This is a genomic window from Salmonella sp. K21076, assembly GCF_039650795.1.
Lineage (GTDB): Bacteria > Pseudomonadota > Gammaproteobacteria > Enterobacterales > Enterobacteriaceae > Salmonella > Salmonella enterica.
Window position 1 is genome coordinate 55,637 of sequence record NZ_JBCLYA010000025.1, and the last position, 56,815, is coordinate 112,451.

Consider the following 56,815-nt stretch of genomic DNA (forward strand, 5'->3'; position numbering starts at 1 on the left):
TACGCCCCAGCATTTCGCACTGATACGGCGTCAGGCGTTTACCAAACGTCTTCTTCAGCGCCTCCACTGAATAATTGAAGCTTTCCTTCAGAACAGTAAATCCTGCTGATTCATGTCCCGCTTGTGCAATAAACATGGCCTGATCCAGTGGCGCAGTGATACCGAATTCGCTCATTGCCGCCGTAATATACGGATACCAGCGCGCAGAAAGCCCGGCGCTAATACCAGCCGCCTGCTGAAATTGTTGTTGATTCATCAGTGCCTCAGAGCATCAACCAGACGCGCCACATTACCGCGAGCCCACAGCACAGCGGCGCAGATAAGGATATTCACCATCACCACCAGCCAGTGGGATGATTCATATAAACCAAAAACAAACCGGAAAGGGACACTGGCATACACCAGCACCATGACATAGGCCAGTAACGAAATCAGGGGGCGGTGTGTCGCATCACCGCGTCGGTAAAACATCAGAACGATGACTATTACCCCACAAATTACGGCATTCAGAACTGCAGAAGGGTCATTTGCTACCATCTGATCCCCCTCCCCTGATACGAGAGAGAATACTGAACAGAGTGTTCAGATCCTGACTGTTGAGAAAAGTGAGAAACTTTATACACATTGCAGAAATAATTACTGCGCCAAGTGCATCCAGTGGTTTTTCATAATGCGTTATTGCCGCAAGCTTAGTACCTATCAGCCCGGCGCCAAGCACTCCCACAATAAATGACGTGATAAAATAAGCGACCAGCCTGATGCGTCCGATGTTGGTTGCCGTGGCGACATAAAATACCGAGCCGGCAAAAGCGCCGAATACCACACCATAATCGGTTCCGGTTGCCAGACCGAATACACTGGCCCCCATTAATCCACCAGCCAACACTGTCGCACTGGATACAGGTTCGGACATTCATCCCCCTCTGGTTGTGTGGGTCCTCTCAGTTATGAGGGGAAATAATAAATATCCTCCGGCATAGCCGGAGGATATTTATTCATAAAGAACACAATTAAGAATAATACCGATTTAATTAAAATAACTTGATCTCACAGTTGAAGAATGAATAATAGCGAGCCCTGCCAAGGCAGGGCATAGAAATAACCAACGAGAAGAAATAGGTAGGAACTAATGAAAAACACCGCTCTGGGTAAGTTCATTTTTATCGTCGGCACCGCGTTACTGCTCGGTGGCTGTAGTGGCATGGTCATGCCTCCCTATGCCACCCACGGTACATCGGTCGGAATCATTGCGCCGGCGGGAGGCTATAGCGAGTGGCACACGGATAGCCGCAACCACACCACAGGAGACAGTCACAGCCAGTCACAGGGAAACTGCACCCAAAGTGAAGATAGCCAGCTCAGCGAAAATGGTCTCACACGGACACACCAAAGCAACTGTAACACCCGTAGTCAAACCCACAGCAGTAGCACCAGCAAAACCCGCTCCAGCAGCGTCGGTTTCAGCGTCGGGGGGCCTGTTGGTGCTAGCATAGGGTTGATCAAGCAGATGGAGTCGATGAACCGTGCGCCAGCCAACGATATGAGTAGTAATGAGATGTTCAAGAATTTCGGTTTCTAGCACATAACGCCACCTGGTACCGTTGTGGTGTCTGGCCCGGCGGCTATCTGTAACGACTCACAATCGAAAAAAGTCAGACTCGCAATCAGCGCAAATTTTGGCTCACAATAACTGCAACTGAAATCGGACGTGGACTCACGCTAAGTGAGAGCGAAATCCGACGCTCAGAGCCAAATGAGAAGTTTTTTCCATTGGCAGTAATTGTGAGCCAGCAAAAATAGATTGTGAGTCCATTGAATGGGGATCGTTGTGCATTTTCATAAGCCTCACCTCCGATAGCTCGGATGGCGCAGTGTGAAGTAGGAAGGCCGCCCGGTGGATCAACGACAAAGCTCAGAGGGATTATTCCGGACGGCACAAACAGAAAAGCCCCGGCAATCACCGAGGCTTAAATTGTTGCCGGTTACCGCTCCGGCGCGATCAGCAAAAGCTATCGCGGTATCAGATTGTGGTCCTGCCCGTGTGAGCTTTGCGGTCGGCTGGAACATGTAGACTCCGCATCACTCCCCGCACTTTGTCTTATTGGCGTCGGGAATCCATAAAAGAAAACCCCGCCGAGGCGAGGTTCTTAATTCTTGTAACGTCACAGGCGTAATAACCCATCGTTGGAATCAGGTTAGCCATTTTCCGTTAATTTTGCAATAGCTAAATTATTTTGGTCATCGAGTCACGTTTCCCAGAACCTTTTCTGCATACGACTCCTCAATATGGCAATGCTCCACCAGTCGATCGAAAAACAGTTTATAGTTGTACCGCCATACCATTTCCGTTACTCCTAGTGCTTTAAAAATCTCGGTATCTTTGAGACGTGGGTAGCCTCTTCCCTTGCATCTTGGGCATTTTTTATAAACCGGCACGCCCTGCAACTCAGATTTTTTCTTATCGAGAATTTCTCCGCGTCCCCGGCAACGACATTCATTTTTCACCTGGCCTTTGCCATCACACGCCTTACACACTACGCGCACCTGCTCACGAACTGATTTCCACACCTCCCAGTCGGACGGAGAAATACCTTTCGTATCTTTTACCCATTTTGGTGGCTTACCATCCGGGTAAGTAACCTTGTTCGTGAAAACCTCAGCATCAATTAATTTAGCACCATGACAGCTACTGCACGTCACCAAGCTGGCCGCACTGAGGGAATAATCGCGAAATACATAACGCGCCATAGTGTCGAGAAATTTTGAGCGCTTACCCTTTTCCATTTTCCGTAATGCCCCATGCCGTTCTGCACGCTGCTCTGCTAATTGCCTGATGTAGGCGATGATATTTTCAGAAGATAAAACCCCGGCTTTTGCCAGATACAATTCAATACCCACTGCGGCTTTTGCAGTAAGTAGCCCGAGAGATGCCATTACGTCAGTAATAGTCAGCGTATCAGACGTTATTCCGCATGGTACTGCGCCGGGCATCATGGATTTAGGTGAAAAATATTTCGGTAAGGACTCAAGATTCATTTCGATGCTCCCGTTTTGCTTCAATGCGGACGTAATTACGAAGAATGCGGTATGCCACAGGAAAAGATCCCCGGTATCGATAAATTCGGAGACGCAACCAGCGCATGCGGAGTATCTCGATCAGTTCTGGTTTCATGCGGCCTCCAGCTTTTTTAGCGCACGCAGATCCGACAGTGCCGCGAGCCTGATTTCCTTCAGCTCCTCGACCGTCCAGCGGTGCGGGGTGTTATTGTTCTCGAGTGCCAGCACCGCCGCCTCACCGTAACGCTCAACCAGCGCGGCACGATATGCTTCGATGTTCCCTGATTTGTAGACGTTGCAGACATCACACTGAAGATGGATGTTGAAGCGAGTGAAGCGCAGATGCCCGGCGGCGGCCGTACTCCTGTAATGGCCTGCATGCCATGCGAATGCCGTCTTCGTTCCACAGGAGATGCAACCGAGTCCTTCTGCCAGTTCGGTTTCGCGGCAAATGTCATTTACGGCGCGCTGCGTCAAGTCAATCCAGTGTTTCAGCGGCTTAACCGCGGCTTTCCGCTGGCGCCAGGCGGCGCGTTCTTTTTTCTCAGCGGCGCGCTGAAGGGATTGCGCCTTACGTTGCGCGGCTTCGCGAGCTTTTCTGGTCTGTTCTTTGCCGACGGTGCTGGCGCACTGGTACGAGCAAACGATCTGCCCCTCTCGTATCGGGTGAAACCACTGGCGGCATTCTTTGTTTGCGCACTTACGGCGCGGTAATTTAGCCATGTTCACCCCCAGACCTTTTGGCGTAAGGATTTTGGCGTCCGCACCCGGTGTGCATATTCTGGTAATTTCGCGCTGACAGTCCAGGTAATGAAGTCAGGGTTCAGGCTCTTTTCTGTCCTTACGCCCCGCTTCTGATAATCCGATATCAGCGTGTCGGCCTGCTCGGTTGTGCAGTCGTGATGATGGAACCAGGAGTATTTCATCGCCATCACCCCGCAAAGCTCATGAGCTGGGCGGCGGCGTTCTCCGCCTCGCGCTGAGTACGAAATGTACGTGATAAAATCCACCGCCAGAGCACATCAAGCGCGGATTTATACAACTGCTGAAATTCGACCTCATCCATGCTGGAAAAAGCGATGCTGCGGGGATGTTTGCGAAGGGTGCCGTCCGGTAACTGGATGGCGTCATAGTGACCAGCCTCAACCGTCACCCATGCGCGGTATGCATCGAAAGATTTACAGAGGCTAATTCCGTTTGTTACCCGGCGGTTTGCAATCTGTTCCAGATACTGTTCAGCCGCATCCAGTAATGCGCTTTCATTCCCGCCATATGCAGCGAGAAACTTTGCATAACCGTTTACCAGTTTGCGCTCATTGGCAGAAATGGCGCCGCCGGTGGGTTCCCAGTATTCAAACCCAAGATTAAGCAACGCGAAAAAGCGGCGATGGAATGCAGGATTCCTCACCTGACGGAACTCAGCCACCAGCACGGCGCCGAGTTTGATTTTTGATTGCAGAATATCACTGGTCTCCGGCGTTGCGGGGATCAGAATTCCAGATGACTGCTTGATGAGTTGTAATTCGTGCGCCATGGCGTTCTCCGTGGCGCAGCAGGTGCAGGTTGTTCAGGCCTACATTTGAAGTGTATCAAAGCAACGGGTAATTCGATAGCCTGCCTTTTCTAACATTTGCGTAAATAATGTTGGAGTTCCAACTATGTCATCAGGGTGAAGGGGAACAAAAGATATCTCGTCACCACGACGATACATCAGGGCGCGTCCGCTATCCGGAATACTACCGAACCTTGCCACTACACAATGATCGTAACAACGTATAACCGCATACCCTGATTCTGGTAAGTCTTCTAACATGTAACCCCCCGTCACACTGACTTTATTTCTGGAAACGTCTGCGACTCCACGATGCTTAATATGCATAAAACCAGTCGTCAGCGCTTTCCCACGTTTCCTGCAGAATGCTCTGTATACGTTTTTTATCGCCATCAGCAGCACCGACGATACTCAGACCATCCTGACTGCCTCGACGGATGGTTAAGTTGCAGTTTTCATACTGATTCTGGAGACGGGTAATTAATTCTTTTTCAAGTGCAGGCACGGCACCTTCCGGAAGCTGTTTTGTCCGGCTGATAACAAGTTCAATTCTCATAATTCCCTCTACATTTAACTACTGTATATAAACACAGTATACCTGTTAGAAAGAATATTCAAGAGGTGAATAGCACTTTTTGCAAAAGCCATGCCATTGTATAGGAAGAGTTTTTCCTAGTATTCGGAATTTACTAAATCAGTTAGGCAAAGGCTGAAAGCGAAAAAAAACCCGCCGTAGCGGGTTATTCATTCGATTTGATTCGGATGTAACGTGAGGTCGCCACGAGAGCCTGAATCATATTACCGCCAGTTTCGCATAACGTTCTGGAATCATACTCGCGTGACCAGTGGCATAACCAATTTTCCAGGTCATCCACTGCGTAATCTTTACGAGCCAAACCCTCTGCGATGGTTACAACTTCATCACTAGGTGCTGTAAGCTCATATCCGTTCAGCAACAGGAATACGTAACCTGCCATCATAGCGGTGCGTTTGTTTGCGTTTGCGAATGGATGATTCTGGATTAGGCTTTCAATTAGAACAGCAGACAGACGAAACATATCGTCTGTCTGCTCATAATATCGAATGGTGCTTGGCCGGGACTGGGAAGAACTGAGGTTGTTCGGATTCAGTACGCCTATCGGTTCATTTGGCGTCTGAATCTCGATCAGAGACCTGTTGATGTAAACGATATCTTCAATGGAAAGATAATTGACTCCTTCAACATACTCTATCGCCATCCGTTTTTACTCAGACCTTTGAAAGTTCTTCCATCGCCTTCTCGTAACGAGCAAACCCAAACTCAAAGGCGTTTTTAACTTGACCAGTATGTGAACATGCTTTGCTGATCGCTGCACGAGGTTTCGCCACCATGGATTTGTCACGAGGCGGAATGTACAAGCGATCTGCCTTTTTTAATGCGTGACCCATGATTATCACCCTCATGCACGTTTGGCAGTGCTTTCTCAAATTGTAGGATGTAAACACATCCAAAGAATTTATGATCACTTTAAGTGGTTGAGGACAATTTAATACCATTCGTCATATTTGAGCAATGGGCCTGCGTCTGAAGATAGAAGCATGTTCGACGAAAATCTCAATGGCCACTTTGCAAGTTAACGACATTTTCGCAGAAGTTACCCCTCAGGTAATAGTAAACTATTGTCACGATCTCAGGAGATAGGCTGGTCCTGTGAGTCGATTAAAGTGGACACAAAGCCAATAAATAGCACTTTTTGCACAAAAATCATATCCTGGTTGGAATGCACAACGCCCAACATTGCTGTAGTATTTCGCCCCCTCTGAATGTAGCGCTCAGATTTTAATCGACCCAATCCCGCCCTGCTTCAACATCAAGCCCCGCATATGCGAGGCTTGTTGGGCTAACCCGCCGCAGCGGGTTATGACGCAACACTTCATGCCGGAGTTTTCCGATCCGTCTTGTTGTGAACCTCCCAGAGACTAATGCCGCAACTGAACACAAACTCAGCCAGATAATTTAAACCGGACCATTCCCGGATGCCGCCGCGCGCCGCTTCCACAAATACAGCGATATCCTGATCACGCCACACTCCAAACAGGCGCCAGCCGCCACTGTCAGTCTTAACGGCTGCTATACGCGTCAGAACACCAGTCTGGTACAGGTCAGTGAACGCAGGTTTCTTCCTGGTTATTATTCGCATATCTACAAACCTAAGAAATGTTGATTACAAATCACTGATTCGTATTTTTTGATTTTGCACTAATGCCGATCACAGGACCGGCATATAGGTGTTTCACGATTTACCTCCGTTGAGCATGGCAGCGCGACAAGCGTTCCAGATTTCTTGCGCATCGTCGTCGTTGAAAAGCGCATCAGAATGTGAAGCCATCAGGTCGCGTATTTCTTCCGGACATTCTTCCGGCACTACCGGCACTGGCTGCTCTTTGATATGCAGTCGTGGCTCGCCGTCTTTCGGTTCAGGCCATTCGCGCTTCTTGTTCACCGCCAGCTTTTCCACCATCGCCAGGGCAATCTGCTCGTCAGTAATACCAGCGCGGCGTTGTGCATCCCATAACAGGAATTGCATATCAGCCCATTCGCTCAGGTCGCCAAGTTCTGCGGCAGTTTCCAATGCTTCTTTTGAGAGGTGCTTCAGTGGACCGATGGGGCCAACATCGCCGAATGTGGCATCAGACCAGTCAGCATGTTCATGGCGAACTTGTTCTCGTTCCAGCGATGCCAGCGCACGCTTCAGCACAATAAGAATTTTGGCGTCGTCATCGCTCAGGCCAAACGGAATATCATCGCGAGTGTTTTCAAATTCAGCGATGGTTTGCTGTAGCCATTCTTTGGTAATAGTGGTCATGGGTTAGTCCTTCACAAAAATAATCCAGTGGGTTTTATCGTTCTTGCCGGTGCGCTGGCCAATAATTGGTTTCACGTCAGTAAGCGCCAAAATCTGGCTAACCGGAATCTGCGTTTCGTTCCATTTGAAAATGAGAACGCCGTGTGCCCTCAGCACCCGAAACGCCTCTTTGAATCCGGCGCGGAGGTCAGAACGCCATGTTTTTTTGTTGAGTCTCCCGTACTTTTTGCCCATCCAGGCCGTTTGGCCGACACGTTCCAGGTGAGGCGGATCAAACACCACGACCGGAAACGACGCATCAGCGAACGGTAGCGCACGAAAATCAGCAATGAGGTCAGGACTGATGACTAGGCGGCGACCGTCGCACAATATATGCTCCTCGGCGCGGATATCGGCGAATACGGCGCGTTCATCGCGCTTATTAAACCAAAACATGCGCGAGCCGCAGCACATATCCAGAATAGATTGCGATTCCATCACGACTCCTTAACCTTGATGCCAGCGGTGCGTATTTCGTGTATCGCATTATCATTACCAGCACACCAACCCTCGGCATAATCCCGGCTGAATCCGGTCATGTGCATGACTTCTCCAACGCTGAGTTTTGACAGGTTGACCTTCCGCGCCTCCAGTTCTGCCACCCGGCGAGCCTCACGGGTTGCAATTCCCGCGTATTCAATCAGGCGTTGGTCCAGTTCGGCTATGAGGCGTTCTGCTGTATCCAAATCCTCGCCTAACTTCTGCGCCATCCGAAACCAATTGGCGCGCTGTTCCTCTTTGGTTTCCAGCTCATCCAGCAGCGCCAGCATGGTGGCGGGGTTGGCTGCGGCGATAAATTCCGCGTCACGTTTCTCAACAGTATGGGCCAACGTCACTTCTTCACCGCAAAGAGAAAATGGCGTTACCGTGATGCCATTGAACAGTGATGAGGTGCGGCGCCAATTCCCCGGCGTAGCCCTCTCAGCCACTTCACGAAGCGCCCGTTTGTCGATGTTGCTCATTGGGCTCCCCCCTTGTTGATGCTCATTTTGGATGCTCCATAAACCTGCATTACCGGGCTTTTCTCCAGCACCGGCAGCGCTGAAAATCCCGTTACCTGACTACTGCTGTATCGCCTGAGGTCATAATCAATCACCGCACGCTGGTCTCGGAAAATGCCGCAGCGGCCATGACGAATGAAGCCGCCTCGCTCCAGCGCGATACGCAGATATTTCTCCGCCGTGGTTCGGTGCACGCCAAAAATCGCAACGACGTCGTTCGTCGTGATGCGCCCCTGCTCTTTCACCAGACCGATAATCCGCTCAAGAATAATCATCCGTTCGCTGTGTGTTTTAGGTCGGGCCATTTTTAACCCCTTATTTCACAATCCGGAGGTGGCTAACGTTTTTCCGGTAGCTTTCCCAGTCAAAATTCACCCACATCCCTCCGTCCATCTGGAGGCGATCGATAACCCTCGCGCCCAGTGAATCCAACAGCCCCTCGTGGTTAAGATTCGTCAGAACGCCAACAGGTCGCATCGATGAGAGACGGCGATCGATAACCTGATTGAGAATGACCTTCTCACCACTGCTCCCGCGCTGAATACCGACTTCATCCAGTACCAGCAGGTCAACTTTGCAAAGGTCATCAAGCAGGGACGCTTCTGATTGCCCACCGTCGTAGCACTCACGAACCCTGAGCATCAGGTCAGGAATGGTTACCACCAGAACGCTATGACCGCCGGCCAGCAGATGATTTCCGATTGCCGCCGCAAGATGGTTTTTCCCGGTTCCCGGACCACCGCTGAACACAAAGCTCGCAAATCCACTACCGAAGTTCTGGGCATAACTTTTTGCCATCGTGTACGCTTTTCGCTGCCCCTCCCCGCTTACTTCGTAGTTAGCAAACGTACAGCTACGATGGAGATCCTGAATGCCAGATCGCCCGAAAATCTTCTCGGTGCGGGATTTCTGATTCATCCTGTCAAGCTCTTCACTGCGTTTACGCCCTTCGGCTTCCTGCCATGCCCGCCACTCATCAGCAGTCGAGAATTTCGGCTGCACACTGGCTGGGATAATTCTTTTCAGGCGATCAAGCGCACTGCCAGTACCGATTACGTTTTTCATCGTTACCCCCTGAATCCGGTAGGAATGGTTTTGTCTGGCGCAGAAATGTGGTTCACATCTCTGCCAGCTCTTCGGTCGTTGAGAGCGAACTTCGGTTTGAATAGTCCCTGGTAGCCGTTGGCAATGCTTGTGTTGATGACGTTTACCGGATCGTGGCCTTCATCCAGGCACTCCTTCAGAAGCCTGAAAGCTTTTGTTACCGTCAGTTCGGTTTTTATGGGCTTTCCGGATTGCTGGCGGTATGTGACCCATTCGTTCCACGACGCAGCATTCAGCCATTCGGGAACAGGAATACTCAACGGATCAAACTTCACTTTTCCCTTAGGGGGATTAAAGGGGGTTAGATCTTTTATATTTGTCTTTGGAATAATGTCTTTGGTGTTCCCTGTTTTCGGGGATGCCCTTCCCTCTTTTCGGGGATAACTATCCCCGTTTTCAGGGATGGCTGAATGGGGTAAAACGCTATCCCTGTTTTCAGGGATAACTATCCCCGTTTTCGGGGATGCCCTTCCCCCTTTTCGGGTATAACTATCCCTGGTTTCGGGTACAGAAATAATCCATGTGGCAATTTCATCATCAGGAAAAGACACCGGACATTTTGAGCAATGTGGCTTGGAATAAGCCCATTTATCCAGGTTTGTATTAATCCCTATGTATCTTGTTTGACCAATACGGCGCAGGATAATGATGTTACGATAGGCAAGACTCAGCACCGCTTCGGATACATGCTTTACCTTCAGTGTTGTCTTATCTGCAATGAGGCTGTTGGCAATACGATCTGATTTTTTCGACCAGCCATAAGTCAGCCGGATAATCGCATTCAAAACACGGAACTCACGCCCCGATAGTTCAACGATACACAAGGCGTCCTGGATCTGATTAGCTAAACGTAAATAGCCATTTTCCAGATCAGCCATACGGCACTCCTGTTGCGTCGGTATCGGCGCAGGGAATTTGTATATTTCAGCGGTATTTGACATACTCATCTCCGCAATTACCTACCGTTTTTGCACCAGAAAGCCGTTGGTGACCCCTCACCGCGGCTTTCGCCTTTTTGGTTGCTGTCATTTTCAGTCCCACCCCAGCGCATCCGGCCTGGCTCGTTCAGCCTTTAGCCCGGCATCAGCGAGAATCTCTACGGCTGTGAGATAGTTTCTGGATACCAGTACCGCTTCCGGTGGCGCGGCCTGAATCCCAAGAAAAGCCAGCTCTTTCGCCATGTTGCAGAAATATCCCTCAGCTTTACGCCTGCTGACTGTCGACTCGCTGATGCCCATATGCTCGGCGTATGATTTCTGCCCTACTGATGCAAGCCGGTTGAGCAGGACACTCTCTATCTCAATCGGGTTGATTTCTGGTGGGTCTAACTTTCGTGCAATTGCGTTCTCCATGGGTAAATATCCTCTATGGTTATTTGGCTGATGCCTCTTGGCTTGGTAAGCCATCGGTTGGGTTTGGGTAGAGATCAGGACGCAGTTCGTGTGGGGTGACTTTCCAGTCAATAGCTCTTGCCACTCGAACTACAAGTTCGCCGGGAACTTTGTTTTTAAACCAGCCGTTAACGGTCTGAGCACGGCGACCAAGTCGGCGTCCCAACCCAGCCTGGCTACACACGGAAAGGATCTTGCGTTGAACAGTTACTTTCATTGGTCGGTCTCATTGAGTGAAGATACAACCAATTATTCAAATTTAATCGATACTGTCAAATTATTTCGATAGACATACCTACAGAAAAAATCTGTATAATGAAACCATGTAATTGTGCGAGAACGAAAAATGAACTTTGGAGAGCGTTTACAAAGAGTGCTTAATGAGACTGGGATCACCCAATCTGAGTTAGGTCGTAGAGTCGGCGCTACCTCTCAATCAGTTAATGGTTGGTGTCAGTCCGGCATTCTTCCCCGAAAAGATATCTTAGAGTTGTTACCTAAGGCCACGGGTAAGCCGTTGTATTGGTTCTTCATGGAGGATGATGATGAATCGGATGTGCCTGAACGTCTAACACAAGGTGGTCCAACAGATCTCAATGACCGACAAAAGCGGCTCTTAGAAATATTTGATCAGCTACCGACTGTTGAACAAGACCGTTTTATTGAGCTGGCAGGCACCAGACTTCAAGAACTAGACGATTTCATGGCTGAATACCAAAGACGCAGAAAAATCGAGCCTCCTTCTCGCTAAACCAGCTTTAAAACTACTAACCGCCTTAACTGGCGGTTTTTTTATGTCATTAATTCACCCACATCTCGCTTTCTTAATCTTCCCTGTAAAATTAATCATCAAATTTAATTGACATGTATCGATTGAATCGATAATACTTAACCTATCAACCGCAGCAACGAGTCATCAAGGCAGGACGCCCACGAAGTAGCCGCCCGGGGCATACGAAGACCGGGATGAGATGGCAAGGTTAACGCGCAGCAGGTGATAAACGTTCCGCTGGCCGGCGATAAGGCAAACGAGGGTGAGATGACTAATTACGGCACAACAACATTACCAAGAACCAGCGTTGTACCGGGAATGCTGGTTAAGTACCAGGGGCGCACATACCGCGCATCTGCAAACGTAGGAAAAGGGTTGTACTTGTTTACCCTTTTCGAACGCCTGCGGACAACCAACGACGAGATCGAGGTTTACCTCAACCAACACGGCAAACCTGCAACCCATTAGCAGGAAAAACCAGCAAAACGAAATACTGCACAGATTCTGGCAGACCACATGGTGTCGGGGATTCTGCAAACCAAATTCAGGAGTTCAGCCATGAACGCATATCTCACTTACGACCGGATCGAGGCTCAGGACTGGACCCGGCATTACCAGCAAATCGCCAGAGAAGAGAAAGAGTCAGAACTTGCTGACGATCTGGAGAAAGGACTGTCGCTTCACATGCTGGAGTCGCTGTGTATGGACGAGCTACCACGCCACGGCGCCAACAAAAAAGCGATCAGCCGGGCATTTGATGACGATGTCGAATTCCAGGAGCGCGCGTCGGAGTTTGTGCGGTACATGGCCGAGACGTTTTCCCGGCATCAAATTGATATTGAATCAGAGGAATAAGACAAATGAGCACAGCACTCGCAACACTGGCAGGAAAACTGGCTGAACGTGTAGGAATGGATTCTGTAGATCCGCAGGAACTGATCACTACATTGCGCCAGACAGCGTTTAAAGGTGATGCCAGTGATGCGCAGTTTATTGCGTTACTGATAGTCGCCAACCAGTACGGTCTTAATCCGTGGACGAAAGAAATTTACGCCTTTCCTGATAAGCAGAACGGGATCGTCCCTGTGGTGGGCGTTGATGGCTGGTCCCGTATCATCAACGAAAACCAGCAGTTTGACGGTATGGATTTTGAGCAGGATAACGAATCATGTACATGCAGGATTTACCGTAAGGACCGTAACCATCCGATCTGCGTTACCGAATGGATGGATGAATGTCGCCGGGAACCATTCAAAACCCGTGATGGTCGTGAGATTACTGGACCGTGGCAGTCACATCCCAAACGGATGTTGCGACACAAAGCAATGATCCAGTGCGCCCGTCTTGCCTTCGGTTTCGCAGGTATCTACGACAAGGATGAGGCCGAACGCATTGTCGAAAATACCACGTATACCACAGATCGCCAGCCGGAACGCGACATCACTCCGGTTAGCGATGAAACCATGCGGGAAATTAATGATCTGCTGATCACCCTGAATAAAACATGGGATGACGATCTGCTGCCGCTCTGCTCCCAAATCTTCCGTCGCGATATTGGTGCATCGTCAGATCTTACGCAAATCGAAGCAGTGAAAGCCCTCGGATTCCTGAAGCAGAAAGCAGCAGAACAGAAGGTGGAAGCATGACACCAGAAATTATCCTGGCTCGTACAGGTATTGACGTTAGCAACATCGAGCAAGGTGATGACGCGTGGCACCGTCTACGCCTCGGTGTCATCACTGCTTCCGAAGTTCACAACGTCATTTCCAGGCCAAAGTCGGGCAAGAAGTGGACTGATATGAAGATGTCCTACTTTCTCACCCTTCTTGCCGAAGTTTGCACCGGCGTGGCACCGGAAGTTAACGCCAGGGCGCTGGCCTGGGGGAAACAGTATGAAGATGATGCCCGCACCCTGTTTGAGTTCACCACTGACGTGAAAGTCACCGGGTCGCCGATCCTTTTCCGTGACGAGGACATGCGTACCGCCTGTTCTCCTGACGGCCTGTGCAGTGATGGCCGCGGTCTTGAGTTGAAATGCCCTTTCACCTCTCGCGACTTTATGAAATTCAGGCTTGGCGGCTTCGAGGCTATCAAATCCGCCTATATGGCCCAGGTGCAATTCAGCATGTGGGTAACCGGGATAGATGCCTGGTATTTCGCGAATTATGACCCGCGCATGAAGCGAGAAGGCATTCACCACGTGGTTGTTGAGCGCGACGACAAATACATGTCCCTCTTCAATGAAATGGTACCGGAATTTATCGAAAAGATGGACGAAGCGCTAAAGGAGATTGGCTTCACGTTCGGGGAGCAGTGGCGATGACGCACGCACAGGACGAAATCAGGGTTGGCGCGATGCGCCATCCCATGTTGAAGAATTAAATGTTAGAGGACGGAAGTATGAGCAAAATTGGTGACTATTTCTTTGAATTCCCGGCATCAAGAGGCTTACAGGGAAATACGGTTGTGTTGATGATGACAGTCCCAGCGCGCGCGCTAACTCGCGTTCTGGCATCAGATAACCACGGCAATACGCTTGAGCGTTCTCAGCGAGAACTCAATCCAGCGCGTGCGAAGAAGTTTTATGAATACCTGCGAACAGCTTACGAGAAAAAAGAGCCGTTCATCATCCCGCCGCTGGTTGGAAACTGCGACTCATTCATTGAGTTCGAAGAGTTTGGCAATACGAATGTGGGTGTCGCGCGATTCCCAATGGATGCGGAAATTAAACTGTTTGACGGTCAGCATCGCGCCGCAGGCATTGCAGAGTTCTGCCGCACTTACGGAGAGCCTATTCACATCCCAATGATGCTGACACACCAACTGCCGCTCAAAACGCGCCAGCAGTTCTTTTCCGACATCAACAACAACGTATCGAAGCCATCAGCGGCCATCAATATGGCCTATAACGGTAGGGATAAAATTGCTCAGGATATGGTTTCGTTTTTGTCATCCCATGCCATGTTCTCAGAAATAACAGACTTTGAACACAACGTGGTTCCGGCGAAAAGCGATCTCTGGATTAGCTTCAAACCCCTGAGTGATGCAACTGCAAAATTCTCTGGTAATGGGGATGAGCTTGCTACTAGTGACATCTATGACATTTGGGAGGCATGGCTCAAGCTAACAGCCATCAAGGGAATTAGGCATGGTTGTACGCCTGTTGAATATAAGCGGGATTACATCCAGTTCCACGCGGTGATGATCAATGCGTTTGGCTACGCAATGCAGGAACTACTACGGCATCGCCCTGCACACATCATTGTTCAGATGATTGAGGAGTTAGTAAATAATTCCACTATGAGTGAGCTGGAGAATTTCTTCCTCATTTCATCCTGGTCCGGTGTCTGCGCCAGCACTGAAAAAGATAGAGCGACAGTTATTGCCAGCGTTGCTTCACAAAAAGCTGCTTCGGTGAGACTAATCCAAGCTATTACGACAAAGAGCTTTGAGGTCGCAGCATGAGATACGGCTCTGTTTGCAGTGGAACTGCGGCGATGCCCATAGAGGAACCGGCGCTGCGCACCTGGCGCCGCCCGTTCCTGAAATGGGCAGGCGGTAAATATTCGCTGCTGCCGGAACTGGATCGTCTTATCCCGGCAGGTAAACGACTGATAGAGCCATTTGTGGGCGGCGGATCGGTGTTTCTTAACTCAGACAAGCACGAACGCTTCCTTCTGGCTGACGTCAACGCTGACCTGATTAACCTGTACCAGATGCTGGCCGTAGTGCCTGATTCGGTAATCGCAGAGGCTATGAAAGCTTTCAGACATCTGAATGATGCCGAAAACTACACAGTAATTCGTGAAGCATTCAACGCCCAGAAACTGAATGCGACAGAACGAGCGGCCGCATTCCTTTACCTCAACAGGCACTGCTTTAACGGTCTGATGCGTTACAACCTTGACGGTTTTTTCAATGTTGGATGGGGAAAGTATAAAGCCCCATATTTCCCGGAAGAAGAGATCAGGGCATTCAGGCAGAAGTCTCACGCGTGCGTATTTATGACTGCGGGTTTCGAACGTACTCTCAGGCTGGCGGGTGATGGTGATGTCGTTTACTGCGATCCGCCATACGAGCCAATGCCCGGCACCGCTGGCTTCACTAACTACGCCTCCGGTGGGTTCTCATGGGATAGCCAGGTAGCGCTTGCTGAAAGCTGTGTGGCAGCCCATCAGCGTGGCGCAAAGGTGTTTATCAGTAATTCTACCGCACCACGCGTTATTGAACTTTACGAGAGGCACGGCTTCACTCTGCACCGGGTCAATGCCCGCAGATCAATATCGAGTAAAGGCAGTACCCGAGAAACAGCGAACGATATCGTCGCCTCACTGGGGATTTAGTGATGATGAAACTTATTAACAGAAGTAAGCAATCACCAGTCGGTCGTCGCGCATGTGATATTGCACTGGCTGCGCATCATGAGAAGTTCGGCGATTACGGCAGACAAAAGCACGTTACCAATTACACCGTTGTAGTGGATGGCGTAAAGGTTCCTGTCGAAGTAGTTAACCGGGCCACCAGCTACGTAGCCACCGCAATGATCGGCGTCCGGAAACTTAGAAATCTGCCAGCACAGGCAAACTGAATATTAGCGATGGCCCGCTGCGGGGCCACTGGAGAAAACGATGAGCAACATTATCCAACTGACGCCAAACAAGTGGGTTAGCGAAAAAGTTCTGATTGCGGTTACCGGGCTTAAGCCCGGAACCATTACCCGCGCCAGAAAAGAATCCTGGATGCTGGGCCGCGAGTACCTGCACATTTCACCAGACGGAAATCCGAAGCCTTCGAGCGAATGCATATACAACAGAGAAGCCGTTGATCAGTGGATCGAGGCGCAGAAAAAAAATCAACCAGGTGCGAAGACAACATGAAAAGCAGTACACTCGTCAATGCTCCTGGACGTCAGGAGGGATTAATGGCTAATGCATCATACCCGACAGGCGTCGAAAACCACGGCGGTTCGCTCCGCATCTGGTTTCTGTATAAAGGTAAACGTGTCAGGGAAAACCTTGGTATCCCTGACACTGCAAAAAATCGCAAGATAGCTGGCGAACTGCGTTCTTCGGTTTGTTTTGCGATAAGGATGGGGAATTTTAACTATGTGGAAAAATTCCCAAACTCAACGAACCTTGCCCGGTTCGGTCAGGATAGAAAGGAAATTACTGTGCTGGAGCTTACCGAAAGATGGTCCGAGCTGAAGAGAATGGAGATCAGCTCTAATACCATGAGTAGGTACGAATCTATCATAAAAAACATGCTTCCACTCATCGGCGAAAACAAAATGGTTTCTGCGGTGACTACTGAGGATTTGCTGTATGTCAGGAAGGAGTTGCTGACGGGCTTTCAGGTAATGAAGAAGGATCACCGGACTCAGGTTAAAGGCCGGAAATCGTCCACAGTGAATAATTACATGATGCTGATGGCCGAGATCTTCCAGTTTGGAACAGATAACGGCTATGCAAAGGAAAACCCGTTTAGCGGAATTAACCGTCTCAAGAAAGCGAAAGGGGAACCAGATCCACTCACGACAGACGAGTTCATCAGGTTTATCCAGGCATGCGGCCACCAGCAGATGAGAAATCTCTGGTCACTGGCAGTCTATACCGGAATGAGGCATGGGGAGTTGTGCGGTCTGGCCTGGGAAGATATCGATCTGCATGCCGGGACGATCATTGTGAAGCGCAACCTTACCCAGACGGATGAGTTCACCCTGCCAAAAACCGACGCAGGTACTGACAGGGTGATATATCTCATTCAACCAGCTATTGATGCCCTGAGGAATCAGGCCCAGTTGACACGCCTTGGCCGGCAGTTTGAGGTTGAAGTGAAGTTGCGGGAATATGGACAATCTGTCATTCAGCCCTGCACGTTCGTATTCAGCCCTCAATGCGTCAAACGTGGACCTCGCACAGGATATCACTACGCGGTTAATTCCATTAATAAAATTTGGGCCCCGATAATCAAGCGTGCCGGCATTCGTTACCGTAACGCGTATCAGTCACGACATACCTATGCATGCTGGTCATTATCAGCTGGTGCTAACCCAAACTTTATAGCAACGCAGATGGGGCATACCGATGCACAGATGGTTTACAAGGTGTATGGAAAGTGGATGTCAGAGAAGAGCGCAGAACAGGTTTCTCTGCTCAACCAGGCACTTTCCCGCTATGCCCCATCACTGCCCCAAAGCATGGTAGCAGCGCAGTAGAAATCCTTAAATTCAAGGGGTTAGCAGTCGCATCGCTACATTTTTATAACATGGGGCACGAAATGCGCTCGACCCTAAAGACAGCTTATGGTGTGATCGGGGTTCAATAAATCGCTAAACAAGGTATACTCCAGCGGTTTTCTTAGTTGTTTATTGTACTAAACACTCCCGTGAGAGGACGCAACAGCGCACCTATGACACAATTCGCTTCTCCTGTTCTGCACTCGTTGCTGGATACAGATGCTTATAAGTTGCATATGCAGCAAGCCGTTTTTCACCACTACTATGATGTGCAGGTAGCGGCTGAGTTTCGTTGCCGTGGCGACGACCTGCTGGGTATTTATGCCGATGCTATTCGCGAGCAGGTGGACGCGATGCAGCACCTGCGCCTCCAGGAGGACGAGTTCCAGTGGCTCTCCGGCCTGCCCTTTTTTAAACCGGATTATCTGAACTGGTTACGCGAGTTTCGCTATAACCCAGCTCAAGTCTGTGTCACCAACGATAACGGCAAGCTGAATATTCGCTTAACCGGCTCGTGGCGTGAAGTCATTATGTGGGAAGTGCCGCTGCTGGCCGTGATCAGTGAGCTGGTTCATCACTACCGCTCGCCAAACGCGGGCGTTGATCAGGCGCTCGACGCGCTGGAAAGTAAGCTGGTTGATTTCACTGCGTTAACCGCCAATCTCGATATGTCCCGCTTCCACCTGATGGACTTCGGCACCCGCCGCCGTTTCTCTCGTGAAGTGCAGCAGGCGATAGTTAAACGTCTCCAGCAGGAGTCATGGTTCGTCGGCACCAGCAACTATGATCTCGCGCGTCGCCTGGCGCTGACGCCGATGGGCACTCAGGCGCACGAATGGTTCCAGGCGCATCAACAAATCAATCCGGACCTGGCGACCAGTCAGCGTGCCGCGTTGGCCGCCTGGCTTAACGAATATCCGGACCAGCTTGGTATCGCATTGACAGATTGCATTACAATGGATGCGTTTTTACGCGATTTCGGCATTGAATTCGCCAGCCGTTATCAGGGGTTACGCCACGACTCAGGAGACCCTGTCGCATGGGGCGAAAAGGCGATTGCCCATTATGAAAAGCTGGGGATTGATCCGCTGACAAAAACGCTGGTCTTTTCAGATAACCTTGATCTGCCAAAGGCGGTCGAGCTCTATCGCCATTTCGCCTCTCGCGTGCAGTTAAGCTTCGGCATCGGTACCCGACTGACCTGCGATATCCCTCAGGTAAAACCGCTCAATATCGTGATTAAGCTCGTGGAATGTAACGGAAAGCCGGTGGCTAAACTTTCCGACAGCCCCGGTAAAACGATCTGTCATGATAAAGCGTTTGTGCGCGCGCTGCGTAAAGCGTTCGATCTCCCGCAGGTGCGTAAAGCAAGTTAACCATGCCTGTGCGAAGCGCCCGGAAAGTGGGCGCTTTGTTACTCTTCTGACCATCTTACCTGTTCTGGCCGCGATGGTGACTATTCTTCCCCTTCACTCTTCGACATATTTACGTGCGTGATTTGCGTTGTTTTTTCAGAATTAGTGTCCCGCTGTGTACGCGTTCTGAATAAATTGAATTCGCTAATAAATTCTTTACGCAGCAAGAACAGAGCAATTACGTTGGGGATAACCAGAAAACCGACAGCAATATCAGCCATTAACCAGATTACCGGGATTTCCATATTAACGGCAATCAGTGGCGGCAAAAAATATAGCCATTTAATGATGCGTTCTAGCTTATCGCCAAAGATATAGTTTATTGAAGTGCGAAATTTAATATATGAACCAAGATAAGAAGTAAACAGAATCAACGCCACACCGAGACAGAGAACCTGAACAATAATCGGATGCCATGTTTCTTTTAAGGCGGCAAAGATAATCTGAATACCTTGATAACTGGCGTCTGTCCACATACCAGAAGCAAGTACAGCAAATGCGGTAAAGTTACAGGTAATCATTGAAACAAAAAATACTTCCACTGCCCCCCACATTCCCTGACGGAAAGCATAATCCACGTTGGCAGTAGCATGTACTGTGGCCGAGGTACCCATGCCGGCTTCGTTAGTGAATATTCCGCGACTGGCTCCTTTACTGATGGCCATCATGATGGTTGACCCGACAAAGCCACCGGCTGCTGGCGCAGGGGCAAAGGCATAATAGAAAATACTTTTTATAACCTGTGGGATAGCCTCGATATTCAATACCACTACACCAGCGGCACCAATGAAATAGGCAATGGTGATCGGTGGAAGTGCAATCGTACAGAATTTACCAAGACTGGCGAGTCCTTTTAAAATAACCAACGCGCCTACGATGACAATAAATCCCCCAATGACGCTTGTTGGGATGTCAAACGTATAGTGAATGACCGCCGCCATCGTATTAGTTTGCACAAAACAGGCATCCGTAATAACCAGAATCATTAATGCAAACGCATATAATCCTGCCAGGGGATACCATTTTTTATTGAGCTCTTTCTTAATATAATGCATTGGGCCGCCATAATATTCGCCATTCTCACCTTTACTTCGGTATTTCACCGCCAGCGTCACTTCAACCATTTTGGTCATCATACCCACGACCGCAATGATCCACATCCAGAAAATTGCCCCAGGTCCGCCAACCGCAATAGCCGCAGCAACACCTGCGATCGTTCCCGCGCCTAATGAGCCGGATAGCACAGTGGCAGCCACCTCTATTGATTTTAAGGATTTTTTAGACGCTGCCTCGCCAGTAGTGTTTTGTTTATTTTTTCCGGCAAGTGTACCAATTGTATTACGGTAAATTTCTTTTAAATTGATAATCTGGAAAAATTTGAGGCGTACTGTAAAATAAAAGCCAATGCCGATGACACACAAAAATAATGGGCCACCCCATAGAAATTCAAAGAGTTGTGAAAGTTGCTCTAACATAATGACCTCGGATTTAAATTAATTCGTTCAGTCTCAGAAATAATCTTTCCAGTTCAGCGTAATCCTGAATTTTGCCAACAACACTAAACTGGAAAGTCAGCGGGTAGGAGCATCCCTTACTCACTAAATGCCGTTTTAATGGTATATTGTTATGAAGTTTTGCTTCCTGCATTAGGTTTATTATGCGTATAAAAAACGCGTTTTTTACATGCTGCCTTTATTATCTAATTTTTTAGTCGTAATGTTTAAGCACTGCGTCCGTTCCAGACTATATCTTCATAAATATCTGGGGACGTATCGCCTTCGGTGCTAATAAGCAGAACATGAGCATTGGCATCAAGCTGTAAGCGATTAGCAAGATCCTGATAATGCATATTGTTCATCAACTCATAAAGTAACCCTACGCCAATAGCTCCGGACTCGCCGGAAATAAAAGGCGTATCAGTGCCTGGACGCGGCGCGGCAGCAATGCGCATACCCTTAGCCGCCAGACAATCATCAGCGGAAATAAAACAACTGGTGTTGTCCCGAATAATAGGCCAACTGATAATATTCGGCTCCCCACACGCAAGCCCGGCCATTATCGTCGCCATATCGCCAGTGACGCAGTGAGGTTGACCATCATTCATAACTGCGGATTGATAAAGACAGTTGGCCTGATGCGGCTCAACCACAATAATATTAGGGGTATTTTCCTGCATTTTTTCAACAAAATAACCCATAACACTGCCAGCAAATGATCCCACCCCCCGCTTGTAAAATAAGGTGGGTTGGCAACGGACTGTTTGTTTCTGCGAGCTGCTCATAAGCTTCAACCGCTAGTATCATATAGCCTTGCATAATCCATGTTGGGATCTCTTCATACCCTGTCCAGGCTGTATCCTGCAAAAGCACCCAGCCTTTTGTTTGCGCCATTCTATGGGCCAGTCGCACTGCATCATCGTAGTTCAGATCGGTGATGGTGCATTCAGCTCCATGATGGCGAATATTCTCTGCCCAGATTAACGATGATCCCTTAGGCATATAAACGACGGCTTTTAGACCTAATTGCTCCGCCGCCCACGCCACACCACGGCCATGATTGCCATCCGTCGCGGTAACAAAAACACAATCTTTAATTTTTTCTTTAATCTCAGGAGTGTTAAGGGCAGCAAAACTTAACGAGTTAATATCACATTGCAATTTATCAGCGAGATATTTTCCTACAGCATAAGAGCCGCCCAGACCTTTAAAAGCATTCAGACCAAAACGCCAGGACTCATCTTTAATATGGATGGACCCTAGTCCAAGCCGCCGGCTTAGATGCGCCAGATTATGTAACGGCGTAACGGCATAATTGGGTAATTTTTTATGAAATGCTAACACCTCACGCCCAACATTTCCGTTAAGCAAACTTAAAGCCGCTCCTGTACCATATTTTTTCCGACGTGTATTAAACTGGTATTTAATAAGCTCATGCATAATGATACCTTTTGTTAAAGTTTATTTATTGAAATAATATGTTTTTGGCAATTATTGAGTAGAAACAAGTAAAGAACTCGCGTTTTGTGGCTGTAGTAGTGGTTATCCTCACTTTAATAAACCGTACTGATAAAAGAGTCGCACAATATCTATTACGTCCTTTTCTTTATTCCGCTGATTATGATAGTACTATGCTTATTGCTGTTAAATGGCGCGAAAATGCCCATCGTCGTGCAATTTTCACCTTTTTTTAACGGCCTGGACGCGGCAAAATTGCGCACAGTGATAGTCATCACATTAAAGAGGTTATTTGCGATATGAAGCTTGACGCCTGGGATAAAAACATTCTGACATTATTGCAACGCGATAATCGTCTTTCTCAGCGGGAAATCGCCGAACAGGTCAATCTTTCACCTTCGGCAGTGAATCGTCGTATCGCGGCACTGGAGGAGGCGGGCATAATTAAAGGCAATGTCAGCCTTGTTGATGCTGGCAAAGTGGGACGCCCGGTCACGATTGTGGTGCAGGTGGTGATCGAAAACGAGCGATTCAATTTACTGGAAGAGGCTCGTCAACGGTTTGTCAGTTGCCCGCAGGTGCAGCAGGTCTACTACGTAACGGGCGATTTCGACTTTTTACTGGTGCTCAATGTTCGTGACATGGCGGAATATGAAACACTTACCCGTGAGCTTTTCTTTTCCTCAGGCAATATTAAGTCTTTTAAAACGATTGTCGTGATGCAAAACGCCAAGCAAGAGATGCGCGTCCTGATCGAGTAACGTGCGCAAAGCTTACAAAACCAGCCTAAATTCTCAATTGTTCGCGAGCAGGTGCGAACTTTTTACAGGTTTCTTTCTGAAAACCTGCTTCCAGATGCGATTTCTGCTTGTCTGATTGCAGATGCCAGGTAACATAGGAATACCCCCATTTCGGGTGGACAAGTGTTTATTTTTTCCGACTATTAACTAGAGAGAATATTATGAGCGTTGTGCCTGTAGCCGACGTACTCCAGGGCCGCGTAGCCGTTGACCAAGAAGTCACCGTGCGCGGATGGGTGCGTACCCGCCGAGATTCAAAAGCTGGCATCTCCTTCCTCGCCGTTTATGACGGCTCCTGCTTTGATCCTGTACAGGCTGTCATTAATAATTCTCTGCCCAATTATAATGAAGAAGTATTACACCTGACGACAGGCTGCTCCGTGGTAGTAACAGGTAAGGTTGTCGCGTCGCCGGGACAGGGGCAAAGTTTCGAAATCCAGGCCACGAAAGTAGAGGTCGCAGGCTGGGTGGAAGATCCGGATACCTACCCGATGGCGGCAAAACGCCATAGCATTGAGTATCTGCGTGAAGTCGCGCATCTGCGCCCGCGCACCAACCTGATTGGCGCGGTAGCGCGCGTCCGCCATACTCTGGCGCAGGCGCTGCATCGCTTCTTCGATGAGCAGGGTTTCTTTTGGGTCTCTACCCCGCTGATTACCGCTTCCGATACCGAAGGCGCTGGCGAAATGTTCCGCGTCTCAACGTTGGATCTGGAAAACCTGCCGCGTAACGACCAGGGCAGAGTAGATTTTGACAAAGACTTTTTTGGCAAAGAATCATTCCTGACCGTCTCCGGCCAGCTCAATGGTGAAACCTATGCCTGTGCGCTGTCCAAAATCTATACTTTTGGGCCGACCTTCCGCGCGGAAAATTCCAACACCAGCCGCCACCTGGCGGAGTTCTGGATGCTGGAGCCGGAAGTGGCGTTCGCCGATCTGGAAGACAACGCCCGTCTGGCGGAAGCCATGCTGAAATATGTCTTCAAGGCGGTTCTGGAAGAGCGTGCGGATGACATGAAGTTCTTTGCCGAACGCGTGGATAAAGACGCTATCGCTCGTCTGGAGCGTTTTGTCTCCACCGACTTTGCTCAGGTGGATTACACCGATGCGGTCGCCATTCTGGAACGCTGTGGTAAGACATTTGAAAACCCGGTGTTCTGGGGCGTCGACCTTTCTTCCGAACACGAACGTTATCTGGCGGAAGAGCATTTCAAAGCGCCGGTAGTGGTGAAAAACTATCCGAAAGAAATTAAAGCGTTTTACATGCGCCTTAACGAAGATGGCAAAACCGTGGCGGCCATGGATGTGCTGGCGCCGGGAATCGGCGAAATCATCGGTGGTTCCCAGCGTGAAGAGCGTCTGGATGTGCTGGATGCCCGTATGGCCGAAATGGGGCTGAATAAAGAGGATTACTGGTGGTATCGCGACTTGCGTCGCTACGGTACTGTACCGCATTCCGGCTTTGGCCTGGGCTTTGAACGCCTTATCGCTTACGTCACGGGTGTGCAAAACGTGCGCGATGTTATTCCGTTCCCACGGACCCCACGCAACGCCAGCTTCTGATTTTTACGTCACACTCAAGGCCAGCTATGCTGGCCTTTTTTTTCGCCTGAATGTCAGTTTTATTATCAATAAGTAAATAAATTTAATTACAACCCTCTGAATTACAACATCTTGTTACTGTATATTTCACGAAAATATTTACACATAAAAATTAATCCTTAATTTTATTGCGGATTAGATTTTTCTGCTCTAATAGCACAATTTTTCACCACAATTTCGGACATCAAGACTTCTAAATGGCTATTTTTATGAAATAGCTCGTCTGCTGTTTTTTCAGGCACAACGGTGTCGCAAACCAATAAATGTAATAAAATCATAGTGATAAAATAAAAATAATCAAATCAAAGCGAGAACTCAGGGGAAGTTTGACGTTGTTCACAAAGTTCCGCGAAAATAACATTTATTTACATATTTTTCCTTTTGAAACCAAATATTTATATTTGTAGCACTTTCACAGTAGCGAAACGTTAGTTTGAATGGAAAGTTTGAATGGAAAGATGCCTGTCAGACACATAAAGACACCAAACTCTCATCAATATTTCTGTAAAGTTTTATTGACAGAATTTATTGACGGCAGTGGCAGGTGTCATATAAAAAAACCAATGAGGGTAATAAATAATGATGAAGCGCAAAATCCTGGCAGCGGTGATCCCTGCCCTGCTGGCTGCTGCAACCGCAAACGCAGCAGAAATTTATAATAAAGATGGTAATAAGCTGGATCTGTACGGTAAAGCCGTGGGTCGTCACGTATGGACAACGACCGGCGATAGTAAAAATGCCGACCAGACTTATGCCCAGATTGGTTTTAAAGGGGAAACGCAGATTAACACCGATCTGACCGGTTTCGGTCAGTGGGAATACCGTACTAAAGCAGACCGCGCTGAAGGCGAACAGCAGAACTCGAATCTGGTACGTCTGGCTTTCGCGGGTTTGAAATACGCGGAAGTGGGTTCAATCGATTATGGTCGTAACTACGGTATCGTTTACGATGTTGAATCCTATACCGATATGGCCCCCTACTTCTCCGGCGAAACCTGGGGCGGCGCCTATACCGATAACTACATGACCAGCCGTGCTGGCGGTTTGTTGACCTACCGTAACTCTGACTTCTTTGGTCTGGTGGACGGTCTCTCTTTCGGTATCCAGTATCAGGGTAAAAATCAGGACAACCACAGCATTAACTCTCAGAATGGCGATGGCGTAGGTTACACCATGGCATATGAGTTCGACGGCTTTGGCGTCACCGCAGCGTACAGCAACAGCAAGCGTACTAACGATCAGCAGGATCGCGATGGTAATGGCGATCGCGCAGAATCGTGGGCCGTTGGCGCGAAATATGATGCAAACAACGTCTACCTGGCTGCCGTATATGCTGAAACCCGCAATATGAGCATTGTTGAAAATACGGTTACCGATACCGTGGAAATGGCAAACAAAACGCAGAACCTGGAAGTGGTCGCTCAGTACCAGTTTGACTTCGGCCTGCGTCCGGCAATCTCGTATGTGCAGAGTAAAGGTAAGCAGTTGAACGGCGCCGACGGCTCGGCCGATCTGGCGAAATATATTCAGGCGGGCGCGACTTACTACTTCAACAAAAACATGAACGTATGGGTTGACTACCGTTTCAACCTGCTGGACGAAAACGACTACAGCTCCAGCTACGTTGGCACCGACGATCAGGCGGCTGTCGGTATTACTTACCAGTTCTGATCAGCAGACCCCTTTGTTTTATGCCTCAAAAACAGGACTTCGGTCCTGTTTTTTTATCTCTCTTAGAGAAAATGTGCGTCTTTCAAAAACAGGCGGGCTTTTTAGCGCTAACGGTTGGCATTTTGTAAATCTGCCGTTAACCTGATAGCGGATTTCCCTTCTGTAACTATAATGGAACCTCGTCATGTTTGAGAACATAACCGCCGCTCCTGCCGACCCGATTTTGGGCCTGGCCGATCTGTTTCGCGCCGATGACCGTCCAGGGAAAATTAACCTTGGCATTGGCGTATATAAAGATGAAACCGGCAAAACACCGGTGCTCACCAGCGTTAAAAAAGCCGAGCAGTATTTACTGGAAAATGAAACGACGAAAAACTATCTCGGCATTGACGGGATTCCGGAATTTGCTCGCTGCACTCAGGAACTGCTGTTCGGCAAAGGCAGCGCGCTGATTAATGATAAGCGCGCACGCACGGCGCAAACGCCGGGCGGTACCGGCGCGTTACGCATTGCCGCCGACTTTTTGGCAAAAAATACTCCGGTAAAACGGGTGTGGGTGAGCAACCCCAGCTGGCCGAACCACAAAAGCGTGTTTAACGCTGCCGGCCTGGAAGTTCGGGAGTACGCTTACTACGATGCGGAAAATCACTCGCTGGATTTTGAAGCGCTACAAGCCAGCCTGAGCGAAGCACAGGCCGGCGATGTGGTTCTGTTCCACGGTTGCTGTCATAACCCAACCGGCATTGACCCTACTCTGGAACAGTGGCAGGTTCTGGCTGAGCTTTCCGTTGAAAAAGGGTGGCTGCCGCTATTCGATTTCGCCTACCAGGGCTTTGCCCGCGGCCTGGAAGAAGATGCGGAAGGTCTGCGCGCCTTTGCCGCGCTGCATAAAGAGCTCATTGTCGCCAGCTCCTACTCCAAAAACTTCGGCTTATATAATGAGCGCGTCGGCGCCTGCACCCTCGTTGCCGCCGATGCGGAAACCGTGGATCGCGCTTTTAGCCAGATGAAATCCGCCATTCGCGCTAACTACTCCAACCCACCAGCGCACGGCGCGTCCATCGTCGCGACTATCCTGAGTAATGACGCCCTGCGCGCTATCTGGGAACAGGAACTGACGGACATGCGCCAGCGTATTCAGCGTATGCGTCAACTGTTCGTGAATACCTTGCAGGAAAAAGGCGCGAACCGTGACTTCAGCTTTATTATCAAGCAGAACGGGATGTTCTCATTCAGCGGTCTGACCAAAGATCAGGTGCTGCGTCTGCGTGAAGAGTTTGGCGTTTATGCCGTGGCTTCTGGTCGCGTGAACGTGGCGGGCATGACCCCGGATAATATGGCGCCGCTGTGCGAAGCCATTGTCGCGGTACTATAAAAAGCTGCCGACTGGCGTGACCGATAAAAAAGCCTGCACATTGCAGGCTTTTTCATTCTGCTTACCAGACCGGCATCTCATCTTGCAGGAAGGAATTATGCAGACGCTCGTATCCGAGCGTAGAGAGCGGGCCGTGGCCAGGAATAAAGGTCACATCATCGCCAAGCGGCAATAATTTACGCTTAATGGCGTCAATCAACTGGGTGTGATCGCCGCGAGGAAAATCGCTGCGCCCGACGCCACCTTTGAAAATCACATCGCCGGAGATCAGCAGTTGCGACTGTTCATCAAAGAAAACCACGTGTCCCGGCGTGTGTCCCGGACAATGTAACACCTGTAACGTCACATTCCCCACGCTGACGCGATCGCCGTCGTTCAGCCAGCGATCAGGCGTCAGCGGCTGACACTCATCCAGACCAAACATGCGGCTTTGCGCCGGCAGTCCTTGCAGCCAGAACTCATCTTCTTTTTCCGGACCGATAACAGGAACGCCGTAATGCTGCGCCAGTTCACTCGCCGCGCCGACATGATCGAGATGCCCATGCGTGAGTAAAATTTGCATCAACGTCACGCCGCTGGCGTCCACTTCCTGTTTAATTTTTTCCGCGTCGCCGCCCGGATCGACCAGCGCCGCCAGCCGGGTTTGTTCGCACCAGATTAATGAACAGTTCTGGGAGAACGCGGTGACCGGAATAATACGATAGTTCATACTGCTCCTTTGATTAAGCCTCGCTGATTACCAGTGCCGCGCTGGCCCGGTATCAATATGCACAAAGTTACTACGTGGGTAATATCCTACACCACCTGCGCGCATAGATAACGCCGCTTTGCGAATATTGCTCAGCGCCACGCCCTCAATATGAAAATCCATCGCCTGCCCTTTTGTATGGTAGCTTTTTTTCGCTACGCCGCTGCTACGGGCGCGTAATTCATTATTGGTATCAAGAGAACGGTAGCCTGAGATGAGCTGCACAGGTTTACGCGTCCCTAACAGCCCCTGAAGTCGGTAAAGTTGGTCAAACAGGCGGGGATCGATTGATCGGACTTTATTCGCGCGATAGTCACGGAAAAAATGGTTTAACTTTGCTAATTCATCCTGAATGTAGGCTCTTCCATCGAAAAACTCCGCCTTGATTGACTCTCCGGTATGGAGATTGTTTAACGTCAAAATGCGCGGGCGTGGGGTCGAGAGTGTGGCAAACGCTGGCGAGGGCAGGATGGCGGCGCCGAGAGCGACACCACCAAGCGCCAGCAGCTTGCGGCGATTAGCGTCAAATTTGTCCATGATAATCAGGTCTACAGGTCAATGTTATCGTTAATACACTTCTACCTTTAAGCAGACATGATACCGGCTGGCACAGACTTCTGAACGGCCCGGTCGACTTAAAGGTTGTTGTATATGCACTTCTGGCGCACGAAAGGCACCTTAACTGGCGATAAAGCCCGCGTCAAGATGGCCCTCCCCCAGCCACAACGGGGGTCTACAGCGAAACGCCCCGTTGAAGCCAAACATTAGGACAACATATTTACCAGAACTTCTTCATTTACCTGATTAATTGTTCAACCTTTGGCACAATTTGTGCGCTGGATCGCGCTGTGAGATCGTAATTGTAAATATCTGTACGATATTGCATACGTCCATCTGCGCCGACAAACGCGGTCAGATAGTAAAGATTTACTGGAATGTTCTGCCGGATATTGACATACCGCGTGTCGCCTTGCTTCAGGGCGCCAGAGATCCGCGCATCGTTCCAGCCAGCATCCTGCAAAAGCATATTCGCCAGTTCAGAGGCCTTATTGACCCGCACGCAGCCGGAACTTAACGCCCTGGCGTCACGCTGAAAAAGATTATGGTTAGGCGTATCGTGCAGATAGATCGCATCTGAACTCGGCATATTAAATTTATAACGCCCCAGCGAATTGTGCGCGCCTGGCGCCTGCTGGAAACGGAACGGAAGATTCGATGGCGTAATGGTGGCCCAGTCAACCTGCCACGGATCGATCGCTTCTTTGCTGTTCCAGCCGCGCATCACGGTGTAGCCATGGCGCTCCAGATAGCCTGGGTCATTCCACACCTTCGGTAAAATGTCTTTACGCGCAAGCGTGGGCGGAACGTTCCACGGCGGGTTCACCACCACATTATTCAGCGCGCTGCTCATCATCGGCGTTTTACGATCGGGACGCCCGACGATCACCCTTGAAGCCAGCACCTGGTTGCCATTCTGATAGTAGACCAGCGAATAAGCGGGAATGTTTACCATAATACCGGTAGAGAGTTCCGCCGGCAGCAGGCGTAAACGTTGGATATTCAGTGCCAGTACGCCTGCGCGTTGCGCGGGGGTCATATTAAGCCAGTTACGCGTCGCCGGGCCAATGACGCCATCCGCCCCCAGTCCTTGCCATGCCTGAAAACGCTTTACCGCCTCGACCAGTTCACGATCGTAGGCGCGTGCCGCCGGAGCCGGCTTACTACGGCGGGCCGTTGGTTCGTCGACCGGCTGCGCCACCGATGTTTCGTCGACTACGGCGGAGGGGCTGACGACGGCACTATCAGAGGTGTTATCGCCGGGTAAGGCTATCTTTGGACCGCCATCCAGCATCCCCGTACGCTGTAATATTTCGCGCAGCGCAGGCACATCGTTACTCCATTGCCCCGGGCGCAGCGTCGCGGTATTGGTCAACTGCGGCCACGGGCGAGAGTCCGCCACCAGCTTCAGCAGTGCGTCATGCATGGGCGCATACTGTGGATGCTGCGGCGCCAGGCTGGCGACAAACATCGGCAACTGCCCCTCTTCCAGCGCGATTTGCCACTGGTTAATCACCGAGACTGGCGGCGTCGCCAATGCGTAAGGTTTGTTGCTATATAGCCAGCGTTGGCCTTTGACGGGGATATTCGCAATGAAATGGAGATAGCCCATCATGGCGTCTGACAACACAACATCGCGCGCCATACCGTTTACGGCGGGAGCGGTCAACAATGCCACCCAGGCGGTAAACTGCGGCTGGAATCCGGCGATCGCCACCTCCGCCAACTGTTGCTGGAAGGCTTTCACCGCATCGCGATTATCCCACATGGGCTTCATGTCGCGCGCGGCATACAGCAATGTCAGCTGGCTCATATAGACCGGCGTATAGCCGGAAGGAAGCTGCGACTGTAAATCAGCCCGAACTTTCTCGGCTGAAACGCCCTCCGGCAGCGGCTGAATCCCGGCCAGAATCGCCGTCGCGGCGGATTGCTTCTGCGGCCCAGCCTGACCCGTCGCGGCAACGGCGCTATCGCCAGGTATCATTTCAGGCTCATCGGCCTGCGCATTGAACAGTGGAGCGAATGTTACGGCCAGGCATAAACTGATTGCCGACAGACAACGACCACACATCTTATTAAGCAACATCCCTTGCCCCCTGTTTTCGTTATCATACTCCGCATGACTGTGCTGCCCGCAGCGCGGGTCAACCTCAACCAATGCTTTTGTTTAGTATGACGAGTCAGCCTGCTCACTCGTCAGGCTTAACTCCAGTATATAAAGTTCGTTACGTTTTTGCCTAACCTAATGTAAAGAAGTTTAAAGAAAATACACTACCCGGAGAGATTTTTCAGATAAAGAAAAAGGCGGCTTTCGCCGCCCCAGGCTAATGATAAAGCAGAACTTGTTATGCCGGATGCCGGCATAACCGACTTATCCGGCCTTGCCTGATAAGCGAGGCGCCATCAGGCACTTCATCGTTTCTGCCGTGTTTAACTCGCTTCTGAAGGCGTATCTTCCGCCTGCGTACCGGGAAGCGTTTCCGGAAGCTGCGGCGCAAAGCCACGCAGCCCGACAACATGAACATGCTCAGTATTCTGAAACACTTTACGCACCAGTTTATACGTCGTGCCCTTCTCCGGACTGATGTTTTCCGGCGCAGCGATGATGAGCTGCATCTGCAAACGTTCGCATAGTTCAAACAGCGTGGCGATAGAGCGCGCATCCAGACGCGCCGCTTCATCGAGGAACAGCAGGCGACATGGCGAAATATCTTTCCCGCGCAGTCTGCGCGCTTCGTCTTCCCAGCTTTGCACCACCATCACCAGAATTGACATCCCTGTTCCGATAGCTTCACCCGTTGATAGCGCGCCGGATTCCGCACGCAGCCAGCCGTCAGACCCACGGTTAACTTCAACTTCCATTTCCAGATAGTTACGGTAGTCCAGCAACTCCTCGCCGATGGTCTGCGGCGTGCGTTGACCCATATCGATCTGCGGATTCAGGCGCTGGTACAGTTTCGCCAGCGCTTCGGAGAAGGTCAGACGATTGCTGTTAAACAGATCCTGATGCTGCTCCTGCTGTTCTGAAAGCACATCCAGCAAGGTGGCATGCGTTTCACGCACGTTGACGTTTAACCGCACGCTATTCACCTGGCCAAACGAGACGCTTTGCAAACCCTGGTTCAGCATACGGATACGGTTCTGCTCACGCTGGATAGTTTTGCGGATGATGTTTGCCACGCTGCGGGAACTGATCGCCAGCTTTTGCTCACGCGATGTCAGCTCTTCCGTCAGACGGCTCAGCTCAATCTCCATTTGTTCAATGGCTTCAACCGGATCGTCGGTACGAATAATATCCTGACGAATACGCTCGCGCAGATGCTGGTAAACGGCCACAAAGAACTGGATTTTACGTTCCGGGCGTTTCGGATCTTCCGACAGACGCAATACGTCGCGCAGATGTTCGTTATCCGCGACGGCCAGACGCAGCGCGCCCAACGCCTTATCCGACATGGAGCGCAGTTCATCCGCCGACAGATAAGCCAGCTCACGACGGTGCAGACGGCGTTCCACGCCATTGTCTTTCACCATCCGCATGACCGCGCACCAGCCGGCTTTCGCGGTCACGACCTGCTCGCGCATTTCATGATAATCGCGCTCCAGCTTGCGCAGCTTACGGGTCAGGTTCTCCATCTCCGCTTCGCAGAAGGTGAGCGCTTTCTCAAGCTGATTGCGACGCGAACGGTTATTGCTCAACTGAGCGTGCAGTTCATCCCGACGCTGGCGGGCGCGCTCTTCCGCCCCGCTGTCGGCGCGAACGCCAATGTCCTGTAATTCGCGCTGCAAATCGTTAAGCAGCTCTTTTTTCGTGTCGTAAGAGCTTTTTAGCGAGGCCAGAACCTGGCTGTACTGACTTAACTGCGCGGCATGGCTGCGCAGCGCTTCGCGGGCGCGGGTACGCTCGGCTTCCGCCTGCTCCAGCCGCTGGCGCAGCTTTTCGTTGAGATCGCTGTTGCCGCTCAGCATTTCCGCCGAGTCGGAATAGCTGAAATGCGCCCGACGTTCGACAACTTCAGCCAGAGCAAAAGCCTGCTGGCGCGCGTCGCGCTGCATTTGCTGCGACCATGCATAGTCTTCTTTTAATTGCTCAAACTGTTCCGGATCGCTTTGCAGAACGGAAACCATTGGCTCCAGTTTGGCTAACTGGTTGCCATATTGCTGCACAAATCGCGCCGCTTCCTGCGCCTCATCCAACCGCTCCTGAATTTCATCGACCCGATCGGCCAGCGTTTCATCGGCCAATAAATTCAGCCGCGGCAGCAAACGGTTAAGCGCGGAAACGCCCTCTTTGGCCTGCTCAAACTGAAGGCGCTGCTGCTGGTTGTCGCTTTCATGCGTCGCCAGCGCGCGCTCCAGCTCGACGCGACGCCCGTTCAGTCGGCGAATTTCCGCTTCCGGATCGTCCTCAAAGGCAACGGAAAGGTGGCTACCGATAAAACGGCTGAACGCCTGGTGCAAACGCTGGGTTTTCTGCACGTCAAACGAGAGCGTGGCAAAGCGCTCGGAAAGCACTTCCCGTTCCGCATGGAGACTCTCAATACGGTTCTCGCGCGCCGCGCGGCCAAAAATAGGTAGCGACGGGAAACGCGAATAACGCCACTGACGGTCGGCAATTTTCACGACCACCGCCTTTTCCAGCTCGTCAACGCTGAATACGCTGTCATCAAAAGACTGCGGATCGCCTTCGATCAGGTACAGATCTTCCGGGCAGTCGGTCAGACCTTCAAGCTGTTCGGCTATTTGCGATAAATCCGGTACGACGATCGCATGGCGCGACGGGCCATACAGTGCGGAGAAGTACGGCGCATCTTCAAGACTGACATCGTCGTAGATTTCCGACAGCAGTACCCCGCCAAAACGCTCCGCCAGCGCATTCAAACGCTGATCTTCCGCACCGCCCGGCTGGCTTAAACGTTCGATCTCTTCATCAACCGCATTTTTACGTGCGCCCACTTCGTCGCGTTCGACAATGGCTTCGCGCTCACGCTCCAGTAGCTGTTGCAGGTATTCGGTCACTTCCTGGCTGGACGTAAACTCCTCGCCGCACTGTTCGCTAAGCTGGTTCAGGCTATTCTGCGCCGCCAGCCAGACAGGAGCGCGTTGCATCAGATGCTGGATACGGGATTGCAGCTGTTCCTGTTCCTGACGCAAGGCCATACGCTGTTCGCTGGCTGACGACACGCTCTCAGACAAGGACGCGATGCGGGCTTCCAGCTCCTGATGCAGCGCTTCCAGTTCGTCAATATCAAAATTTTTGCCCTGTCGCTTACAGAACTCCGCCAGCAGACGTTCCGCCTCTTGCTGCTCGCGCAGCCGCTGTTCCAGTTCGCTCAGGCGCATCCGCAGCGGCTGTACCTGTTCCGCCAGATGACGCTGGTTCACGCCGTCCCGTAACAGCTCGCGCGCCACGTCCCAGGCTTCGCTACGCGCCAGCGGGCCGTTGATCGCCGCCACCAGCTGGTAAGCCTGCTCAAACTGGCTGTGCGCGGTTTGCGCCACGCTCATTTTTTGTTCCAACGACAGCAGTTTTTCCGTAGCTTCCTGCTCTTTTGCCTGGAAAGTATCCAGCCATTCGGCGGCGCTTTCCGGCGTTAGATCCGGTAGATGGCAAAGTTCTTTAGCGCGGGCAAGCGCTGATATCGCCTGGTTATACTGAATCGCGCGCGTTTGCTGTACATCCAGCGCCTGCTGGTAATCCGCAAGCTGGCTTTTGAGTTCATCGACTTCCAGCTCGGCGGCTTCGGCACGCGCTTCATTTTCGTCCTGCATTTCGGCGGCTTCCGCCACCACTTCATTTTGCTCTTCGAATCGAATCTGCAGCTCTTCAAGATCCGCTTCGTAGCGTTCAATTTTTTCCTGCTGGCGCAGCGCGGTTTGCACCAGATTCAGGTGATCGCTCGCCGCCTGGTAATCCGCTTCAAGAGAACCTTCGGCGCCGTTATGTTCGCCCAACTCACGGGCCATATCGACGTGCTTGTACTGCTCCGCCGCCAGTTGTTTGCGCGATGTGTACAGTTCGCGTCGAAACGCCAACGCCTGATCAAGGTGAACCCGACGCTCATTGGCGTGGCGCATATAATCCGCCGCCACATAATCGGTGGCTTCGCTGATCAAATGCTTAAACAGATCGCGATCGGATTGGGTAACACGAATCGCTTCCAGCGTGAGTCGGTTCTCGCGCAGCGCCGCTTCCATATCCTGGAACGCCTTGCGCACGCCGCTGTTTTCCGGCAATAAATAATCGCGTAGCGATCGGGTAATGGCGCTGGAGATCCCGCCGTACAGCGAGGCCTCTATCAAACGATAGAATTTACTACGATCGGAAGCGGAACGCAGACGACGGGCGATAATCCCTAAGTCAAACATCAGCGAATGATAATCGGTGATGGAGTTAAACTGCTTAAACTGCACGCCTTCCATCTCGTCAAGCTTGTCTTTCAGCTCAGCAAGCGACAGTACGCGCGCCTGACGTTCGTTTAATGTCTCCGTCACCAGTTGTGTCGGCTGTACCGACATCGGCAGCCCCTGAATAGCGAACGGTTTGATGTCCACTTTGCGATCGCGCCCAGCGACCTGCTGCAGACGCACGCCGACCACCACCCGCTGATGGCGGGAATTAATGGTGTCGAGCATGGAGTAACAGACACCCGCCTTCAGCTTACCGTGCAGACCTTTATCGCGCGAACCGCTGGTGGCGCCGGCTTCCGTGGTGTTACGAAAGTGCAGTAATGTGAGATCCGGGATCAGCGCCGTGACGAACGCCGCCATCGTCGTGGATTTCCCGGCGCCGTTGCCCCCGGATAACGTCGTGACCAGTTCATCCAGGTCAAAAGTGCGGGCAAAAAAACCGTTCCAGTTAATCAGCGTTAGCGAGCGAAATTTACCGCGTTCAATCATTATTCTTCCTCTCCACTGTCCGGCTGACTCTCTTCGGTCTCATCATTAAGTTGCAGATGGTTTTCAATGGGCATCGCTTCCCCGTCGCGGATGAGACGACGCTGCGCCTCGCGAGGATCGTCGCCGGCGCGGACATCCGCGCCAAAGCGGAAGACCGATTCGGTAATGCGGAATTTGCTGCTGTCGTGGCCCATAAACCATACCATGCCCAAACGACGCAGGCGGTTTAAAGAAGAACGCACCTTTTCCTGCAGTTTCTGACGATCAACGTCAGATCCCGTCGAACGGTTATTCACCAGCTTTAGCAGTTTGGCTTCGTCCGCAAGGGTAAGCAGCTCGTCGTACAACTCCTGCTGAGTAAAGATCCCTTCGTTGGCCAGACGCTCCGGGCTAAGATAGAGGTAGCAGAGAATTTTACCGACCATCATATCCAGTTCGGATAACACCGAGCGCGGGATAAGCGTGGTAGAACGCGGACGCAGGTAAAAGAACCCCTCCGGCGCACGAATCAACTCCACGTTATAACGCGCGTAAAACTCTTCCAGGTATTCCTGAAAATCCATCAGAAAGGCATGATTATCCAGTTCGTCCAGCCCGATGTGGCGGCCCGAACGTAATGCGCTATCCAGCGCCGGAAATAACGGATTCGCCAGCGCCTGCGCCAGCTTAACCGGCATCACTTGTTCAATATTTGTCAATGACATGCGCCTGTACCTTGGCTCCGTAATCATTAATCGGCTGCCATTTGGCTGGCAGTCCGGTGAAATCTGCTTGCGCTACGCCAAGACGTACCGCTTGATCGATAACAATACGCGCCACGTCGAAATGACGCGCGCGCGGGTATTGCGCCAGATACTCGCGCACCACCAGCCCAAGATCCAGTGGCGTTTGTCTGGTTTTGTAGATAGCCAGCTGTTCTTCAATGATGGCCGCTAACTGCTCGCGGATCTCGTTAAACTCTTCATATTCCAGATCCGGCGGCAACTCCCCGGTGACTTCATCGTCACGCAACGCCATCTCTTCATCGCGCATATCCAGCAGACGATCGGCATTCGCGTAGGTTAGCGCCCACGGATCGTCAAAATAAGTCTGCACGGACTGGCGCAACCGCTGGGCGAAGATACGGTTTTTATCCATATCGATCGCGGTACGGATAAATTTATGCACGTGACGATCGTAGCCGATCCATAAATCAATAGACTGCTGACCCCAACTGATAATGCGGTCGAGTTTACTTTGTAAGTCAAACACCAGCCTGTCGACAAAATGCAGATCGTCGTGCGTCATCGTGGCATCCTGAATGCGCAGCAGGTTAGCCTGCAGCTTATCGCCCGCCGCCTCCAGCGTATCCTGCAACTCGCGCAGCGTACCGGACGTTTCGGAAAGCAGCAGCTCACAGCTGGAAATCGCCGCCCGCCAGTCTTTATTCAGCAGTTGTGCGATATCGTCTTTCACCTGCTGCTGCTGTTCATCCATAATGCGCTGGGTGAGATCGATACTGTCGAAAATCTCCGCCACCGAATATTTCAATGGCGCGTAAACATTGCGATGCCAGTGGAACTCATCGCCCCCCTCCGCTGCCGCATCCGCCGCGCGCTTCAATTCGCCGGCCACAATCGACAACTGCATAGAAAGACGCAGCGTAGAGAATTCGCGTTGACGAATGTAGTAATCGGTGATGCCAATCCCGAGCGGGGTTAATCGGTAAATCGCATTGCCTTCCGCCTGCTCGCTGGTAAAGCGGTTCAGCAGACGTTGACGCACCATATCGTTAATCGCGTTGTTCGCGCGCACGCCGATGGTTTCGCTGGTTTGCTCAAACGCATCACTCACATGGCGGAATGCATCCACCAGCTCGCCTTCACTCATCTCGCCGTCAAGGCGTTCGCCGTTCAACGTGGCGACCGCCAGCAGAAAGGAAAGTCTGTCTACCGGCAGCGAGATGGAAAAGTCGTTTTTTCTGGCCCAGGCAACCAGTTCGGGGACTGTCTGGGAAAATTCACTCATAGGTTATCCTTGCATCTGCGGCTAGCGCCGGGCTTTTAATCGCGGTGACATGAATGTAGCGCCCAAGGCTAATATACGGCTCCTGGCGGCAATAACGCGTTTCCAGTTCGACCAGGGTCTCATAACAGTCACGCTGCTGGTGTTTTTCACGCAGATAATCATGAAACACACGCACGCCGGTTTTACCGGTAATCTGCCAGCCAATCGCCTCCAGCCACTGGTACACCTGCGCGGGGTCGCGCGGGTAGTCAGGCGACAGCGTGCGCTTCTTGCGTTTAGGCATCCCCGCCTGCACGTAGTCAAAATTACCCGCCACCATATTGTGCATCAGCAAACCGTTAGCGTTATAGAACATCAACGACAGCGCGCCGCCAGGGCGCAATACTGACCAGAGCGTTTCTAATACGCCGACAGGATCGGCTACCCACTCCAGCACAGCATGAAACAATATCAGATCAACCGGGCTTTCCAAATGCGAAGCGACGTCCTGAGCCGGGCATTGTATAAAATGCATGTCTTTGCTCACACCTTTTGCCTCGGCCGCCTGCCGCGCGCGGGCGATCATTTCGCCAGACAGATCGCATAACGTCACCTGATGGCCGCGTTCCGCCATCTTAATCGCCGTTTGCCCTTCGCCGCCGCCGGCATCCAGCACCCGCAGTTTCCGCCCGCCAATCTCCTCCAGCACGCGATCCAGGTCTTGCCACAGAATGGCTTGCCGCAGTTGCCCTTTGGTCGTGCCGTAAATGTTACGGGAAAACTTTTCAGCAATGTCATCAAAATTGCGATCCTGCATCGGACTCTCCACAGGCTGGCTCAGGCGTTATCTGATAAAACCGCTATTTTGTCACAGCCGCGGCGAGAATGAACCTGTCTGGTGTAATATCACCGTTAATCCTCCGCTATATGGTTAAAAAAGGAACCAAAAAGGATGCTTTTTACGCTAAAGAAAGTGATTGGCGGCATGTTATTGCCGCTTCCGCTGATGTTGCTGATCATTGGCATCGGCCTGGCGCTGCTCTGGTTTAGCCGCTTTCAGAAGACCGGAAAAGTATTTATCAGCGTAGGTTGGCTGGCGCTATTGCTATTAAGCCTGCAACCCGTCTCTGACCATTTGCTGCGTCCGATAGAAAACCGCTACCCTACCTGGCAGGGTCCGCAAAAGGTGGAATATATTGTGGTTCTCGGCGGCGGCTATACCTGGAACCCGCAGTGGGCGCCGAGCTCTAATTTAATTAACAACAGCTTGCCGCGGCTGGCGGAAGGCATTCGGCTGTGGCGCGCGAATCCGGGAGCCAGGCTGATTTTTACCGGCGGCGTAGCAAAAACCAATACGGTAAGCACGGCGGAAGTCGGCGCGCGGGTGGCGCAGTCGCTGGGCGTACCGCGTAGCGATATTATTACGCTGGATAAGCCAAAAGATACGGAAGAAGAAGCCGCCGCCGTTAAGCAGGCCATCGGCGACGCCCCTTTCCTGCTGGTAACCTCCGCCTCGCATTTGCCGCGTGCGATGATTTTCTTTCAGCATGCCGGGCTGAATCCGCTTCCCGCGCCGGCGAATCAGTTGGCGATCGATTCGCCGCTCAATCCCTGGGAGCGGGCAATTCCGTCCCCGGTCTGGCTGATGCACAGCGATCGCGCTGGGTATGAAACATTAGGGCGACTTTGGCAATGGCTGAAAGGCATATCAGGCAAGCCAGGGGAGTAATGATTTCGCCGCCAGATCAAAATTGGTACGGTTAAAACGTCCGGTATTGACCAATTGCGCAACCTCGTCCCACAGCACATAGAGCCAACGCCGCCAGATGAATGACTCCGCCACTGGCGCGCGTTGCAGATAATGCCAAAGCAATCCCTCCGCCAATGGATTATCCATCAGGCGAAACAGTTCGAATTCTCTCGGCGCCCACAGCATCAGCCCGGGGCCGACCATCGCCAGAAGCTGATCGCTACGGGCGTCTTTAAGCATACTGCGCAAGCAGAAGTTGCCATGCACCAGTACGCAGTTGTCGTTAAACCCTTCAAATAACGAAGGAAGATATTCTCTGGTACGAAACAGAATGCGTTTGTCCTGCATCGTCAGGCCGGTATTGCTGAACTGATTTAGCGTCGTCCACAGCACCTCCACACGCTGACGATACCAGGAAGGCCAGATATTCTCCTGAGTATGGTCTACGGCGCCCACGCAACCGCGGCTATCCTGCCGATGCCAGGCTAACAATCCTTCGACAATCTGATCTTTTAGCTGTTCCCAGCGTTCCGGAGTGCGCGCCGGCGCCTCGACCGGCACACCGCGCAGTCGTTCCAGTAGCAGCACATCCAGACCAGGATGCTCTTCATGCGTCAATACGCCATAGATTACCGGCATCCTCACCGTACCGCTACGCGCCAGCATTGAGGTTTTCCATGCCAGTTGCTGCGCAACGCCAGGAGTGGTAAAACTTCGCGCCATCAGCGGCATCGGATTTCCCTGGCTGTCATATAATGACCACAATGCGGAATCCGCTTTCTCATTCACGCACTCTATACGGCTAAGTTTTTCACCCAACAAATGACTGAGTTCGGCCCGCAACTGTTCCATTCCAGATTACCCCCATTAGTGCTACTGCTTTAATAATGAGCGTCGTATGGACAGATGTCACCCGTATCAGATCAAGGGAAGAAAAGAAAAATGAGGAAAATCGTAACGGTACGAGAAAGCCGCCACTGATGAGCAGACGTGAGTATTCATCTTTGCGCTATCATACCGCGCTGTTCATGACCGTCTAAGACGATCATGAACAGGATCATGTTAACGCATTTCAGCGCGCACGCGCTCCAGGTCGTCGGCGGTGTCTACGCCCGTGCCGGGCACCGCTTTGGCGACAGCGACATGAATTTTTTCGCCGTACCACAGCACACGGAGTTGCTCCAGCATTTCAATATGTTCCAGCGGGCTGGGTTGCCAGCTCACGTAACGGCGGATAAATCCCGCGCGATAGCCATAAATGCCCAGGTGACGAAGGCAAGTATCCCCTACCGTTTCCAGACTTTTTGCAAAGCGATCGCGATCCCAGGGAATCGTCGCCCGGGAAAAGTAAAGCGCATAGCCTTCAGCATCCAGCACGACTTTTACCGCATTCGGGTTAAACGCTTCTTCGGCGCTGTGAATCGGCACCGCCAGCGTCGCCATGCCAACCTGGCGCTGCGCCAGATTTTCCGCGACCTGGCGAATAATAACCGCCGGGATCATCGGCTCATCGCCCTGAACGTTCACAATAACGGTATCGTCGGTGAATCCGCACTTCTCTACCACTTCCGCCAACCGTTCGGTGCCGGACTGGTGATCGGCGCGCGTCATGCACACTTCGCCGCCAGCCGCTTCTACCGCACGAGCCACGTCTTCATGATCGGTCGCGACAATAATGCGTTCCGCGCCAGATTCGCGCGCCCGCTCCAGGACATGAACAATCATGGGTTTACCATTAATATCCACTAATGGTTTGCCTGGCAGTCGGGTAGATGAAAAACGGGCCGGAATGATGACGACGAAACTCATGATTTACTCTCATCAGATGTCAGGGCGCGAGCTTCATTTTCCAGCAATACAGGAATGCCGTCGCGTAACGGGAAAGCGAGATTATCCAGTTTGCAAATTAATTCTTGCTGTTCCTGGTTATACCAGAGTTTGCCGTTACATACCGGGCAGGCGATGATTTCAAGCAGACGATGATCCATAGTTCCTCCAGATGGACCGGATTGTGAATCCTTCAATATTAACATAATCGGTTATGGTGCAGGGTCTATTTCCCAGCCATGACGCATGGCGCTAAACAGGCCTGGCGGACATTGTCCCAGCGTCACGCGCGATGCTCGTTGCCAGGCAGCAAACGCGCTAATGGCCTGCCAGATTCCTTTTTGCAGACTAACGCCAGGGCGAATATCGTCCTCCAGATACAGCGAGATAACCTCAAGCACCCCCGTTTTACGGTGCATTTTGGCGTCCATTCGCCCGACTAAACGGCCCTGGTATAATAGCGGCAGCACAAAATAACCGTACTGGCGCTTCGCCGCGGGCGTATAACATTCCAGCCGGTAGTCGAATGCGAAGAGCTGCGCTGCCCGCTTACGATCCCATACCACAGGATCGAAAGGCGACAGTACTGCGCTATGGGTCGCCTTTAAGGCGTTATTTAGCGCCGGTTCAAGCTGCGAAAGAAGATCGGCATGAAGCCACATCCGCCCCAACGTTTCCACCTCGACCGGAATAATCTGCTGCTGTTCCGCCCGGCTCTCCCGCTATCCTTTCAGGTCAGGACGTTTCAGGCGGTAGTAATCCGCCAGCCACTGTTCACGGAAAATCCCCAGACTGCGCGCGCTATTATCCAGCATCAGGCTTTCCGCCTGCGGCTGTGACAGTCCATCGCGTTCATCATCCCAGTGCGGCATCACACGGGGCGTTAAATCATATACACGTTGAAAATTACGCCGCTCAACAACCATGACTTTTCCGGCGGTAAATAAACCCTCAAGGTGGCGTTTATGTGGTTTCCATTCCCACCAGCCGCTGACGCCTTTCTGCGCATGTTCAAAATCGGCAGAACGCACCGGACCATGCTCCTGAATATGCCGCACCAGCTGTTCTATTTCTTCCGCGTGCTCATGCATCCATGCCGCGCGATATTTCCAGCCCATTTTTTCCGGCGACAGCATACGATGGCGGATAAGTTTAAAGTCGCGGCGTGGTAAGAAACAGGCCTCATGCGCCCAGTATTCTATTAACTCGCCGCGTCGCAGCGCCTCATCCAGCCAGGCCTGCGGGTACGAACCGAGACGGCTAAACAGCACCAGATAGGGGCTACGTGCGACAACATTGATGGTATCAATTTGCAGCAACGCCATGCGTGAGATGGCGGCAAGAACATCGCCAGGCATCGCGTTACGGCGCGGCTTTTTCAATAGCCCCTGCGCAGCAAGGTGAAGACAACGGGCCTGGGAAAGAGAAAGGTACGGCAATGACATTCATGACTCCATAAATTCATCACTGCCGCTGCATTGGGGTACGCTAGCGAACCAGCGAGGTGATATGTTCAAGCAACTTATCAGGCTGCTCGCCGGACAAACGCGCATCAACCGGTAAGAACCACCAGTTATCTTCGGCGAAAGCACGGCATTTCACCGCGTCTTTTTCCGTCATTACCAGGGTCTGCCCTTCACCGACCAACGCCTGAACGTCAGCAGGGGCGAGCGTTTGATGATCGGCCAGCGGGACGCACTTTTGCGGATGCGCGCCACAGGCTTCCAGCGTGGCGAAAAAGCGCGGCGGATGACCGATGCCCGCCATCGCCACAATATTGCTCAGTTGCGCCACATCGCAACGCGCTCCCGTACGTAAGTTCACCGCCAGTCCAGGCGCTAGCTGCATGGGGATTTCGCCCGCCCGGGCGACGCCGCCATTCACGATAGCGGCGTCCACGGTTTTCAGGCGACTGGCGCGTTCGCGCATAGGGCCGGCAGGAAGCCACCAGCCGTTGCCAAAACGGCGCACCCCGTCAATCACCACAATTTCAATATCTCGCGCTAGTCGGTAATGCTGCAACCCATCGTCGGTGATAATAATCTGCACATTATGCGCCGCCAGAATCGCTTTCACCGCCGCGGCGCGTTCAGGCGCCACCGCGACAGGCGCGCCGGTCCGCTGATAAATCAATACCGGTTCATCTCCCGCTTCTGCGGTTGTCGTCTCAGGCGTCAGGAGCAGCGGATAAGCGGCAGCTTTCCCGCCGTAGCCGCGGGAAACGACCCCCACGCGCACGCCACGCTGTTGCAGCTTTTCCACCAGCCAAATGACTACGGGTGTTTTACCGTTACCGCCAGCCGTAAGATTCCCTACCACAACCACCGGTACCGGCGCTCGCCAGGCGCGTTTCAAACCAAGCTTATAGCTCAGACGAATCGCCCCGCTCACCAGGCCATACAGCCAGGAGAGCGGCAGCAGTAACCGCCATAGCGGGGATTCACCCGACCAGATACGCGCAATCATTGGCCAAATTGCATCTTATGCAGCTGGGCGTAAACGCCGTGTTGCGCCAGCAGCTCGCTATGAGTGCCGCGCTCAACGATAATACCGTCTTCGACTACAACGATCTCATCCGCCTGTTCGATGGTGGAGAGACGGTGCGCAATCACCAGAGAGGTACGGTTTTTTTGCAGCTCATCCAACGCGGCCTGAATCGCACGTTCGGACTCGGTATCCAGCGCGGACGTAGCTTCATCAAGGATCAGAATCGGGCTGTCGCGCAGTAAGGCGCGGGCAATCGCGATACGCTGGCGCTGACCGCCGGAAAGCAGTACGCCGTTTTCGCCGATAATGGTATCCAGACCATTATCCATCTTGTTGATAAAGTCCATGGCATAGGCCATGCGCGCCGCCTCTTCAATCTGCTCGCGGCTGTATTCTTCCGTCCGGGCATAAGCAATGTTATTGGCGACCGTGTCGTTAAACAGATGCACGTTTTGCGAAACCAGCGCCACCTGATTACGTAGAGAGGCCAGAGTGTATTCGCGTAGATCGTGACCATCCATCAGGATGTGTCCTTCATCAATATCGTAGAAACGGGTGATCAGACTGGCGATAGTTGATTTACCCGATCCGGAACGCCCCACCAGCGCCACGGTTTTCCCGGCAGGAATTTTCAAATTGATGTTACGCAATGCCGGCACTTCACGGCCCGGGTAAGTAAACGTCACATTGCGGAATTCGAGATCGCCGGTCGCGCGGTCAATGACACGTTTACCTTCATCTTTCTCCTGTTCGCTGTCCAGAATCGCAAACAACGTCTGACAAGCCGCCATCCCACGCTGGAACTGCGCGTTAACGTTTGTCAGCGATTTTAATGGACGCATCAGCGCGATCATGGAGGAGAACACCACCGTGATGGTCCCTGCCGTCAGGCTATCCATTACGCTTGGGAAGCTCGCAGCATAGAGAACAAACGCCAGCGCCAGCGAGGCAATGAGCTGAATGATAGGATCGGAAATTGACGAGGCAGAGACCATTTTCATGCCTTGCAGTCGCATCTTATTGCTGACTTTATCAAAGCGTTTAGTTTCGACTTCCTGACCGCCGAAAATCAGTACCTCTTTGTGTCCTTTCAGCATTTGTTCAGCGCTGGTAGTCACTTGTCCCATCGTGTTCTGCATATTTTTACTGATGCTGCGGAACCGCTTTGAGACAACGCGAATCGCAATCGACACAATCGGCGCTAAAACAACCAGGATGATCGACAGCTGCCAGCTGTAATAGAACATCATAATAAACAATCCGATGATCGATGCCCCTTCACGCACCACGGTAATCAGCGCGCCAGATGAAGAAGAGGCAACCTGTTCTGAATCGTATGTAATACGCGACAGCAGCGTACCGGTAGACTGTTTATCAAAGAAGGCGACGGGCATTCCCATCATATGGCCAAACAGGCGACGGCGCATGGTCATTACCACCTTGCCTGACACCCATGAAATACAGTAGCTGGAGATATAGCTAGTGATGCCTCGTAATATCATCAGCCCAATAACCACCAGCGGCATCCACAGCAACACTGAGCGATCCGTTTTACCGAAACCATCATCCAGTAATGGCTTGAGGAGCGATAGCATGAAGGTATCGCTGGCTGCGTTGAGAATTAACGCTATGCCCGCCACGATCAGACCTGCTTTAAAAGGCGCTATGGTTGGCCACAGTCGGCGGAAGGTCTGCCACGTAGAGAGATCTTTATCGTTATGCATTCAAAAAACCAGCATTTGTTGAAATAGCCGCATATTCTACCCGTTATCCTCGGACACGCCAAACCACTGATGATACCAGCGAGGTAAAATTTGATCCCGTAAGCCTTGTATGCGCCAGCCCTGCGGAGAAAACAGCAGCGAAATTTGCCCCTGGTGGGGTGTATCAAACCACTGATACGCCTGCTGTCGGTAGCGCTGTTTTACCTTGCGGGACGGCAGCCGCCATGCGTTATAGCGCGATGCGGACGCCAGCGCCGCTTCACCATGTACGCGCTGAATAAATGGTAACGACGACGACGTATTACTACCATGATGCGGCACCTGGATAAACGTCGCCGCAAGATGTCGCCAGTAACGACTTAGCATTTTTTGTTCAGCGCCCGCTTCGATATCGCCCGTGAGCAGGATGCTATGTACACCGTCATCCACTTTGACCACACAAGAACGGTTATTTCCTCGATCGGCACTTTCGCGTAACGGCCAGTGCGCCTGAAACGTTAGCCCCTGCCATTGCCACTGCTCGCCGCGAAAACAGGGCAAATGTCCCTGCCAGCCTAACGGGCTGCGAATCCACATTGACGGCCAGACCTGCTGTAGCGAACGCAGCCCGCCCCGATGATCCAGATGCTCATGACTCAAAATAACGCCCTCCGGCGTCAGATTATGCCAGCGCAACCAGGGAATAATAACCTGTTGCCCGCTGTCGCCCTCCGGCCATGCCCGACCGGTATCGTAGAGTATTACTTTATCGCCCCTGACGATCGCTATCGCCAGCCCCTGACCGACATCCAGCATATGCACCTGCCATCCGCTGGCGTTTATCGGCCGCCAGAGTGGCCAGCTCATCAACAATAACCCGCATAAACAGACCGCCGGCCAGGTACGCCAGACGTTTAATCGCCACGCGATAAGCGTTAGCCAGGGTAAAAGCGTCAGCCACTGCCAACGGTTATCAATATTCACCCAGCCCTGCGGTAAAGCATTCAACAGGTAAAATAGCGCGGCTAACGCGCGATCGGTCAGGTACCATACCCACTCTTCAAGAAAAAACGGCCCGGTTAAATGCAGAATCATTCCCGCCAGGATGAGTGGAACCGTCACAAATGTGACCCAAGGTACGGCAAAAAGATTCGCCAGCATTGCGGTAACGCTTATGCCATGAAAAAGCGCCACCTGGAGAGGCAAAAGCAGAAGTGTAATGCCTGCCTGTAGGTGAAGCAGGTTAAGCAACCAGCGTAAGCCTCGTGGAAAATTTCCGTTTGGCGCAGGAAACCACTGATACCAGAATAACAGGCCGGCAACCGCAAATGCTGACAGCCAAAGACTTTGTGATATAACCGCCACAGGATCGGCGAAAATAATCGCGGCCAGACAGCAGCACCAGACTTGCCAGCCGCTCCACTGTCGTCCGCTTAATTTCAATCCTCCCCAGACGCTCAGTGCCGCCACCGTGCGCAGCGCAGGCGGTTGTAAGCCGGTAAGCCAGGCATAACATATCGCGCAAAGAATGCCGCCCAGCAATGGCGTCTGCCAACGAATCCATCTGACCGGCAAAAAGAATTGTCCGCCACGGATTAATCCGGCAGCCAATAACGCAGCAAAAGCGATATGCAGGCCGGAAATCGCCATCAAATGGGCAGTCCCCGTATCGCGCATAACGGCCTTCACCTCCTGCGACACCGCTCCCCGCTCCCCCATTCCCAACGCCAGAATAACCTGCTGCCACGGATAAGGCGCAAGCGTAGCGCGAAGCGAAGCAAGATAGCGCCCACGCAAGCTACACTCAGGGTTAATCGCTTTAGCCTGTAGAAAACGCCCGGTCAACGGTTGGTGCTGCGCCAGCGCGTAACGCTGGCTATCAAAACCGCCTTCGTTAAGCTGTCCGTGTACCGCTCTGACCTTCAGCGTCATCGCCCACTGCTGTCCGGCACACACTTCCGTGGGTAAGTACTGGCCATGCAGGACAATCCCTACAGCAGGAAAGAGTGGCTTTCCATGCAAATGGGTAATTCGCCCATAATGAGTGGTCATATGATCGGTGGCAGTAATGACGACTGTCGCCTCCTGCGTCGCGGCGGGCAGGACGTTTCCCACCCAGATGGCCTGCCTGGCGGCAAAAATCCCCCACATGAAAAAGAGCAAGGTTAATGCCGCGTAGCGCGCATAGTGATGGGGTATGAGGCAAAGCAAACATGCCAGACAAAACAGCACCGCGAGAATCCACGTATCAGGTAATACTGGCAATATCATGAGCGGAAGTATGCCGCATACTACGCATACGCTGACCGTCGTTATCTTCATAGACACCTCCCTGTGCGGGAAAGTGTGCAGGTTCAGGACGCCATTGTCTGGAGGGGATTTTGTGCTATACGGCGCGGATTCCAGGTTTTTTACCTGATAAATGTAAGACGCAGCAAAAAATGCGAAACGTTTTCCAGTTTTCGGTCGAATAGCGTTTGCGCCTGACGGCGTATAAATGAAAAAAGCACCCTGACGGTGCTTTTTTCGGGTTCAAGTTTTGCGTTAAAACTTAACCGTAAATATTGGCGCGATCGCGCAGTTCTTTACCCGGTTTAAAGTGAGGAACGTATTTTCCTTCCAGTTCCACTTTATCGCCGGTCTTGGGGTTACGTCCGGTACGAGGCGCGCGGTAATGCAAAGAAAAACTGCCGAAACCGCGGATTTCAATACGCTCGCCCTGCGCAAGAGTCGAGGCCATATGCTCCAGCATCTCTTTTACCGCGTCTTCAACCGCCTTAGCGGGAATGTGAGATTGCTGGGTTGCAAGTCTTTCAATCAATTCTGACTTGGTCATGATTCCTCCGGTTCCTTAAAGGCAAATTGGCTGCAGCCGTGAGATTGATTAAGGGCGGCCGTAGCCGCCCTTAGTGCTTGATTACAGGCCGAAACCTGCAATCTGTCAAGTAATCTCGTTATACTTCGGACTAAAAGGCCCGAAGTTTCAGAGGATTACTCGCCTTTAGCTGCTTTGAATGCTTCAGCCATTGCGTTGTTAGAGAAGTTTGCATCTTCCTGCTTGTTAACAGTTGCGATGGCATCTTTCTCGTCAGCTTCGTCTTTCGCACGAACAGACAGGCTGATTGCGCGGTTTTTACGATCAACGCCGGTGAATTTAGCTTCAACGTCGTCGCCAACGCTCAGAACCAGAGTCGCATCTTCAACGCGGTCACGGGATGCTTCAGAAGCACGCAGGTAACCTTCAACGCCGTCAGCCAGTTCTACGGTTGCGCCTTTAGCGTCAACTGCAGTGACTTTACCGGTTACGATAGCGCCTTTCTTGTTCAGAGCAACCCAGTTGTTGAACGGATCTTCTGCGAGCTGTTTAACGCCCAGGGAGATACGTTCACGTTCTGCGTCAACCTGCAGAACAACTGCAGCGATTTCGTCGCCTTTTTTGTATTCACGAACTGCTTCTTCGCCTGCAACGTTCCAGGAGATGTCAGACAGGTGAACCAGGCCGTCGATGCCGCCGTCCAGGCCGATGAAGATACCGAAGTCAGTGATAGACTTGATTTTACCTTCAACGCGGTCGCCCTTGTTGTGGGTTTCTGCGAACTGCTGCCACGGGTTAGATTTGCACTGCTTCAACCCTAAGGAGATACGACGACGTTCTTCGTCGATATCCAGAACCATCACTTCCACTACGTCGCCAACGTTAACCACTTTGGACGGGTGGATGTTTTTGTTGGTCCAGTCCATTTCGGAAACGTGAACCAGGCCTTCAACGCCTTCTTCGATTTCAACGAAGCAGCCGTAGTCGGTCAGGTTGGTCACGCGACCGGTCAGTTTGGTACCTTCCGGATAACGTTTAGCGATAGCAACCCACGGATCTTCGCCCAGCTGTTTCAGGCCCAGGGATACACGGGTACGCTCGCGGTCGAATTTCAGCACTTTCACGTTGATTTCGTCGCCAACGTTCACGATTTCGCTCGGATGCTTAACGCGTTTCCAGGCCATATCAGTGATGTGCAGCAGGCCGTCAACGCCGCCCAGATCAACGAATGCACCGTAGTCAGTGAGGTTCTTAACGATACCTTTAACTTCCATGCCTTCCTGCAGGTTTTCCAGCAGCTGATCGCGTTCTGCGCTGTTTTCGGATTCGATAACGGCACGACGAGAAACCACAACGTTGTTACGTTTCTGGTCCAGCTTGATTACTTTGAATTCAAGCTCTTTGCCTTCCAGGTGCAGAGTGTCACGCACCGGACGAACGTCTACCAGAGAACCTGGCAGGAACGCGCGAATACCGTTCAGCTCAACAGTGAAGCCACCCTTAACTTTGCCGTTGATAACACCGGTAACAGTTTCAGCATCTTCGTAAGCTTTTTCCAGCGTGATCCATGCTTCGTGACGTTTAGCTTTCTCACGAGAGAGCAGAGTTTCACCGAAGCCGTCTTCTACTGCATCCAGAGCAACGTCAACTTCGTCACCAACCTGGATTTCCAGTTCGCCCTGGGCGTTTTTGAACTGCTCAGCCGGAATGGCAGACTCAGATTTCAGACCGGCGTCAACCAGTACTACGTCTTTGTCGATAGCAACAACAACACCACGAACGATGGAACCCGGGCGGGTTTCGATTTCTTTTAAGGATTCTTCAAAGAGTTGAGCAAAAGATTCAGTCATGTTTAATCTTCAGGTTTCATATTTAACGTCCACCTGGCTCCGTGCCGGATGGGGTTGTTTAACATACCCGCTGTCAATCCTTTGCAACGGGGGTACTACAAATTCGGTCGCATTTAAGCGAGAGCCAATTTTTGGCGCGCATATTGTAACGCTTTTTCAATCACTTGCTCAATGCTTAATCGGGTAGAATCCAAAACTAATGCATCAGCAGCAGGAACTAACGGCGCTACAGCGCGATTACGATCGCGATCGTCGCGTTCCTTGATCTCGGCCAAAAGGCGTTCAAAGTTAACACTAAAGCCATTCTCCTGCAACTGTAGCATACGTCGATGCGCACGTTCCTCCGAGGAGGCGTCAAGGAAAATTTTTACCGGCGCATCCGGGAAGACCACGGTCCCCATATCGCGTCCATCGGCGATTAAACCAGGCGCTTCGCGGAATGCGCGTTGGCGGCGAAGAAGCGCTTCACGCACGCGTGGGAATGCCGCCACCTGGGATGCCGCGTTCGCGACTTCCTGCGTACGAATTTCGCCGCTAACGTCCTCGCCTTCCAGGATAACTTCCAGGTTGCCGTCCGTTGAGACGAAACGCACGTCCAGATGGGACGCCAGCGGCACCAGCGCATCTTCAGAGGCGAGATCGACATGGTGGTGCAATGCCGCCAGCGCCAGTACGCGGTATATCGCGCCGGAATCCAGCAGATGCCATTGCAATGCTTCCGCCATTGCTTTGCACAAGGTGCCTTTACCTGCACCGCTTGGGCCATCAATGGTTATTACCGGGGCAATTGCCGTCATCTTTATCTCCTTAAACAGGCGTACCGTTAACGTAAACGCCGCGCATTATACGCGCCAACGCTCGCGACCGTTAACGTTGCGTGCAAAAACCAGTTTTGTCTGTAATCAGATGCGGAATAATTGCGCAATTATAGCGGGCTGGCGAGAAACCAGCCCGAAAGATGACAATGATTTACTTTTTATCTTCGGCAATTCTGTCGCGCATATGCTGCGCGCGATCGGCTGAGGCCGGGTGGGAGTCCATCAATGATTTTGCATGACCTGCGTCCATTATGGCGAATTTATCGAATGCCGTGACTAAGCCCTGGGTGTTAATCCCACGTTTTTTCAGCAGATTGTAAGAGAAGTCATCCGCATCCGACTCCTGACTGCGAGAAAACGCCAAATTGATGACGCCTTCCGCCAGATCGCCCAATTGAGACTGGGAAAGCTGCGCTGCGACGCCGCTGGTGGCGGAAATCGCATCGCGAGCCGCCAGCGTGGCATAGGCGGTCTGCATTGCCTTGCGGGAGTGCCCTAAAGAGACATGGCCCAGTTCATGGCCCAGTACGCCTTCAATTTCATTATCGGTCATCAGATCCATCAGGCCGGAGTATACGCGAACGCAACCGTTCGCCATCGCCCATGCGTTGATATCGCTGGTCATATAGACTTTATAGCTAACCGGCGTACCGTCAATGTTGTTACCCAGCGCTTTAGCGATTTTACTCAGACGTTTGGTGTATTTGCTTTTCGAACCTGCCAGTTGATTCTCGCTGTCCATTTGTTTACAGGCATTATTAGATAATGCTTTAACATCCGCATCGGACAGTGTGGCGGCTTTGTAGGCTGACATGCCGGAACTGGCGATTAAATTGCCATTCACGCCATTTTTACATCCTGCCAGTAGCGTGGCGGAAATCGCCACCGCCAGTAGTAATGATTTATTTTTCATACTAATCTTCCGTTGATAACTATTATAAAAAACACATAAATCAATGTGTTAAATCACCAACAAATTAGCATTAGTCATAATTATAAAAATAGTGCGAATACGGACTCGACGCGCCAGCCCGTCGACTGGCGCAACAGAAGAATTAGGCAGGCGTACTCATCCGCGCCAGTTGTTCGAAATAATCAGGGAACGTTTTTGCGGTACATTTAGGGTCCAGGATCGTGACTGGCGTATCGGACAGTGCGACCAGTGAGAAACACATCGCCATACGGTGGTCGTTGTACGTGCCAATATCCGCGTGTTGGAGCTTCGCCGGCGGCGTGATACGAATATAGTCGTGCCCTTCTTCGACTTCAGCGCCCACTTTACGTAGCTCGGTCGCCATCGCGAACAGGCGATCGGTTTCTTTCACTCGCCAGTTATAAATATTGCGCAACGTCGTGGTTCCTTTCGCAAACAACGCCGTGGTGGCAATCGTCATCGCCGCATCCGGAATATGGTTCATATCCATATCTATGGCGTGCAATTCGCCGCGCGTGCAGGCAATAAAATCATCGCCCCAGGTAATGGTCGCGCCCATTTTCTCCAGCACATCGGCAAAACGAATATCGCCCTGCATACTTTTGCGGCCAATCCCGGTCACTTTTACCGTGCCGCCTTTTATCGCCCCAGCGGCGAGAAAATAGGACGCTGACGAGGCATCGCCCTCGACCAGATAGCGACCTGGAGAGTGATACTGTTGACCGCCCTTCACGACAAATTGTTGGTAGTGATGGTTCGCTATCTCCACGCCAAAGGTTTTCATTAAATTTAGCGTGATATCGATGTAAGGTTTTGATACCAGTTCGCCTTTAACGCGAATAATTGTGTCTTCAGGCGCCAGCGGCGCCGTCATCAGCAGAGCGGTCAGGAACTGGCTGGAAACGCTACCATCAACCTCAATGTCGCCGCCGATAAAACCGCCGCGCAGACGCAGGGGCGGATAGTTTTCCTGCTCCAGGTAATCAATATTCGCCCCACCCTGACGCAGCGAATCGACCAGATGGCCTATCGGACGCTCTTTCATACGCGGTTCGCCGGTTAACACTATCTCATTTTGCCCCAGACATAGCGCTGCCGCTAACGGACGCATCGCGGTTCCGGCATTACCGAGAAACAGTTCCAGAGTGCCTGACGCGCGTAATGGGCCGCCATTACCCGTGATATCACAGCGGGTGCGATCGGCAGAAAGGGTGTAATTGATCCCCAACGCGCTCAGGGCATTGAGCATATGGCGGACGTCATCGCTATCCAGCAGATTCGTCAGAACGGTTTTACCACAAGCTAAAGCCGCCAGGAGCAAAGCACGGTTTGAAACACTTTTGGAGCCAGGTAAATTAATGGCGCCATCGACCCGCGCGATGGGTTGTAACGTCAGGGATTCCATGAAACTCAACTCTCAAAAAACAGAAATAAAAACCCCACAGACTGGCCGTGGGGATGAAAAAAGAAACGTATTAGCCGTGGCGGCGCTCAAAATCGATCATGAAATCGGTCAGCGCTTTCACCCCTTCAATCGGCATGGCGTTATAGATAGAGGCGCGCATACCGCCAACAACACGGTGCCCTTTTAAGGCGTGCAGACCAGCGGCGAAAGACTCTTCCAGAAAGACCTTGTCCAGCGCATTGTCCGCTAACTGGAACGGAACATTCATCCGCGAACGGTTGGCCTGTGCGACATCGTTACGGTAGAAATCGCTGTTATCAATCACACCATACAGCAACTCCGCTTTTTGCTGATTGATTTTGTGCATCGCCGCCACGCCGCCCTGCGCTTTCAACCATTTGAACACCAGACCGGAAAGATACCAGGCGAAAGTCGGCGGTGTATTAAACATCGAGTCGTTATCATTCAGGACGGTGTAGTCGAGGATGGACGGGCAGCTCTCATGCGCCTTGCCTAACAGATCCTCCCGGACGATAACCAGCGTCAGTCCTGCCGGACCGATATTCTTCTGCGCGCCAGCATAAATTACGCCATAGCGAGAGACGTCCAGCGGCGCAGACAGGATGGTAGAAGAAAAATCCGCCGTGACGACCACTTCCGGGCCAAAATCCGGCGTTTCATCGATGGCGATGCCGTCAATGGTCTCATTCGGGCAATAGTGTAAATAAGCGGCGTTATCGGAAAGCTGCCACTCGCGCATCGGTTTTACGGCACGTTTGCCGTCAACGGTGATTTTGGCGTCGATAATCTGCGGCGCACAGTATTTTTTGGCTTCTTTGATGGCGCTCGCCGCCCAGTAACCGGCATCGACATAATCCGCCGTGGTTTTATCGCCCAGCAGATTGAGCGGCACGCCAGCAAACTGCCCGCGACCGCCGCCGTGACAAAATAAAACTTTATAGTTGGAGGGGATATTAAGGAGATCGCGAAAATCCTGCTCCGCCTCTTCAGCGACCTGGATAAACTCTTTGCCTCGATGGCTAATTTCCATTACCGACGTACCAAGACCGTGCCAGTCACGCAGTTCCTGTTGCGCCAGTTTAAGTACTTCCGCCGGTAGCATCGCCGGACCTGAACTAAAATTAAAGACCTGAGCCATTTCCCCTCACCACGCTGCATTGTTTCCTGCCTGACAGACATCAGGCAAACGTTATTCATGTGAATATCGGTTTTATCATTCAGTGACACGCGCCGCAATGGGTAAAACAATGCGAGGAGAAAATGCGGCATGCGTCACACAACAGAATCTTCCGGATTAACCGTATAAATCCGATATTTTCGCTGTTAAACAACGCGTTTAGCCCGGCTTGCCTTCGTCCATTCTGGATTTGCGCAGCGCGGACATAATTGCTTCTCCCCGACATTCATGCGTATCACTTCACTGCAACGTACGCAGGCATAGTCGCCAGCCTCCGGCGCCACGATAAAGCGTGGCGTACAGTGCTCAGGAAGAATGCTTAACCCCGGCTTAACGTCTTTATTTTCAAAGAAATAGACGCTGATTTGTCCGTTTGTCTCCAGGATGGCCAGTCTGACCTGCCCCAGTTGCTCAACGCCATTCAAGCGAAGCTCCATAAAAAATTCAAACTCCGTCATGTTCGAGCGCTGCAGTTTTTCCCACGCCAGTTCGCCGTCTTCAACAATGACCACCGACTTGCCTTCCAGCAGATCTTCCAACTTTTCACTATGCGCCATCAGCCACATGACTAGGCGATAGAGCAGCGCCAGGGTGATGAATACCACCAGAACAGGGAGCATCGGAACGTCATCATAAAACGCGACGTCGCCTGCCGCCGATCCCAATGTCAAAATGATCAGCACTTCAAAAAGCGACATTTGCCGTACGCCGCGTCGTCCTGTCACCTTTAAGAAAAGAAACACCAGAACAAAGGTGTAAAAGCTACGTAGCGCCACTTCCCCCAAAAACGCTACCGACACGTTATCCAGCGCCATTCGTTGCAAATCAAATGCTTTCATTTTTTATGCTCTTCCTGTGAATTCCAGTGTAAAAGCATAGCCAATACTTTTATTTCCGCCGACGTCCCGGCGAGATAGCGCCCGTCACATAAAACCCGTATCATTGCGCGCTTTCCGTACGACAAAAGTGATTTTCATGACGCAAACATTTATTCCCGGCAAAGACGCCGCGCTGGAAGACTCCATCGCCCGCTTCCAGCAAAAGTTACTCGACCTCGGCTTTCACATCGAAGAGGCCTCCTGGCTGAACCCGGTGCCAAACGTCTGGTCAGTGCATATTCGCGATAAAGAGTGCGCGTTATGCTTTACCAACGGAAAAGGCGCGACCAAAAAAGCGGCGCTGGCCTCGGCGCTGGGCGAATACTTCGAGCGTCTGTCAACCAACTACTTTTTTGCTGATTTCTGGCTTGGCGAAACGATCGCCAACGGGCCATTCGTGCATTATCCGAATGAAAAGTGGTTCTCGCTGACTGAAAATGACGACGTACCGGAAGGCTTGCTTGATGCCCGTCTGCGCGCGTTTTACGATCCGGAAAATGAACTCACCGGAAGCCAGTTAATTGATCTTCAGTCCGGCAATGAAGAACGCGGCGTCTGCGGCCTGCCATTTACCCGTCAGTCCGATAACCAGACCGTGTATATTCCGATGAATATTATCGGCAACCTGTACGTCTCTAACGGAATGTCCGCCGGCAATACGCGTAATGAAGCCCGCGTTCAGGGACTGTCGGAAGTCTTCGAGCGTTATGTGAAAAATCGCATCATTGCGGAAAGTATCAGTCTGCCGGAGATTCCCGCAGAGGTGATGGCGCGTTATCCGGCGGTAATGGAGTCAATCGCCACGCTGGAAGCCGAGGGTTTCCCGATTTTCGCCTATGACGGCTCGCTGGGCGGTAAGTATCCGGTTATCTGCGTCGTGCTGTTCAACCCGGCTAACGGTACCTGCTTTGCTTCTTTTGGCGCCCATCCTGACTTTGGCGTTGCGCTGGAACGTACAGTGACCGAGCTACTCCAGGGACGCGGTCTGAAAGATCTTGATGTCTTCACGCCGCCAACGTTCGATGATGAAGAAGTCGCGGAGCACACTAATCTGGAGACCCACTTCATCGACTCCAGCGGCCTGATTTCCTGGGATCTGTTCAAACAGGACGCCGATTACCCGTTCACGGACTGGAGTTTCTCCGGCA

The 56,815-nt window shown here is 51.7% G+C and carries 60 protein-coding genes and 2 pseudogenes (2 of these 62 cut by a window edge); 18 read left to right on the forward strand and 44 right to left on the reverse strand.

Annotation, left to right across the window (positions count from 1 at the left end):
• The 3 genes in view from AAYN39_RS09400 to AAYN39_RS09410 are tightly spaced (each overlapping or abutting the next) and all read right to left on the reverse strand, a layout consistent with a single transcriptional unit that may run on beyond the window.
• Window positions 1-256: the 5' end (the start) of a glycoside hydrolase family 19 protein gene (locus tag AAYN39_RS09400; protein WP_001075998.1), read on the reverse strand. 359 nt of this gene lie to the left of the window's left edge; the window shows 256 of its 615 coding nt (coding positions 1-256); the start codon lies at window positions 254-256; its stop codon lies off the left edge, out of view.
• Window positions 256-537, reverse strand: coding sequence for a phage holin family protein (locus AAYN39_RS09405; RefSeq protein WP_000226307.1), 282 nt, complete (start codon window positions 535-537; stop codon window positions 256-258). The genes AAYN39_RS09400 and AAYN39_RS09405 overlap by 1 nt, the downstream gene beginning before the upstream one ends.
• Entirely contained in the window at window positions 524-913 is a 390-nt protein-coding gene (locus AAYN39_RS09410; RefSeq protein ID WP_001294876.1) for a phage holin family protein, read from the reverse strand. Before AAYN39_RS09410 ends, AAYN39_RS09405 begins: the two co-directional genes overlap by 14 nt.
• Window positions 914-1,129: 216 nt before the next feature.
• Between AAYN39_RS09410 and AAYN39_RS09415 the strand changes: the two genes are divergently transcribed.
• Complete coding sequence (locus AAYN39_RS09415) at window positions 1,130-1,579, forward strand: lipoprotein (protein ID WP_000798706.1); 450 nt, start codon at window positions 1,130-1,132, stop codon at window positions 1,577-1,579.
• 135 nt (window positions 1,580-1,714) lie between these two features.
• Here AAYN39_RS09415 and AAYN39_RS09420 read toward each other — a convergent pair whose 3' ends face one another.
• From AAYN39_RS09420 to AAYN39_RS09505, 18 genes are all read right to left on the reverse strand, one after another.
• A complete protein-coding gene (locus AAYN39_RS09420) occupies window positions 1,715-1,840 on the reverse strand; it encodes a hypothetical protein (RefSeq protein ID WP_001534733.1) in 126 nt (41 codons plus the stop codon).
• A 398-nt stretch (window positions 1,841-2,238) separates the two neighbouring features.
• Window positions 2,239-3,036 (reverse strand): antitermination protein, encoded by a 798-nt coding sequence (locus AAYN39_RS09425; RefSeq protein ID WP_001047634.1) that lies wholly within the window; start codon window positions 3,034-3,036, stop codon window positions 2,239-2,241.
• Window positions 3,026-3,172, reverse strand: a complete 147-nt coding sequence (locus AAYN39_RS09430; RefSeq protein WP_001617856.1) for a YlcG family protein — start codon at window positions 3,170-3,172, stop codon at window positions 3,026-3,028. The genes AAYN39_RS09425 and AAYN39_RS09430 overlap by 11 nt, the downstream gene beginning before the upstream one ends.
• A complete protein-coding gene (locus AAYN39_RS09435) occupies window positions 3,169-3,780 on the reverse strand; it encodes a recombination protein NinG (protein ID WP_001096560.1) in 612 nt (203 codons plus the stop codon). Before AAYN39_RS09435 ends, AAYN39_RS09430 begins: the two co-directional genes overlap by 4 nt.
• 2 nt (window positions 3,781-3,782) lie before the next feature.
• The gene (locus AAYN39_RS09440; RefSeq protein ID WP_001241019.1) at window positions 3,783-3,989 is read right to left on the reverse strand and encodes a hypothetical protein; all 207 of its coding nucleotides are present in this window, start codon (window positions 3,987-3,989) and stop codon (window positions 3,783-3,785) included.
• Window positions 3,989-4,591, reverse strand: a complete 603-nt coding sequence (locus AAYN39_RS09445; RefSeq protein WP_000929790.1) for a DUF1367 family protein — start codon at window positions 4,589-4,591, stop codon at window positions 3,989-3,991. Before AAYN39_RS09445 ends, AAYN39_RS09440 begins: the two co-directional genes overlap by 1 nt.
• Before the next feature lie 39 nt (window positions 4,592-4,630).
• Window positions 4,631-4,870 (reverse strand): hypothetical protein, encoded by a 240-nt coding sequence (locus AAYN39_RS09450; protein WP_001804676.1) that lies wholly within the window; start codon window positions 4,868-4,870, stop codon window positions 4,631-4,633.
• A 55-nt stretch (window positions 4,871-4,925) separates the two neighbouring features.
• A complete protein-coding gene (locus tag AAYN39_RS09455) occupies window positions 4,926-5,165 on the reverse strand; it encodes a DinI family protein (protein WP_001217670.1) in 240 nt (79 codons plus the stop codon).
• A gap of 184 nt (window positions 5,166-5,349) precedes the next feature.
• Window positions 5,350-5,847 carry a type II toxin-antitoxin system death-on-curing family toxin gene (locus AAYN39_RS09460; protein ID WP_000963896.1) on the reverse strand — a complete coding sequence of 166 codons (498 nt, stop codon included), beginning with the start codon at window positions 5,845-5,847 and terminating at the stop codon, window positions 5,350-5,352.
• Between the two features lie 10 nt (window positions 5,848-5,857).
• Entirely contained in the window at window positions 5,858-6,037 is a 180-nt protein-coding gene (locus AAYN39_RS09465) for a hypothetical protein (protein WP_000509711.1), read from the reverse strand.
• Between the two features lie 845 nt (window positions 6,038-6,882).
• Window positions 6,883-7,455 carry a DUF550 domain-containing protein gene (locus AAYN39_RS09470; protein ID WP_000208074.1) on the reverse strand — a complete coding sequence of 191 codons (573 nt, stop codon included), beginning with the start codon at window positions 7,453-7,455 and terminating at the stop codon, window positions 6,883-6,885.
• Between the two features lie 3 nt (window positions 7,456-7,458).
• Window positions 7,459-7,932: a class I SAM-dependent methyltransferase gene (locus AAYN39_RS09475; protein WP_000445792.1), complete on the reverse strand. Its 474-nt coding sequence runs from the start codon at window positions 7,930-7,932 to the stop codon at window positions 7,459-7,461.
• Window positions 7,932-8,456, reverse strand: a complete 525-nt coding sequence (locus AAYN39_RS09480) for an ead/Ea22-like family protein (protein ID WP_000065105.1) — start codon at window positions 8,454-8,456, stop codon at window positions 7,932-7,934. The genes AAYN39_RS09475 and AAYN39_RS09480 overlap by 1 nt, the downstream gene beginning before the upstream one ends.
• The gene (locus AAYN39_RS09485; protein WP_000113623.1) at window positions 8,453-8,800 is read right to left on the reverse strand and encodes a DUF977 family protein; all 348 of its coding nucleotides are present in this window, start codon (window positions 8,798-8,800) and stop codon (window positions 8,453-8,455) included. Before AAYN39_RS09485 ends, AAYN39_RS09480 begins: the two co-directional genes overlap by 4 nt.
• Window positions 8,801-8,810: 10 nt before the next feature.
• Complete coding sequence (locus AAYN39_RS09490) at window positions 8,811-9,560, reverse strand: ATP-binding protein (protein WP_000800010.1); 750 nt, start codon at window positions 9,558-9,560, stop codon at window positions 8,811-8,813.
• A gap of 2 nt (window positions 9,561-9,562) precedes the next feature.
• The gene (locus tag AAYN39_RS09495) at window positions 9,563-10,546 is read right to left on the reverse strand and encodes a replication protein (protein WP_001681803.1); all 984 of its coding nucleotides are present in this window, start codon (window positions 10,544-10,546) and stop codon (window positions 9,563-9,565) included.
• A gap of 84 nt (window positions 10,547-10,630) precedes the next feature.
• Window positions 10,631-11,005, reverse strand: coding sequence for a CII family transcriptional regulator (locus AAYN39_RS09500; RefSeq protein WP_001574095.1), 375 nt, complete (start codon window positions 11,003-11,005; stop codon window positions 10,631-10,633).
• The gene (locus AAYN39_RS09505; protein WP_000869365.1) at window positions 10,971-11,207 is read right to left on the reverse strand and encodes a YdaS family helix-turn-helix protein; all 237 of its coding nucleotides are present in this window, start codon (window positions 11,205-11,207) and stop codon (window positions 10,971-10,973) included. The genes AAYN39_RS09500 and AAYN39_RS09505 overlap by 35 nt, the downstream gene beginning before the upstream one ends.
• A 129-nt stretch (window positions 11,208-11,336) precedes the next feature.
• On the opposite strand from AAYN39_RS09505, the gene AAYN39_RS09510 reads away from it, so the two are divergent.
• The 11 genes from AAYN39_RS09510 to pncB all read left to right on the forward strand — a co-directional run bounded on the left by AAYN39_RS09510 (window position 11,337) and on the right by pncB (window position 19,373).
• On the forward strand, window positions 11,337-11,741 hold the full coding sequence (locus AAYN39_RS09510; RefSeq protein WP_001009036.1) for a transcriptional regulator: 405 nt from the start codon (window positions 11,337-11,339) through the stop codon (window positions 11,739-11,741).
• A 288-nt stretch (window positions 11,742-12,029) separates the two neighbouring features.
• Complete coding sequence (locus AAYN39_RS09515) at window positions 12,030-12,230, forward strand: cell division protein FtsZ (protein WP_000186242.1); 201 nt, start codon at window positions 12,030-12,032, stop codon at window positions 12,228-12,230.
• A 90-nt stretch (window positions 12,231-12,320) separates the two neighbouring features.
• Window positions 12,321-12,617, forward strand: a complete 297-nt coding sequence (locus AAYN39_RS09520; protein WP_000995349.1) for a host-nuclease inhibitor Gam family protein — start codon at window positions 12,321-12,323, stop codon at window positions 12,615-12,617.
• Window positions 12,618-12,622: 5 nt separating this feature from the next.
• Complete coding sequence (bet, locus tag AAYN39_RS09525) at window positions 12,623-13,408, forward strand: phage recombination protein Bet (RefSeq protein WP_001764962.1); 786 nt, start codon at window positions 12,623-12,625, stop codon at window positions 13,406-13,408.
• Window positions 13,405-14,085 (forward strand): lambda exonuclease family protein, encoded by a 681-nt coding sequence (locus tag AAYN39_RS09530; protein WP_000187053.1) that lies wholly within the window; start codon window positions 13,405-13,407, stop codon window positions 14,083-14,085. Before bet ends, AAYN39_RS09530 begins: the two co-directional genes overlap by 4 nt.
• Window positions 14,086-14,162: 77 nt before the next feature.
• Complete coding sequence (locus AAYN39_RS09535; protein ID WP_000034527.1) at window positions 14,163-15,227, forward strand: DGQHR domain-containing protein; 1,065 nt, start codon at window positions 14,163-14,165, stop codon at window positions 15,225-15,227.
• Between the two features lie 32 nt (window positions 15,228-15,259).
• Window positions 15,260-16,105 (forward strand): Dam family site-specific DNA-(adenine-N6)-methyltransferase, encoded by an 846-nt coding sequence (locus tag AAYN39_RS09540; protein ID WP_001121167.1) that lies wholly within the window; start codon window positions 15,260-15,262, stop codon window positions 16,103-16,105.
• 5 nt (window positions 16,106-16,110) lie between these two features.
• On the forward strand, window positions 16,111-16,350 hold the full coding sequence (locus AAYN39_RS09545) for a DUF4060 family protein (protein ID WP_001754984.1): 240 nt from the start codon (window positions 16,111-16,113) through the stop codon (window positions 16,348-16,350).
• A 40-nt stretch (window positions 16,351-16,390) separates the two neighbouring features.
• The gene (locus tag AAYN39_RS09550; RefSeq protein WP_000065276.1) at window positions 16,391-16,639 is read left to right on the forward strand and encodes an excisionase family protein; all 249 of its coding nucleotides are present in this window, start codon (window positions 16,391-16,393) and stop codon (window positions 16,637-16,639) included.
• Between the two features lie 44 nt (window positions 16,640-16,683).
• Entirely contained in the window at window positions 16,684-17,976 is a 1,293-nt protein-coding gene (locus AAYN39_RS09555; protein WP_001262313.1) for a site-specific integrase, read from the forward strand.
• A gap of 194 nt (window positions 17,977-18,170) precedes the next feature.
• Entirely contained in the window at window positions 18,171-19,373 is a 1,203-nt protein-coding gene (pncB, locus tag AAYN39_RS09560) for a nicotinate phosphoribosyltransferase (protein WP_000191411.1), read from the forward strand.
• A gap of 80 nt (window positions 19,374-19,453) precedes the next feature.
• Here pncB and AAYN39_RS09565 read toward each other — a convergent pair whose 3' ends face one another.
• Entirely contained in the window at window positions 19,454-20,887 is a 1,434-nt protein-coding gene (locus AAYN39_RS09565) for an amino acid carrier protein (RefSeq protein WP_000893189.1), read from the reverse strand.
• 245 nt (window positions 20,888-21,132) lie between these two features.
• A pseudogene (gene dpaL / locus AAYN39_RS09570) lies at window positions 21,133-22,348 on the reverse strand (diaminopropionate ammonia-lyase).
• A 317-nt stretch (window positions 22,349-22,665) separates the two neighbouring features.
• Here dpaL and AAYN39_RS09575 point away from each other — a divergent pair.
• The 4 genes from AAYN39_RS09575 (at window position 22,666) to aspC (ending at window position 27,813) form a co-directional block, all read left to right on the forward strand.
• Complete coding sequence (locus AAYN39_RS09575) at window positions 22,666-23,127, forward strand: Lrp/AsnC family transcriptional regulator (protein ID WP_000762345.1); 462 nt, start codon at window positions 22,666-22,668, stop codon at window positions 23,125-23,127.
• Window positions 23,128-23,327: 200 nt separating this feature from the next.
• Window positions 23,328-24,728 carry an asparagine--tRNA ligase gene (gene asnS / locus AAYN39_RS09580; RefSeq protein WP_000117867.1) on the forward strand — a complete coding sequence of 467 codons (1,401 nt, stop codon included), beginning with the start codon at window positions 23,328-23,330 and terminating at the stop codon, window positions 24,726-24,728.
• A 618-nt stretch (window positions 24,729-25,346) separates the two neighbouring features.
• Entirely contained in the window at window positions 25,347-26,438 is a 1,092-nt protein-coding gene (gene ompF, locus AAYN39_RS09585) for a porin OmpF (RefSeq protein WP_000977709.1), read from the forward strand.
• Between the two features lie 184 nt (window positions 26,439-26,622).
• Window positions 26,623-27,813: an aspartate transaminase gene (gene aspC / locus AAYN39_RS09590; protein ID WP_000462648.1), complete on the forward strand. Its 1,191-nt coding sequence runs from the start codon at window positions 26,623-26,625 to the stop codon at window positions 27,811-27,813.
• A 61-nt stretch (window positions 27,814-27,874) separates the two neighbouring features.
• Here aspC and AAYN39_RS09595 read toward each other — a convergent pair whose 3' ends face one another.
• From AAYN39_RS09595 to cmoM, 7 genes are all read right to left on the reverse strand, one after another.
• Complete coding sequence (locus AAYN39_RS09595; RefSeq protein WP_001109472.1) at window positions 27,875-28,522, reverse strand: MBL fold metallo-hydrolase; 648 nt, start codon at window positions 28,520-28,522, stop codon at window positions 27,875-27,877.
• Between the two features lie 27 nt (window positions 28,523-28,549).
• Window positions 28,550-29,098, reverse strand: coding sequence for a YcbK family protein (locus AAYN39_RS09600; protein ID WP_000357053.1), 549 nt, complete (start codon window positions 29,096-29,098; stop codon window positions 28,550-28,552).
• A 259-nt stretch (window positions 29,099-29,357) separates the two neighbouring features.
• Window positions 29,358-31,205, reverse strand: coding sequence for a L,D-transpeptidase (gene ldtD / locus AAYN39_RS09605; RefSeq protein WP_000925899.1), 1,848 nt, complete (start codon window positions 31,203-31,205; stop codon window positions 29,358-29,360).
• Window positions 31,206-31,549: 344 nt separating this feature from the next.
• Entirely contained in the window at window positions 31,550-36,016 is a 4,467-nt protein-coding gene (gene mukB, locus AAYN39_RS09610; RefSeq protein WP_000572729.1) for a chromosome partition protein MukB, read from the reverse strand.
• Complete coding sequence (gene mukE, locus AAYN39_RS09615; RefSeq protein ID WP_000060025.1) at window positions 36,016-36,720, reverse strand: chromosome partition protein MukE; 705 nt, start codon at window positions 36,718-36,720, stop codon at window positions 36,016-36,018. The genes mukB and mukE overlap by 1 nt, the downstream gene beginning before the upstream one ends.
• Window positions 36,701-38,023, reverse strand: coding sequence for a chromosome partition protein MukF (gene mukF / locus AAYN39_RS09620; RefSeq protein WP_001288827.1), 1,323 nt, complete (start codon window positions 38,021-38,023; stop codon window positions 36,701-36,703). The genes mukE and mukF overlap by 20 nt, the downstream gene beginning before the upstream one ends.
• Window positions 38,016-38,819, reverse strand: coding sequence for a tRNA uridine 5-oxyacetic acid(34) methyltransferase CmoM (gene cmoM / locus AAYN39_RS09625; RefSeq protein WP_001154025.1), 804 nt, complete (start codon window positions 38,817-38,819; stop codon window positions 38,016-38,018). The genes mukF and cmoM overlap by 8 nt, the downstream gene beginning before the upstream one ends.
• 135 nt (window positions 38,820-38,954) lie before the next feature.
• Between cmoM and elyC the strand changes: the two genes are divergently transcribed.
• Window positions 38,955-39,731 (forward strand): envelope biogenesis factor ElyC, encoded by a 777-nt coding sequence (gene elyC / locus AAYN39_RS09630; protein ID WP_000899546.1) that lies wholly within the window; start codon window positions 38,955-38,957, stop codon window positions 39,729-39,731.
• On the opposite strand, the gene AAYN39_RS09635 is transcribed toward elyC, so the two are convergent.
• From AAYN39_RS09635 to AAYN39_RS09700, 14 genes and pseudogenes are all read right to left on the reverse strand, one after another.
• Entirely contained in the window at window positions 39,711-40,604 is an 894-nt protein-coding gene (locus AAYN39_RS09635; RefSeq protein ID WP_000436890.1) for a YcbJ family phosphotransferase, read from the reverse strand. The two genes, elyC and AAYN39_RS09635, sit on opposite strands and share 21 nt — an antisense overlap.
• A gap of 210 nt (window positions 40,605-40,814) precedes the next feature.
• Entirely contained in the window at window positions 40,815-41,561 is a 747-nt protein-coding gene (kdsB, locus tag AAYN39_RS09640; RefSeq protein WP_000011583.1) for a 3-deoxy-manno-octulosonate cytidylyltransferase, read from the reverse strand.
• Entirely contained in the window at window positions 41,558-41,740 is a 183-nt protein-coding gene (gene ycaR, locus AAYN39_RS09645; protein WP_000350061.1) for a protein YcaR, read from the reverse strand. Before ycaR ends, kdsB begins: the two co-directional genes overlap by 4 nt.
• 51 nt (window positions 41,741-41,791) lie before the next feature.
• Window positions 41,792-43,024, reverse strand: a pseudogene (locus tag AAYN39_RS09650) (winged helix-turn-helix domain-containing protein).
• 43 nt (window positions 43,025-43,067) lie between these two features.
• Entirely contained in the window at window positions 43,068-44,045 is a 978-nt protein-coding gene (gene lpxK / locus AAYN39_RS09655) for a tetraacyldisaccharide 4'-kinase (protein WP_000561698.1), read from the reverse strand.
• Window positions 44,042-45,790 (reverse strand): lipid A ABC transporter ATP-binding protein/permease MsbA, encoded by a 1,749-nt coding sequence (msbA, locus tag AAYN39_RS09660; RefSeq protein WP_000551246.1) that lies wholly within the window; start codon window positions 45,788-45,790, stop codon window positions 44,042-44,044. Before msbA ends, lpxK begins: the two co-directional genes overlap by 4 nt.
• Window positions 45,791-45,826: 36 nt before the next feature.
• Window positions 45,827-48,091, reverse strand: coding sequence for a ComEC family protein (locus AAYN39_RS09665; protein WP_000705794.1), 2,265 nt, complete (start codon window positions 48,089-48,091; stop codon window positions 45,827-45,829).
• A 229-nt stretch (window positions 48,092-48,320) separates the two neighbouring features.
• Entirely contained in the window at window positions 48,321-48,605 is a 285-nt protein-coding gene (gene ihfB / locus AAYN39_RS09670; RefSeq protein WP_000167332.1) for an integration host factor subunit beta, read from the reverse strand.
• A gap of 155 nt (window positions 48,606-48,760) precedes the next feature.
• A complete protein-coding gene (gene rpsA, locus AAYN39_RS09675; RefSeq protein WP_000140324.1) occupies window positions 48,761-50,434 on the reverse strand; it encodes a 30S ribosomal protein S1 in 1,674 nt (557 codons plus the stop codon).
• A 113-nt stretch (window positions 50,435-50,547) separates the two neighbouring features.
• Window positions 50,548-51,231, reverse strand: coding sequence for a (d)CMP kinase (cmk, locus tag AAYN39_RS09680; protein WP_000125007.1), 684 nt, complete (start codon window positions 51,229-51,231; stop codon window positions 50,548-50,550).
• A 172-nt stretch (window positions 51,232-51,403) separates the two neighbouring features.
• Complete coding sequence (locus AAYN39_RS09685) at window positions 51,404-52,165, reverse strand: M48 family metallopeptidase (RefSeq protein ID WP_000792300.1); 762 nt, start codon at window positions 52,163-52,165, stop codon at window positions 51,404-51,406.
• A gap of 142 nt (window positions 52,166-52,307) precedes the next feature.
• Window positions 52,308-53,591 (reverse strand): 3-phosphoshikimate 1-carboxyvinyltransferase, encoded by a 1,284-nt coding sequence (gene aroA, locus AAYN39_RS09690; protein ID WP_000445205.1) that lies wholly within the window; start codon window positions 53,589-53,591, stop codon window positions 52,308-52,310.
• Window positions 53,592-53,661: 70 nt separating this feature from the next.
• A complete protein-coding gene (gene serC / locus AAYN39_RS09695; protein ID WP_000079590.1) occupies window positions 53,662-54,750 on the reverse strand; it encodes a 3-phosphoserine/phosphohydroxythreonine transaminase in 1,089 nt (362 codons plus the stop codon).
• Between the two features lie 185 nt (window positions 54,751-54,935).
• Window positions 54,936-55,628, reverse strand: coding sequence for a DUF421 domain-containing protein (locus AAYN39_RS09700; protein WP_000642873.1), 693 nt, complete (start codon window positions 55,626-55,628; stop codon window positions 54,936-54,938).
• Between the two features lie 136 nt (window positions 55,629-55,764).
• Here AAYN39_RS09700 and ycaO point away from each other — a divergent pair, with 136 nt between their 5' ends.
• Window positions 55,765-56,815, forward strand: partial view of a 30S ribosomal protein S12 methylthiotransferase accessory factor YcaO gene (gene ycaO / locus AAYN39_RS09705; RefSeq protein WP_001764662.1) — the 5' portion only. Its footprint extends 710 nt past the window's final position; only the first 1,051 of its 1,761 coding nucleotides appear in the window; the start codon lies at window positions 55,765-55,767; its stop codon lies off the right edge, out of view.

Bases quoted from the DNA above. Each gene is read 5' to 3' on its own strand.
- AAYN39_RS09480 (WP_000065105.1), bottom strand. From the start codon at position 8,456: ATGAGCAACATCGACAAACGGGCGCTTCGTGAAGTGGCTGAGAGGGCT.
- ompF (WP_000977709.1), top strand. From the start codon at position 25,347: ATGATGAAGCGCAAAATCCTGGCAGCGGTGATCCCTGCCCTGCTGGCT.
- AAYN39_RS09430 (WP_001617856.1), bottom strand. From the start codon at position 3,172: ATGAAACCAGAACTGATCGAGATACTCCGCATGCGCTGGTTGCGTCTC.
- AAYN39_RS09460 (WP_000963896.1), bottom strand. From the start codon at position 5,847: ATGGCGATAGAGTATGTTGAAGGAGTCAATTATCTTTCCATTGAAGAT.
- AAYN39_RS09445 (WP_000929790.1), bottom strand. From the start codon at position 4,591: ATGGCGCACGAATTACAACTCATCAAGCAGTCATCTGGAATTCTGATC.
- cmk (WP_000125007.1), bottom strand. From the start codon at position 51,231: ATGACGGCAATTGCCCCGGTAATAACCATTGATGGCCCAAGCGGTGCA.
- AAYN39_RS09490 (WP_000800010.1), bottom strand. From the start codon at position 9,560: ATGAAAAACGTAATCGGTACTGGCAGTGCGCTTGATCGCCTGAAAAGA.
- mukF (WP_001288827.1), bottom strand. From the start codon at position 38,023: ATGAGTGAATTTTCCCAGACAGTCCCCGAACTGGTTGCCTGGGCCAGA.
- AAYN39_RS09600 (WP_000357053.1), bottom strand. From the start codon at position 29,098: ATGGACAAATTTGACGCTAATCGCCGCAAGCTGCTGGCGCTTGGTGGT.
- ldtD (WP_000925899.1), bottom strand. From the start codon at position 31,205: ATGTTGCTTAATAAGATGTGTGGTCGTTGTCTGTCGGCAATCAGTTTA.
- AAYN39_RS09425 (WP_001047634.1), bottom strand. From the start codon at position 3,036: ATGAATCTTGAGTCCTTACCGAAATATTTTTCACCTAAATCCATGATG.
- AAYN39_RS09685 (WP_000792300.1), bottom strand. From the start codon at position 52,165: ATGAAAAATAAATCATTACTACTGGCGGTGGCGATTTCCGCCACGCTA.
- kdsB (WP_000011583.1), bottom strand. From the start codon at position 41,561: ATGAGTTTCGTCGTCATCATTCCGGCCCGTTTTTCATCTACCCGACTG.
- AAYN39_RS09595 (WP_001109472.1), bottom strand. From the start codon at position 28,522: ATGAACTATCGTATTATTCCGGTCACCGCGTTCTCCCAGAACTGTTCA.
- AAYN39_RS09515 (WP_000186242.1), top strand. From the start codon at position 12,030: ATGACTAATTACGGCACAACAACATTACCAAGAACCAGCGTTGTACCG.
- AAYN39_RS09410 (WP_001294876.1), bottom strand. From the start codon at position 913: ATGTCCGAACCTGTATCCAGTGCGACAGTGTTGGCTGGTGGATTAATG.
- AAYN39_RS09520 (WP_000995349.1), top strand. From the start codon at position 12,321: ATGAACGCATATCTCACTTACGACCGGATCGAGGCTCAGGACTGGACC.
- AAYN39_RS09665 (WP_000705794.1), bottom strand. From the start codon at position 48,091: ATGAAGATAACGACGGTCAGCGTATGCGTAGTATGCGGCATACTTCCG.
- AAYN39_RS09470 (WP_000208074.1), bottom strand. From the start codon at position 7,455: ATGACCACTATTACCAAAGAATGGCTACAGCAAACCATCGCTGAATTT.
- AAYN39_RS09475 (WP_000445792.1), bottom strand. From the start codon at position 7,932: ATGGAATCGCAATCTATTCTGGATATGTGCTGCGGCTCGCGCATGTTT.
- AAYN39_RS09565 (WP_000893189.1), bottom strand. From the start codon at position 20,887: ATGTTAGAGCAACTTTCACAACTCTTTGAATTTCTATGGGGTGGCCCA.
- AAYN39_RS09435 (WP_001096560.1), bottom strand. From the start codon at position 3,780: ATGGCTAAATTACCGCGCCGTAAGTGCGCAAACAAAGAATGCCGCCAG.
- aroA (WP_000445205.1), bottom strand. From the start codon at position 53,591: ATGGAATCCCTGACGTTACAACCCATCGCGCGGGTCGATGGCGCCATT.
- AAYN39_RS09510 (WP_001009036.1), top strand. From the start codon at position 11,337: ATGAACTTTGGAGAGCGTTTACAAAGAGTGCTTAATGAGACTGGGATC.
- AAYN39_RS09555 (WP_001262313.1), top strand. From the start codon at position 16,684: ATGGCTAATGCATCATACCCGACAGGCGTCGAAAACCACGGCGGTTCG.
- lpxK (WP_000561698.1), bottom strand. From the start codon at position 44,045: ATGATTGCGCGTATCTGGTCGGGTGAATCCCCGCTATGGCGGTTACTG.
- elyC (WP_000899546.1), top strand. From the start codon at position 38,955: ATGCTTTTTACGCTAAAGAAAGTGATTGGCGGCATGTTATTGCCGCTT.
- AAYN39_RS09550 (WP_000065276.1), top strand. From the start codon at position 16,391: ATGAGCAACATTATCCAACTGACGCCAAACAAGTGGGTTAGCGAAAAA.
- msbA (WP_000551246.1), bottom strand. From the start codon at position 45,790: ATGCATAACGATAAAGATCTCTCTACGTGGCAGACCTTCCGCCGACTG.
- bet (WP_001764962.1), top strand. From the start codon at position 12,623: ATGAGCACAGCACTCGCAACACTGGCAGGAAAACTGGCTGAACGTGTA.
- AAYN39_RS09530 (WP_000187053.1), top strand. From the start codon at position 13,405: ATGACACCAGAAATTATCCTGGCTCGTACAGGTATTGACGTTAGCAAC.
- AAYN39_RS09405 (WP_000226307.1), bottom strand. From the start codon at position 537: ATGGTAGCAAATGACCCTTCTGCAGTTCTGAATGCCGTAATTTGTGGG.
- ihfB (WP_000167332.1), bottom strand. From the start codon at position 48,605: ATGACCAAGTCAGAATTGATTGAAAGACTTGCAACCCAGCAATCTCAC.
- cmoM (WP_001154025.1), bottom strand. From the start codon at position 38,819: ATGCAGGATCGCAATTTTGATGACATTGCTGAAAAGTTTTCCCGTAAC.
- asnS (WP_000117867.1), top strand. From the start codon at position 23,328: ATGAGCGTTGTGCCTGTAGCCGACGTACTCCAGGGCCGCGTAGCCGTT.
- AAYN39_RS09420 (WP_001534733.1), bottom strand. From the start codon at position 1,840: ATGAAAATGCACAACGATCCCCATTCAATGGACTCACAATCTATTTTT.
- AAYN39_RS09700 (WP_000642873.1), bottom strand. From the start codon at position 55,628: ATGAAAGCATTTGATTTGCAACGAATGGCGCTGGATAACGTGTCGGTA.
- serC (WP_000079590.1), bottom strand. From the start codon at position 54,750: ATGGCTCAGGTCTTTAATTTTAGTTCAGGTCCGGCGATGCTACCGGCG.
- AAYN39_RS09450 (WP_001804676.1), bottom strand. From the start codon at position 4,870: ATGTTAGAAGACTTACCAGAATCAGGGTATGCGGTTATACGTTGTTAC.
- ycaR (WP_000350061.1), bottom strand. From the start codon at position 41,740: ATGGATCATCGTCTGCTTGAAATCATCGCCTGCCCGGTATGTAACGGC.
- AAYN39_RS09500 (WP_001574095.1), bottom strand. From the start codon at position 11,005: ATGGCTTACCAAGCCAAGAGGCATCAGCCAAATAACCATAGAGGATAT.
- AAYN39_RS09635 (WP_000436890.1), bottom strand. From the start codon at position 40,604: ATGGAACAGTTGCGGGCCGAACTCAGTCATTTGTTGGGTGAAAAACTT.
- AAYN39_RS09505 (WP_000869365.1), bottom strand. From the start codon at position 11,207: ATGAAAGTAACTGTTCAACGCAAGATCCTTTCCGTGTGTAGCCAGGCT.
- pncB (WP_000191411.1), top strand. From the start codon at position 18,171: ATGACACAATTCGCTTCTCCTGTTCTGCACTCGTTGCTGGATACAGAT.
- AAYN39_RS09545 (WP_001754984.1), top strand. From the start codon at position 16,111: ATGAAACTTATTAACAGAAGTAAGCAATCACCAGTCGGTCGTCGCGCA.
- AAYN39_RS09540 (WP_001121167.1), top strand. From the start codon at position 15,260: ATGCCCATAGAGGAACCGGCGCTGCGCACCTGGCGCCGCCCGTTCCTG.
- aspC (WP_000462648.1), top strand. From the start codon at position 26,623: ATGTTTGAGAACATAACCGCCGCTCCTGCCGACCCGATTTTGGGCCTG.
- rpsA (WP_000140324.1), bottom strand. From the start codon at position 50,434: ATGACTGAATCTTTTGCTCAACTCTTTGAAGAATCCTTAAAAGAAATC.
- AAYN39_RS09495 (WP_001681803.1), bottom strand. From the start codon at position 10,546: ATGAGTATGTCAAATACCGCTGAAATATACAAATTCCCTGCGCCGATA.
- AAYN39_RS09575 (WP_000762345.1), top strand. From the start codon at position 22,666: ATGAAGCTTGACGCCTGGGATAAAAACATTCTGACATTATTGCAACGC.
- AAYN39_RS09465 (WP_000509711.1), bottom strand. From the start codon at position 6,037: ATGGGTCACGCATTAAAAAAGGCAGATCGCTTGTACATTCCGCCTCGT.
- AAYN39_RS09440 (WP_001241019.1), bottom strand. From the start codon at position 3,989: ATGGCGATGAAATACTCCTGGTTCCATCATCACGACTGCACAACCGAG.
- AAYN39_RS09415 (WP_000798706.1), top strand. From the start codon at position 1,130: ATGAAAAACACCGCTCTGGGTAAGTTCATTTTTATCGTCGGCACCGCG.
- mukE (WP_000060025.1), bottom strand. From the start codon at position 36,720: ATGTCATTGACAAATATTGAACAAGTGATGCCGGTTAAGCTGGCGCAG.
- AAYN39_RS09485 (WP_000113623.1), bottom strand. From the start codon at position 8,800: ATGGCCCGACCTAAAACACACAGCGAACGGATGATTATTCTTGAGCGG.
- AAYN39_RS09455 (WP_001217670.1), bottom strand. From the start codon at position 5,165: ATGAGAATTGAACTTGTTATCAGCCGGACAAAACAGCTTCCGGAAGGT.
- mukB (WP_000572729.1), bottom strand. From the start codon at position 36,016: ATGATTGAACGCGGTAAATTTCGCTCGCTAACGCTGATTAACTGGAAC.
- AAYN39_RS09535 (WP_000034527.1), top strand. From the start codon at position 14,163: ATGAGCAAAATTGGTGACTATTTCTTTGAATTCCCGGCATCAAGAGGC.